Source organism: Gemmata sp. SH-PL17 (assembly GCF_001610855.1).
Lineage (GTDB): Bacteria > Planctomycetota > Planctomycetia > Gemmatales > Gemmataceae > Gemmata > Gemmata massiliana.
This window is the reverse complement of record NZ_CP011271.1, coordinates 1,093,296-1,150,966: the sequence shown is the minus strand read 5'-3', so window position 1 is coordinate 1,150,966 and position 57,671 is coordinate 1,093,296. Positions and strand designations below refer to the sequence as shown.

At 65.0% G+C, this 57,671-nt stretch carries 39 protein-coding genes and 1 pseudogene; 18 read left to right on the top strand and 22 right to left on the bottom strand.

From position 1 onward, the window contains the following. Window positions 1-204 precede the first annotated feature (204 nt). From VT84_RS04585 to VT84_RS04540, 10 genes and pseudogenes are all read right to left on the bottom strand, one after another. A complete protein-coding gene (locus VT84_RS04585) occupies window positions 205-945 on the bottom strand; it encodes an HNH endonuclease (RefSeq protein WP_082838684.1) in 741 nt (246 codons plus the stop codon). Then, window positions 945-1,595, bottom strand: a complete 651-nt coding sequence (locus VT84_RS04580) for a cyclase family protein (RefSeq protein ID WP_082838683.1) — start codon at window positions 1,593-1,595, stop codon at window positions 945-947. Before VT84_RS04580 ends, VT84_RS04585 begins: the two co-directional genes overlap by 1 nt. A 58-nt stretch (window positions 1,596-1,653) precedes the next feature. Beyond that, on the bottom strand, window positions 1,654-2,325 hold the full coding sequence (locus VT84_RS40480; RefSeq protein WP_162271590.1) for a ThuA domain-containing protein: 672 nt from the start codon (window positions 2,323-2,325) through the stop codon (window positions 1,654-1,656). A gap of 152 nt (window positions 2,326-2,477) precedes the next feature. After that, a pseudogene (locus tag VT84_RS40475) lies at window positions 2,478-3,239 on the bottom strand (heme-binding protein); the annotation flags it as partial. 2,910 nt (window positions 3,240-6,149) lie between these two features. Next, window positions 6,150-6,740, bottom strand: coding sequence for a hypothetical protein (locus VT84_RS38080; protein ID WP_157469187.1), 591 nt, complete (start codon window positions 6,738-6,740; stop codon window positions 6,150-6,152). Window positions 6,741-7,269: 529 nt separating this feature from the next. Beyond that, window positions 7,270-8,214 carry a PQQ-binding-like beta-propeller repeat protein gene (locus VT84_RS04560; protein ID WP_082838679.1) on the bottom strand — a complete coding sequence of 315 codons (945 nt, stop codon included), beginning with the start codon at window positions 8,212-8,214 and terminating at the stop codon, window positions 7,270-7,272. Window positions 8,215-8,315: 101 nt separating this feature from the next. Then, the gene (locus VT84_RS04555) at window positions 8,316-9,914 is read right to left on the bottom strand and encodes a reverse transcriptase family protein (protein ID WP_082838678.1); all 1,599 of its coding nucleotides are present in this window, start codon (window positions 9,912-9,914) and stop codon (window positions 8,316-8,318) included. Window positions 9,915-10,239: 325 nt separating this feature from the next. Beyond that, window positions 10,240-10,728 (bottom strand): hypothetical protein, encoded by a 489-nt coding sequence (locus VT84_RS04550; RefSeq protein ID WP_082838677.1) that lies wholly within the window; start codon window positions 10,726-10,728, stop codon window positions 10,240-10,242. Between the two features lie 145 nt (window positions 10,729-10,873). After that, window positions 10,874-12,568, bottom strand: a complete 1,695-nt coding sequence (locus VT84_RS04545; protein ID WP_082838676.1) for a hypothetical protein — start codon at window positions 12,566-12,568, stop codon at window positions 10,874-10,876. Window positions 12,569-13,223: 655 nt separating this feature from the next. Continuing rightward, entirely contained in the window at window positions 13,224-14,990 is a 1,767-nt protein-coding gene (locus VT84_RS04540; protein WP_082838675.1) for a hypothetical protein, read from the bottom strand. 311 nt (window positions 14,991-15,301) lie between these two features. On the opposite strand from VT84_RS04540, the gene VT84_RS04535 reads away from it, so the two are divergent. Continuing rightward, on the top strand, window positions 15,302-16,177 hold the full coding sequence (locus VT84_RS04535; protein WP_052553021.1) for an alpha/beta fold hydrolase: 876 nt from the start codon (window positions 15,302-15,304) through the stop codon (window positions 16,175-16,177). 60 nt (window positions 16,178-16,237) lie between these two features. Here the strand turns inward: VT84_RS04535 and pdxA are convergent, their stop codons facing one another. Further along, complete coding sequence (gene pdxA / locus VT84_RS04530) at window positions 16,238-17,245, bottom strand: 4-hydroxythreonine-4-phosphate dehydrogenase PdxA (RefSeq protein WP_082838673.1); 1,008 nt, start codon at window positions 17,243-17,245, stop codon at window positions 16,238-16,240. A gap of 153 nt (window positions 17,246-17,398) precedes the next feature. Between pdxA and VT84_RS04525 the strand changes: the two genes are divergently transcribed. The 3 genes from VT84_RS04525 to VT84_RS04515 all read left to right on the top strand — a co-directional run bounded on the left by VT84_RS04525 (window position 17,399) and on the right by VT84_RS04515 (window position 21,718). Further along, window positions 17,399-19,264, top strand: a complete 1,866-nt coding sequence (locus VT84_RS04525) for a WD40 repeat domain-containing protein (RefSeq protein ID WP_052553032.1) — start codon at window positions 17,399-17,401, stop codon at window positions 19,262-19,264. 98 nt (window positions 19,265-19,362) lie between these two features. After that, a complete protein-coding gene (locus VT84_RS04520) occupies window positions 19,363-20,550 on the top strand; it encodes an acyltransferase family protein (RefSeq protein ID WP_204249713.1) in 1,188 nt (395 codons plus the stop codon). 175 nt (window positions 20,551-20,725) lie between these two features. Continuing rightward, entirely contained in the window at window positions 20,726-21,718 is a 993-nt protein-coding gene (locus VT84_RS04515) for a response regulator (protein ID WP_082838672.1), read from the top strand. A gap of 92 nt (window positions 21,719-21,810) precedes the next feature. Here VT84_RS04515 and VT84_RS04510 read toward each other — a convergent pair whose 3' ends face one another. The 4 genes from VT84_RS04510 to VT84_RS04495 all read right to left on the bottom strand — a co-directional run bounded on the left by VT84_RS04510 (window position 21,811) and on the right by VT84_RS04495 (window position 26,608). After that, complete coding sequence (locus tag VT84_RS04510; RefSeq protein WP_082838671.1) at window positions 21,811-22,812, bottom strand: WD40 repeat domain-containing protein; 1,002 nt, start codon at window positions 22,810-22,812, stop codon at window positions 21,811-21,813. A 428-nt stretch (window positions 22,813-23,240) separates the two neighbouring features. Beyond that, on the bottom strand, window positions 23,241-23,477 hold the full coding sequence (locus tag VT84_RS04505) for a hypothetical protein (protein ID WP_082838670.1): 237 nt from the start codon (window positions 23,475-23,477) through the stop codon (window positions 23,241-23,243). A gap of 49 nt (window positions 23,478-23,526) precedes the next feature. After that, a complete protein-coding gene (locus VT84_RS04500) occupies window positions 23,527-24,831 on the bottom strand; it encodes a DUF1501 domain-containing protein (RefSeq protein ID WP_052553043.1) in 1,305 nt (434 codons plus the stop codon). Window positions 24,832-24,892: 61 nt separating this feature from the next. Continuing rightward, a complete protein-coding gene (locus tag VT84_RS04495) occupies window positions 24,893-26,608 on the bottom strand; it encodes a DUF1549 domain-containing protein (protein ID WP_082838669.1) in 1,716 nt (571 codons plus the stop codon). Window positions 26,609-26,776: 168 nt separating this feature from the next. Here VT84_RS04495 and VT84_RS04490 point away from each other — a divergent pair, with 168 nt between their 5' ends. The 3 genes from VT84_RS04490 to VT84_RS04480 all read left to right on the top strand — a co-directional run bounded on the left by VT84_RS04490 (window position 26,777) and on the right by VT84_RS04480 (window position 31,699). Next, window positions 26,777-28,447, top strand: coding sequence for a hypothetical protein (locus VT84_RS04490; RefSeq protein WP_082838668.1), 1,671 nt, complete (start codon window positions 26,777-26,779; stop codon window positions 28,445-28,447). Further along, window positions 28,444-29,526: a potassium channel family protein gene (locus VT84_RS04485; RefSeq protein WP_162271589.1), complete on the top strand. Its 1,083-nt coding sequence runs from the start codon at window positions 28,444-28,446 to the stop codon at window positions 29,524-29,526. The genes VT84_RS04490 and VT84_RS04485 overlap by 4 nt, the downstream gene beginning before the upstream one ends. A gap of 178 nt (window positions 29,527-29,704) precedes the next feature. Beyond that, window positions 29,705-31,699 (top strand): PAS domain-containing sensor histidine kinase, encoded by a 1,995-nt coding sequence (locus VT84_RS04480; RefSeq protein ID WP_052553047.1) that lies wholly within the window; start codon window positions 29,705-29,707, stop codon window positions 31,697-31,699. Window positions 31,700-31,791: 92 nt separating this feature from the next. Here VT84_RS04480 and VT84_RS04475 read toward each other — a convergent pair whose 3' ends face one another. Continuing rightward, window positions 31,792-32,754, bottom strand: a complete 963-nt coding sequence (locus VT84_RS04475; RefSeq protein WP_052553049.1) for a DUF1571 domain-containing protein — start codon at window positions 32,752-32,754, stop codon at window positions 31,792-31,794. A 245-nt stretch (window positions 32,755-32,999) separates the two neighbouring features. Here VT84_RS04475 and VT84_RS04470 point away from each other — a divergent pair, with 245 nt between their 5' ends. Then, entirely contained in the window at window positions 33,000-34,217 is a 1,218-nt protein-coding gene (locus VT84_RS04470; protein WP_082838665.1) for a BBP7 family outer membrane beta-barrel protein, read from the top strand. A gap of 200 nt (window positions 34,218-34,417) precedes the next feature. Here VT84_RS04470 and rpe read toward each other — a convergent pair whose 3' ends face one another. Then, window positions 34,418-35,086, bottom strand: coding sequence for a ribulose-phosphate 3-epimerase (gene rpe / locus VT84_RS04465; protein WP_052553052.1), 669 nt, complete (start codon window positions 35,084-35,086; stop codon window positions 34,418-34,420). A gap of 127 nt (window positions 35,087-35,213) precedes the next feature. Here rpe and VT84_RS04460 point away from each other — a divergent pair, with 127 nt between their 5' ends. Continuing rightward, a complete protein-coding gene (locus VT84_RS04460; RefSeq protein ID WP_162271588.1) occupies window positions 35,214-35,552 on the top strand; it encodes an Mpo1-like protein in 339 nt (112 codons plus the stop codon). Window positions 35,553-35,572: 20 nt separating this feature from the next. Here VT84_RS04460 and VT84_RS04455 read toward each other — a convergent pair whose 3' ends face one another. Continuing rightward, a complete protein-coding gene (locus tag VT84_RS04455) occupies window positions 35,573-36,448 on the bottom strand; it encodes an OB-fold protein (RefSeq protein WP_082838664.1) in 876 nt (291 codons plus the stop codon). Window positions 36,449-36,598: 150 nt separating this feature from the next. On the opposite strand from VT84_RS04455, the gene VT84_RS04450 reads away from it, so the two are divergent. Together VT84_RS04450 and VT84_RS04445 are read left to right on the top strand one after the other, a co-directional pair. Next, window positions 36,599-37,291: a TIGR02996 domain-containing protein gene (locus VT84_RS04450; RefSeq protein ID WP_082838663.1), complete on the top strand. Its 693-nt coding sequence runs from the start codon at window positions 36,599-36,601 to the stop codon at window positions 37,289-37,291. After that, entirely contained in the window at window positions 37,288-38,268 is a 981-nt protein-coding gene (locus VT84_RS04445) for a TIGR02996 domain-containing protein (RefSeq protein WP_162271587.1), read from the top strand. The genes VT84_RS04450 and VT84_RS04445 overlap by 4 nt, the downstream gene beginning before the upstream one ends. 3 nt (window positions 38,269-38,271) lie before the next feature. On the opposite strand, the gene pruA is transcribed toward VT84_RS04445, so the two are convergent. Next, window positions 38,272-41,319, bottom strand: a complete 3,048-nt coding sequence (pruA, locus tag VT84_RS04440) for an L-glutamate gamma-semialdehyde dehydrogenase (protein ID WP_082838661.1) — start codon at window positions 41,317-41,319, stop codon at window positions 38,272-38,274. A gap of 158 nt (window positions 41,320-41,477) precedes the next feature. Between pruA and VT84_RS04435 the strand changes: the two genes are divergently transcribed. From VT84_RS04435 to VT84_RS04425, 3 genes are all read left to right on the top strand, one after another. Further along, a complete protein-coding gene (locus tag VT84_RS04435; RefSeq protein ID WP_082838660.1) occupies window positions 41,478-42,335 on the top strand; it encodes a serine/threonine protein kinase in 858 nt (285 codons plus the stop codon). 685 nt (window positions 42,336-43,020) lie between these two features. Further along, window positions 43,021-44,421, top strand: a complete 1,401-nt coding sequence (locus tag VT84_RS04430; protein ID WP_157469185.1) for a hypothetical protein — start codon at window positions 43,021-43,023, stop codon at window positions 44,419-44,421. Window positions 44,422-44,555: 134 nt separating this feature from the next. Further along, window positions 44,556-45,155: a hypothetical protein gene (locus VT84_RS04425; protein ID WP_082838658.1), complete on the top strand. Its 600-nt coding sequence runs from the start codon at window positions 44,556-44,558 to the stop codon at window positions 45,153-45,155. 22 nt (window positions 45,156-45,177) lie between these two features. Here the strand turns inward: VT84_RS04425 and VT84_RS04420 are convergent, their stop codons facing one another. Further along, window positions 45,178-45,894 carry a hypothetical protein gene (locus tag VT84_RS04420; protein WP_052553075.1) on the bottom strand — a complete coding sequence of 239 codons (717 nt, stop codon included), beginning with the start codon at window positions 45,892-45,894 and terminating at the stop codon, window positions 45,178-45,180. Between the two features lie 203 nt (window positions 45,895-46,097). On the opposite strand from VT84_RS04420, the gene VT84_RS04415 reads away from it, so the two are divergent. Together VT84_RS04415 and VT84_RS04410 are read left to right on the top strand one after the other, a co-directional pair. Continuing rightward, a complete protein-coding gene (locus tag VT84_RS04415) occupies window positions 46,098-47,939 on the top strand; it encodes a serine/threonine-protein kinase (protein WP_082838657.1) in 1,842 nt (613 codons plus the stop codon). Window positions 47,940-48,209: 270 nt separating this feature from the next. Next, complete coding sequence (locus tag VT84_RS04410) at window positions 48,210-51,785, top strand: tubulin-like doman-containing protein (protein WP_082838656.1); 3,576 nt, start codon at window positions 48,210-48,212, stop codon at window positions 51,783-51,785. 17 nt (window positions 51,786-51,802) lie between these two features. On the opposite strand, the gene VT84_RS04405 is transcribed toward VT84_RS04410, so the two are convergent. Further along, complete coding sequence (locus tag VT84_RS04405; RefSeq protein ID WP_052553083.1) at window positions 51,803-54,556, bottom strand: mechanosensitive ion channel domain-containing protein; 2,754 nt, start codon at window positions 54,554-54,556, stop codon at window positions 51,803-51,805. 174 nt (window positions 54,557-54,730) lie between these two features. On the opposite strand from VT84_RS04405, the gene VT84_RS04400 reads away from it, so the two are divergent. Further along, window positions 54,731-56,425 (top strand): TolC family protein, encoded by a 1,695-nt coding sequence (locus VT84_RS04400; protein ID WP_082838655.1) that lies wholly within the window; start codon window positions 54,731-54,733, stop codon window positions 56,423-56,425. Between the two features lie 120 nt (window positions 56,426-56,545). Beyond that, entirely contained in the window at window positions 56,546-57,088 is a 543-nt protein-coding gene (locus tag VT84_RS04395; protein ID WP_082838654.1) for a hypothetical protein, read from the top strand. A gap of 121 nt (window positions 57,089-57,209) precedes the next feature. On the opposite strand, the gene VT84_RS04390 is transcribed toward VT84_RS04395, so the two are convergent. Further along, complete coding sequence (locus VT84_RS04390) at window positions 57,210-57,533, bottom strand: PilZ domain-containing protein (protein ID WP_082838653.1); 324 nt, start codon at window positions 57,531-57,533, stop codon at window positions 57,210-57,212. Between the last annotated feature and the right edge of the window lie 138 nt (window positions 57,534-57,671).

Genomic DNA, 57,671 nt, shown 5'->3' with positions numbered 1-57,671 from the left:
ACAACTGAATGGCGGAGAAGTGGACGGCGGGAACCCGGTAATCGCCCCCGATTCGCGCCCGGTACGCGAAAATTCGCCCGGTGGTGAAGGGCGAATTCACGCGCCACACGAAGTCCGCCGTACAACGGGAACGCGGACCGGTCCCGGGGCGGGGCCGAACGGCCGAATTAAGGGACAAACTAGCGCGTCGCAGAACGATGTGGGTTAGCCACCGCACAAGCCTTCCAGGGCCGCGAAATTCTGTACGGAAATGATGTCCCACCCGTTCGGTAGGAACTGCGGTTTCAGTACGGCCCGAAAGTGATCGCGCCACGCCCACACGAACGCCCGCCAGTCGGCGCTCGATTCGATCGCCGGTTCGGGCGCGTCCTCGTAAGTGCGATGGCACCCGCTGCACACGAACAGCACGTTCGACAAACACGAGCGCCACGGTTGCGGCACGCTCTTTTTGTGGCGCTTCGGTACGACGTGGTGCCGCGTGAGGTCGGTCCTGGCCCCGCAGCACACGCACCGGTCGTTCTTCACCTCCATGAAGAACTCGGTGAACCCGCCCAGGTACAGTTCGCGGAGCCGGTCTTCCGTTTGTGGGTCGGTGAACTGCAACACGTTCGGCGCGATCTTGTGGGCGTACCCCTTCCGCAAATAGAACGCGGCCCGTTTCGCGCTGCATCTTAAAATCGGCTCGCCCTTGGTGTCGAGGACGCGGAACGTCTCGTAGCGCGTCGCGCCGTCGAGGTGGGTGTATTCCGCGCGCTCGTCCGTCGGCTCCCAGCCCGCGGAGCCGAAGTTTTTGACCTTACAGCGCCCCGAACCGGCTCGCAGGGACCGTTCCGGTCCGTGTAAAAACTGGAACTCGACCCACTCATCCGTCACGACCGAAATGCGGACCACTTCGGCCTTTCCGCCGCGCCGCCGCGCATAGACTTGGCCGGTTTGCGGGTTCATTACACGAGTCCGAACGCGCGCACGGGGAACGTACCCATGCCTCTCACTTTGACAGGGGTCGCGAAGAATCGGAAGTCAAAATCGGGCAGAGCCGCGAGTCCCGTCAGGTGCTCCACGACCGGCACGCCCGCGCCGAGCAGCGCGGTGTGGACCGGGCGCTGGGCGTCGGCGGTGTCATCGATGTTGAGCGAATCGATCCCGACGAGGGCCGCGCCCGCTTCGGCGAGGTACGCGGCCGCGTCGCCCGTGAGAAACGGGTGACCCTCGAAATACTGGTCCGTGCGCCAGTGCGCGTCCCAGCCGGTGTGAACGAGAACCGCCTTCCCACGAACATCAAGCCCCGCAAAGAACTTCCGCGTAACCGCGCGGCCCGCGGCCGGGTCGAAACGCACCACGAGTCCGGGGATGTGTGCCACGCGGTCCAGTGGCAGTTGCGCGACGTCGATCCCGTCCGCGAACCGGTGGAACGGCGCGTCGAGGTACGTCCCGGTGTTCGCGACCATCTCGATTTTGCCGATGTGGAACTCGGTGCCGGGCGCATAGATCGCCCGCGACGCCTCGCGCGAAAGGAAGTCACACACGAGCGGCGCGGGCAGCCCCTTATAGGTAATCATCCCGCTCTCGATCGTGTGGCTCACGTCAATCAGCATGGGCACCCTCGATTCCTTACAGTCCGGGATGCGGGCAAGATGCCCGCGGTCCTAGGGCTCACTTCGCCACGTCCGCACCGGGCAACACGAGGTCGTTGAACCGGTCCACTGGTTCCTTTGCGGTCCAAGCGATGCCGCGCAGGAGCAGCACGCGGAACAGCGGGTCGTCGAACGTCCAGGAGTAGTGGCCGGGGATCGACACGAACACGCGCCCGCGCCCGTGCTCGACCGACCAGAACAGCGGGCGCGGTTCTTTCTCTTCAGTTGCCCAGCCGAGTTCGCGCGTCTTCGGCAGGTCTCCGGTGAGTAGCCAGTAGCTCTCGTCGACCAGTTTGAGTTTGTCGAAGTTGCGCGTGATCGGGTGCTTCGCGTCCGTGTTGAACGTGAGATCGAGCGGGCCGTGCCGGAACTTAATCTTACCGCTATCGGCGGCCAATCCGATGCGCTTCGCGAACCCCGGCACGTCGCCGCGCCCGTCCACCGCCCAGTGGAGGTACGTCAGACCGCCGCCGCGTTCGAGGAACGCATCAATCTCGGCCGCGCGTTTCGCGTCCCAGTCGCCCCGCTGGAAGAAGACCATCGCGTCGGCCTTCTGGAACTCTTCTTTCGCGGGCCAGTCCATCGCCGTTGCGACCTCGATCTTGTCACCGGCCGCGAGCAGTTCGGCCCACGCCTTCTGCCACGCGGGGTAATCGTGCTCGCCCTTCCCGTGGTCCTTCGGGCCTGCCACCAGCACCACACGAATGGGCGCGTTTTCTCGGGCGGGTTGGGCGCCCCCGCGAGCGCCGCGTTCACCTCCGCGAGCGTGCGCGGTTTGGGACGCTTCTCAGGGCCGGCGTAATCGTCTGGCATGCGCGGTGCGGGAGTGAGCAGGAACGTGAGTAAATCGCGGGCCTGATCGGGCGGGAGCTTCTTCAGCAGGTCGTCCGGCATGACCGACAGCGGCGACGCCTTGATCGACTCCACATCGGCCCGATCGACGATCGTGGTCGCTCCCTTGTTGTCACCGATGTGGAGCTTATCGCCGACCGTGCGTACCACGCCCGTGAGTACGCGATCGTCCTTCAGAGCGACCACCGAGGCGACGAAATCGGGGTTGATGGCGAAACTCGGTTGCGTGATGTCGCGCACCACGGACCCGTAATCGCGGTGAATGAGGTTCGTGAGATCGGGACCAATGCTGCCACCCTGAGAGTGGACGCTGTGGCACTTGAAGCACGACGCCTGTTCGCTGAAGAACACTTTTCGCCCGCGTGCCCAACTGCCGCCGTCGAGTTCCTTCGGGCGCGCGAGTTCGATCGGCTTCCCGATTTCGGCCTTCGTGTCCGCCCACGGAACAAGCGCGCGGTGGAGCGGGAACGGGCGCGGGCGTTTGTCTTCGTTTGTGGAGTAGTTGACAACAACTTTCGGCCCACTGAGCACCGCCGAATCGACACGAATTTCAACGGGCGTGGTTCGGCCGGATTTGGGACTACCCCTGAGAACGCCAGTCGTTTGTGAGCCGTTGCCCTCGATCCTCAGTGCGCCCTTGGCGTCGGGTGCGATCACTTCTAACGAGTCCGACACAGCGAGCCCCACATTCACGCTCTCTGCTGGCGGCTCGTAGTCGAGCTTTGATCCGGGTTGGACGGCGGGACGGAGCATTTGATTAAGGTTCAGTTGCGTCTTGAGTGCGAACTCACCCACACCGCTGCTGGCGCTCCAAAGTAATTCGTGAGTACCGCTACCTTCCGTAAACTTGCGCGCGGTCGCGGGATCCAAACTCGGCAGCCAACCGGACCAAACGACCTTTTTGTTCTTGCTCCACGTTGCCTCGCAGCCGCTCAAATCGAAGTCGAGGTCGATCTGCGGGTGCTGCGGGAGTGTGCCCTTCGGCGTTTTGTCCTTTGTGGGGCGCCCCATGCCGGGGAGCGTGAGCGCGTAGTGCCCGGCGCCGTGGAGCGGATCCGTGGCCAGCACGAGCGTTCGGCGATCGGGTGTGAGTTGGGCCGAATGAACTGCTACGTTGAAGCGCGGGGCGAGCTTCTCGGCCTGAACGACCGCGTACCCCGGCCAGAGCGTTTCAAAGCGGTCGCCGGCGCGAACGAACTTCCCCGCGGTGAGCTTCGTTTGTGCCAGCACGTCGCGGAGTAATTGCGGGTCGACCGGCCGATCGAACTCGACGCGGACCTCGCGCGCCCCCGCGGGGTACACCAGCACCGGTTGCGTGTGCTCCTTGTCGGTGTAGCTGATCTTGTAGAGCTTGCCTTTCCCCGTCGGTCCGCTGCCCCAATCCGGCCCGCCGCTGTGACACGCGACCACGAGCGAACCGTCCGGCGCGATGCAGCAATCGATGGTGAGCATGTTCAGGCACGCGAACAGGTGATTCTTCGCGACGTAGCCCGCGTCCGTCTTTACCAACTGCGTGCGGTAGAGTTTGCCGCGCGACTCGCCCGTTACAAGCGCGTCGCCCGCCCAGCTTTTTGGACCGAACGTGGGGCCACCATCTTTCACCGGCTCGTTGAAACAGAACCCGCACGTCGATTGGTGCTGCGGGCCGTAATCGAACGTGCTCGGTTCGTCGATCACGTCGGGCAGGTGCTTCGGATGCCGCGGGGGGAACCCATAGTGTCGTAGGCTGTCACGTTTAATGTGGAGCAACTCGTCGAGCGGGTTGCCGTTGGGGAGCCACGTCGCGCCTTCTTGGTCCGTGCAGAACAGGTCGCCGGCCTTGTTGAATCGCAGCCCCACGGGGAACCGAATGCCGGTCGCGACGACTTCGCGCGTCTTGAAGTCGGGGGCGACGCGGATGATCGTTCCTTCTTCGTCCTTGAGCGAGTATTGCGATTTGCCGTCCTTGTCGACGCGGTACGCATCGGTGTAACTGAACGCCCCGCGCCCGTAGTAGACGGCCCCGTCCTTCGGGTCGAGTGCGACGCCGAGCGCGTCCACGTTGTTCACGATCTCCTTCCACCCGTCCGCGACGATGATCTCCTTATCGGCTTTGCCGTCGTTGTCGGTGTCGACGATGAGCGTCACCTTCCCCTTGCACGCGACGAACACCCCGGCGCCGTGCTTGTACCCCGGCGGCGTGAGGTCCATTCCGATCGGCGCCCGGAGCCGCCCTTTATTCTCCCAGAACAGTTCAGCCTTGTCCTCGACGCCGTCGCCATCAGTGTCCTTCAGCACCCAGATGTCGCCGTTGTAGCACAGCGCCACGAGCGCCCCATCCGCGCGGTACTTCACGTTGTTCACGTTCGTGAGATCGACGGGGAGCTGCTTCACCGTGAACCCCGGCACGAAGACCTGCACCGCGGGCGGGTCCGTAACCGGCACGAGGCGCTCGCCCGCGGCCGGTGGTTCGGGCGGGAGGTTCTGCTTCAAGTTCGCGTGCTTCGCGGCGAGGTACCCGCGCACCTTCTTCGCCTCGTCGTCGGTGAGCGCGCGCTCGTAAAGTAGTACCTCCGCGATGTCGCACCGGGCCGGTCCGCGCACCTCGTGTGCGCCGGGACCGTTGGTGTAGAACCGCGCGCCGACGGTAATCTCTGCCAAGCTCAACGCGACTGGTGCCCAAGAGCGCTCACCGTTCGCGATACCGTCCGTGAACAGTCGAATCGACTTGGCTTCGGGGTTCCCGCGAACTTCGAGTTGATAGAGCTTGCCGAAGTCGCCGCCGGGCTTGAGCAGGTTCTGCCATCCGCCGAACCCCCGGCCTTCCACGTTGAGATCGGTGAAGCGCGGCGTGAAGTTCGGTCCCATATCGATGGCGAGGCCGGTTTCGTAGTCGCGCCCGTTGGGGGCATTGAGCGCGAAGAACCCGCGGAACGCGCCGGGGTTGGCTCGCGGCGCGACCACTACGAAAGCCGTGAATGCCTTCGCGTCGTCTTTACTGCCCGTGAACCGGAGGTGACTGTTTTCGCCGTCGAAGCGCACGACGCTCGCGTCACCGACCTTCACAATTTTCGGCTGCGCGGTCGTGACCGTTTGCTTCAGATTCCGCCCCTTCCCGGACCCATCGAACCACGTCGCGAGCTTCCCACCTGCCGGGAATTTCTCCTTGTTGGCCTTGTGCGCGGCGTCGATGCGGCCCGCGTCCAACCACAACGCGATGCCGTCAGTAACGGGGAGCTTGTCGTCGGTCCACGGCTCGACCGCGTGCGTGACGACCCGCCCGGTGAGTGTGCAAAGAAGGACGAAAGCGAGTCGGAGGTAGAGCATGAGTCACGGTTCCCGGAAGAGGTGTTCCGATGGTAGCCGCGACCCGCAAACGCGGGGAAGTGAAATCCCGGTCGAGCTGAACGCACAAAGAGGATGCGCGGGTCTCTGACTTATTGGTCGGAAGTGACGTTAGTCGTGACAGCCCGAACCCCTTGCGCCGTGCCGTCAAGCTCAGGTGACGTCCCTGTGTCACAGCGTCTGCTACTCGGGTGGGTTGTTAAGGGGGCCGACCCGCCGCCCCACGAGCGTCGGGGAAAACCTGCGCGGCGGAGGCGATTGCGGACCGCGAACCCGGATGGTGAGACCTACAGCACGAGGGTACGCGGGGAGAACATGGCCCGGAAAGCAGACCGTCGTTCATTTCGGAACGGTCGGCGGTGCGGGTGCGGCGACCACGCGCTTGAATCCCGGGCGCTCGCGGAGCGGGACCAGGTAGGGGCTCGTCGCCAATTCGCGCTTGCCGTCGCGCGTCACGAGGTACCCGGCGTCACGAGCACGGACCAGAGTTCGATCGCGCGGGCCGCGTACACTTCGGCCCAAACGCTCCGGGCGAGCGCGGGCATCGCAGCGTCTCGTCGGGCCGACGCCGACGCTGCGGCCAGAGTTTCGGCGCCCCGGAAGCACATGAGCCGGGCGGCCTTCGGGTCCGCGGTCAGGGCGGTGACCTCGGCGGCCGCGTCCGACCGCGGCCAGGCTCACGGCCCGTTGGGACCAGAATTCGTTCCGCGTGGCCTCGGCGTGCTTCGCCGCGAGCAACTCGTCCCACACGGGCAGCGCTTCCCCCGAGCGCCCGAGAGTGGACAGCGCCCCCGCCCGGTTCCACCGCACGTTCCGGATCAAATGCTGGAGGTCCGGGCGGGGCACCACGCGGATGCCGGACCCGGGTGCCCCGCGCTGCCGGCGAGTCCCGGCCCGGCTCCGGGACACGCCCGGGCTGGCGGTGGCCATCGATTCGTTCAAACCGCGGACCCAGCGGGCGCGAGACTCGGCGTGGTCAGCCGGGACCGTGGCGAAGTCACCCTGGGGGTCGTCGGGCACACGGACCAGGAGGCGCGGACCGCATTCGTGTGATCGTCCACGAGTGCGGGAGCGATGGTGTAAACGGACGAATGGAAAGGGTACAACCGGTTGCCCGAAAACAATCGGGGCCACGCGACCGTGACCCACACCGAGCCAACGGGAGTGGGCGCGCGATGACAGCGGGGACAAGATCCGCGAAGTCCACGACACCCTCGAAGGGGGGCCGCGCTACGGACATTTCTGCGCCCGGTCCGCGGGACCAGCACGCACTACCTCGACCAATACGTCGCCGTCTTCCCGTGTAGCTACGACCTTAAGCACGCTGTACCGGACACGCTCCGCATGACGATCCCTCTCACCCTGACGCCTCATGAGCCAGAAAATAGGGGCAACCGAGATGGGAAATACAAGAACCCCGACAATTCCGGGGTTCTTGCTCGTAAATGCAGCAATCTGGTTAGCGCTTCACATCCTTGATGTCCAGCACGTGGGCCGTTGCCAGGCTGTTACCAAAGATCTTGAAGTCCTTGAAGGTCCATACCACCTTCTTGTCGCGCGTGACCTCGAAGAGTTGCGGGTTGTCCGGTCCCGCGTGGCAGTTCCCCACGATGAGGTTGCCGTTCGGGAGCACGTGTAGCGTCGTCACCCACGCGAGCGTGATACCCGGCAGCTCCTTCTGGTCGATGCTCCACACCACCTTGCCGTCCTTGTTCACTTCCAGCACGCGGTTGTTGTTCCCGCCCGAGATCACGGTGTTGCCGTTCGCCAGGCGCAGCGCGCCGTACACCGCGGTCCCGTGCCCCTCCGGGCCGTGGCCGTCCGAAGCCTTGCGCCCGCCCAGGTCGAGCTTGTACTCCCACACGACCTTGCCCGTCGCGTCGTACTCGCGGACGCACCCGTCGCCCTCGTGACAAACGAGGTAGTTCCCGGTGTCGAGCTTCCGCACCATGCGCGTGTCGCGGTGCGGGTCCGGCCGGTCCACCTTGAGCGCGATCTCCTTCACGATCTTGCCGTCCTTGTTCACTTCGACGATCCGCTTGTTACCGCTCTCCGCAACGAGCGTGTTGCCGTCCGCGAGGCGCTGGAAGGCGTGGACCTCAATGCGCCCCTTGTACCCCTCTTTCGGCTTCGCCTCGTACTTCCACACGACCTCCTTCTTGGGCGTCATCTCGGTCACGGTCGCGGGCGCGGTGTGCAGGAGCAGGTTGCCGTTCGGGAGCAGGTCGATGTCGTGGGAGTTGTGCTTGCACTCCACCTCCCACTCGATCTTGCCATCGGCCCCGACGAGCACCACGTGCCCCTTGTCCTGCGCGAGCACGCGGTACCCGGGATGTTTGGGCGCATCCGCCGCGAACGCGGGCAGCGCGAACGCGAGCGCCGTGAGGGAGAGGAACAGTCGCATGAGGTCTCCTGGCGAACGGCCGGTGTAAACCGGCTGGTAAGGCGATCGGGGCAAGTAAATGAGCCGTCAGCAAACGGACCGAAACATCATCACCGATCGGCTCACGCCGGCCGGTCGCCCAATGAGTCCAGGGCGGCTTTCAGTTTCGCGCCCGCGTCCGGGCGGACCATGTTCACGAACGCGATCTTGCCCGCGAGCCACTCGCGGAAGTTCTCGCGCCCCTCGCGGTTCTGGGCATCAAGCCCCTCGCTCTTGGCCCGGTGCAGAATCGCGCGGAGCCGGCGGATCTCGTCGCGGCTCACGGACGGCTTGTCGTTCACCACGACGCCCGTGACCACCTGAGCCGCGCTCCGGCGCATCACGCGGGTCTTCTTCTCGTTGACCGCGAACCCTTCCTCGCGGGTGATGTTCCGCACCTTCGCGAGCAGCCAGCCGATCTTCCCCGCGAGGTCCGCGTTGCCGGAGAACGTGAGGTCGTCCGCGTACCGCGTGTAGGTGACGCCGAGCTTGGTCGCCACGCCGAGCAGCCGTTTATCGAGCTTGCGTGCGACTTGGTTCGACAGCCCGGGGCTTGTTGGCGCGCCTTGGGGCAGCCCGCGCGGGCCGGTCGCGGCCTCGTACTTCGTGCCCGCGTAGGTGACGGCCGCGCGCGGGCACTCGGTGCAAAGTAGCGCGAGAACCGTCGCGACGCTGCCCGAGTAGCCGCAGCGCTCGTAGACCGCGCGCACGCGGAAGAACGCGATCGACGGGAAGAAGTCCGAGAGGTCGAGGTTCACCACGACGGCCTTGTTCACGTGCGGGTTCGCGTTGGTCACGATCCCGCGTCCGGCGACGAAGCCGTGGGCCGCTTCGGTTACCGGGAGCTTGTTGACGACGTTCTCGAGAATCCAGTGCTGCGCGGCCTTGAGCTTCTTGTGTGGGGCCGCGAGCGTGCGCATCCCGCCGGACTTCTTCGGCACCTGGAACTTGACGTAGTGCGTGCGGGTGGCCACTTCCGTGTGAAACCCGAGCCAGCGGAGTTGCCTGATTGTTAACCCGAGGGCCTTCGCGACGTCCGCGGGCGCGTGGAGCACGGGCAGCCCGAGCGCGGTGAGCTTCGCCTCGTCACTCATGCGCAGGTGGAGCCGCCCCGATACCCCGCGCCCCAAAAAGATGATGTCCGTGGCCCGGCGGCGCCGAACGGCCTCCACGCGCTCCTTCTTGCGGGCGGCGGATTCGGCCTTCTTGCGGGCCTTCTCGCGCTCTTTCGCTTCGCGGTACGCTTGGACCGCCGCGTTACCCGCTAAGCCGGCTGCGGCCGCGATCCCCGTCTCCGTCGGGCGGACCTTTTCGTACTCCTCGCCGACGCGGTGGATCTCGTTGAGTTCTTCCGGGGAGAGCAACCCGTGCGTGACGAGCGCGCGGTCGATGATCTCGGTCCGCGGGTCGCTGACGGGCGGGATGATGCTCTGGCGGCCGAACTGGAACGCAGTCGCGAGCAGGCGCCCGTGCTTCTGGGCCGCATCCACGATCTCCTGTCGCGAGATGGGCAAGAACTCCGACGCGGAGTACGGGTCGGTGGGTGTTTCCGTTTGTGGTTCGGCTTTGGGTGCGGGTTGCTGCCCGCGCGGGTCGGGCGGCGGAGGAACAGAAAGCGGAGCGTTTTCCGGAGGCGGGGTCGTGTCGCGTTTGCGCCGGAAGATCCAATCGAACATGCTCATGGCAGCGCTCGCACGACGAACCCCGACCGTGTGGTCGGTGGGTAAACAAGGCGACCGGCTCCGACTTCAATCGTGGACCAGATGCGTTCACCAACGCCCGGATATCCGCTCCCGGACCGGGGACGACGGTGGATTCAGCCCGGTCCGGGAGCGGATATCCGGGCGAAACGAACAACGCACCTGGGAACGCAATCGCAAGCAACCGCACCCGCGGCGGAGCGCCGCAGGATGTTTAAGTCTCGGAGCCGGTCGCTTGACTTCAGTCAGTCCGTTAGACACGCTGGCGCGCATTCGTGCCACGCGCGTCTCAGCTATCCGAATGCACTCAGCGCAACATATCGAACGCGGTTTCCAGCGGTTTGAAGCTGAAAGCGAGAATTCGCCAGTCGTTCGCCGGCTTGTAAAAAATCACGATGCACACCACGGCCCCGTGCGCGTGTTTCACCACGTAAGCGACGCGGACCAGCGAGGGGCTGAGCACAGTTTCGCGACCGAACTCGAAATCCCCCGGCGCGCCGTACTCTTGCGCGAACTTCTGCCGCCACTCAATGACCCCTTGTCGGAGTCGCCCGAACTGTTCGTCGTTGAGCGGGTCAATGAATCCCGTGCGGAGCATATTGAAGAACTCTTCTTCCTGTCCCGTGCGGAGCTTGGTGACCAATTCATCGGCCCGCTGGCGCGTTTCGCTCGGTGCTGATTTCTCGCCCCCCGTTCCGGACTTCGTCGCCGACGGGAGCGTTCGCAACAGTGCGTAGCCCCCGAACCCACCGAGCAGCCCACCGAGCACGCCCGCGAACAGAACCGACTTCGTCACCAGAATGCCCCTTGAGTTAGCTCGGCTCCCGTGTCCTCGTAACGAGCCGCGACCGCGAGGGAGGTGCCGCCATCTGCGGTACGACTCACCATTCAGGAAGCCACTGTCACCGCTTCCTTGCGGGCGCGGCGCGTTCAATCCGCCGTCAGCTCGTGAACCGCTTGAACCACGTGTCCAGCGTGCCGCCGTCCGTGCCGATGTCGAGCGCCCGGTTGCGGAGCGCTTGCAGGTGCCGGCACGGGCCTTTCCGCAGGCCGCCCGTGTAGAAGTACGAACACGAACACTTCCCCGCCACGATGCGGTCGTCCGCGTCGAGTGCGACCTCGGACCCGGACCGCCCGTCCACCGTCCCGACGATCCGGCGCTGTCCCTTCGCGTCCACGCTGTCGGACGTGATGCGACACTTCCACCGGCCCAGGTCGCGCGCGGCGACCGTCTCTTCGTTTTCCGGGCCGATGACCTCCGCCGAGAGCGTGACCGGCATCACCTGGCGCCACCGGTACACGCCGTGCGGCAGATCGTGGATCACCTGCCCCAGAAGCGCGAGCTTGTTCAGACCGGCCGATACCGCCGGTGCCGACGTGCGGGTCTTGCTCGCGAGCGCGTCGAGGGTCCACGTCGGCGATTGCTTGAACGCCGCCGCCATCGCGTTCATCACCTCGACCGGCGGCGCGACCGGAGGCGCGAGTTGATCGATCGCGCTGCCGCCGCTGGTCCAGTCGTTCGTGGTCCACCCCGAGAGGCCGAGCGTCAGTTTCATCTCGCCCATCTTCGCGACCCAGAAGCTGGGCAGGCCCGTCCCGAGCAGGTACACGTCCACGCCGTCGAGCAGCGGAAGGAGTCGCCCCAACACGCGGAGCCGGTCGCGGCCCCAGGTGCGGATCACCTCTTTGCGCGGACCGGGGTACGGCGTGTCGTGGAGAACGATCTCCTTGTTCCACGGTTCGAGCACGATCTTTACCGGCGCGCCGGGCGTCAGCTCGAACCGAACCGCGCGCGGCGACGCCTTCGCCTTGTTGCGCTTCAGGAACGCGACCAGCGCGTAAATCCCTTCGCGGCTCACGGGCACGCGGCGCATCGGCAAACTCATCGCCGATTGCAGCGCCGAGAACCCGCGCAACCACGATTGCGGCAAGTCAATCTTCTCTTCGCGATAGCCGGCCTCGTCCGCGGTGGTCTGCACCTCAAAGCCCATCGGGTCGATGGTGAAGCGCGTTTCGCGGTAGCTGCGGATGGTCTGGAAGTGCTCGTAGAGGCGCCACGAGTAGTCGACGTTCGTGGTACCGAGCGCCACGTCGGTTTCGGCCTCGAACGCCTCGCGCTCGACCGTCAGGCACCCGTAGCTGCTCTCGTCCGCGCTGAAGCACTCGAAGAACATCACGTCCGGGCTAACGGTGATGACCGGGTCGCACGGCATCAGCATACGCCACAGCTCCGGGTCTTCGCGCGAAAGCATTGTGCCGTACCGCGTGCGCGCCTCCCAGTACCGCTGTCGGCACTTCTGGAACTGCCGTTCCAGGTTGCGCGGCATTGGGCGCCCGCGTTCCTTCTCCAGCTCCGCGCGTTTGAGTTTCACGGCCTCGGTGCGGATGCGAGCCTCCTTCGCGACCTCCTGCTTCTTCCACTCCTCGTAGCCGGTTTTGTCCTTCGGTTTGAAGCGCAAGTCGGAAATGACGACGTCGTGAAGGGCTGACATCGCTTCACGGAAGCGGAGCGGTTGCCGCAGCACACCAACGAAGCTCACGCGGTCGCGGCGCAAGTTGGGCGCCAGCGACACCGCCAAGCCAACGGGGGTCTGTGCGACGTTACTCCGCCCGCGATACGCCGTGTTCAGCAGCATTCAGCGACCTCTCGCGCCCGCCTTTGGCAAGGCGCCTGGGAATCATGGGCGGTGGAACCGACTTCTATCGTGGACCCGAGTCGTTCACACGCGCTTGGCGGGGGTAATTCCGCCGGCAGACGCAGGTTGGTTCAGTGCCGGCGGAATTACCCCCGCCAAGCGAAAAGAACAACGACACGGGGAACGCAATCGCTAGCAAGTTCACCCGCGGCGGAGCGCCGCAGAGAAGGTCTCGGAACCACCACCCAAGTTTTGGCAATCTTGGCGAACCCCGCCCGCAAGGGCGGCGGGTGAAACTCACTATCAAAGTTTGACCGCCAATCACCATTGCCCTTAGTCGTTGGGCTATCGACTGCCCTTGCGCCACCCACCGCCCTTGCGGGCGGGGTTCGCCAAGATTGCGGTGTCCGCCGCAACCGACTTCAATCGAGGACCAGATGCGTTCACGACGCCCGCCCCCGACCGGTCGGGCCGAGGACTCGGGTCGATTCAGTTCGGCCCGACCGGTCGGGGGCGGGCGAACAAGAACAACGCACCTGGGAACGCAATCGCGAGCAACTTCAACCGCGACGGAACATCGCAGCATGGTGGTCTCGGATCGCGGCGGACACCGTAGCTCCTTCGTGCCCCGTTCATTGTGAGCGGGGCGCACGATTCAGTTCCACTGTAACTCCGGGAAGACCGCTTCCACGAGCGGCTTCCGCGTCGGGTTCTTCGCAACGAAGCCCGCAACACCGGCCAACCCCGCGCGGAACTCCGGCCCGCGTACCGAGCGCAGCGCGACCGCAACCATCGGGAGCAGGTCGCCGGCCTCGTCCGGGTGGTCCGTGAGGCGGTCGATGATTTGCCGCATCACGAACGGCTTCGCGCGGCTCCCGCGATGAATGTTCAGGAGCACCGTGGCCCACAGAAACCGCACGCGCTCCGGAGAGAACTTCGTCAGCCCCGTCGGTTCCTTGGCCCGGTCCTCCAGCATTCCGACCAACCGCAACCGAATATTGTCGTAAGGCGACTCCAGGAGCCGCTGCCACACCAGGATCGCGTCGCGCGCACGCGGCTCGGTCTGGAGCCACTCCCAGCCGACCTCGCGCACCTCCTCGAAGCGGCTGTCGAGGAACTCCAGCACCCACAACGGGTCGAAGTCCGTTCGCTCGCTCAGCACCTCGCACGCCCACTTCACAAGATCGACGCGGAGCGGCTCGGCCTCGGCGTTCCGCAAGTTGAACACCGCGGTCAGTTCTTCCGGCGAACGCGGTTTCTTTCCTTTGAGGAACGCGAACCCCAGACGCGCGAGCGGAACCGGGCGCTGCATCGCGAGCCGCACCGCGGACGCGAACGTGACCAACTCCGGCTTCACGTTCCGCTCGACCATCGCACAGATCCGGTCGAGCAGGTCCGTGCGCACCTCGTCCGTGATGCGCAACCACTGCTCGATGCTAACCTCTTCCAGCCCGCCGCGCGCTTCGAGCAACTCCATCGCGAGTTCATTCAGCGCGGTGTTGGGCGCGGTCACCCAGGCGAGGATCTCATCGAGCGTGAGCTGCGCGAGCCGGTCCGGGAAGTGTCGGCGGAGCATCTGCACCGCCCACGTCGCGACCACCCGGCACTTCGCGGTCACGAGCAGGTCGAAAATCGGCTCCGGGCTGCGCAACCACAATTTGCGGAACATCGGGTCCGGTTGCAACCGCGCGAGCGTTCCCCCGTCCGCGACGCGCCACCCCGCCGGCTTCGAGACGATCGTGGGCGAGTAGTGGAACAGGACGTGGACCAGTCCCCAGTTGTCGAGCAGCGCGAGACCGTCGGGCACGTCCGCGTCGGTGTAGAGCTTCAGCGCCGCGCAGACCGCCGGGATGTAGCGCGCCGGCTCCTTGCGCCCGAGCTTGCGGAAGTAGCGCCACGCCCGCCGGCGCAAGTAGGTCCGCGTGGCCACCGAGAACAGGAACTTGCCCCGCGTGAACTGTTCGCGGTTCTGGCTGAACCACGGCCCCGAGTACGAGCGGTCGTCGCGCGAGAGTGTGGTGTCACCGGGGGTCGAAACGGACTCGTAAGACTCGTAGGAACGCGAACGATAGTTGTACTTCTGCTTCGTCGCGCGCCGGCGCCGGATGGTGCGATCGAACCCGACGAGGAACCGCGCCATCACCGCGTCGTCGCCGGTCGTGTCCGCGAACTTGAACAGCCGCTTGACGAGCGGTTCGTGCCGAGGGGAGTTGAACGGGAGGTCCAGGTAACTGAAGAGTAACCGCTTGGCTTCGATCCGCGGGTCCGTCCACCACGTCTCGGCGAACGTGGCCAGTGCGGGAGCGTTCGTGCGCTGGCGGATCGCCTCCACGAATTCCGGCACGCCCGACTGGAACAGCCGCACGGTGCGGTCCCAATCGGGGCCGTTTCCGGCGGGCGGGGGTTTGCGGTCACGGGCCATCGTCACTTCCCGAGTGTGGTGAAGAGGATGGTATGCGGTGCCCGCGCCGGGTGCAAGCGCGGTAGTCGCCCGAACCGGGCACCGCGGTTCGTCGGGGCTACGATCTTTCGCTGGCGAGACAGAAACACTCCAACAAATAAGCGGCCAGAACGCCAGCAAGTTCCCCAAAGCTCCGCCTTACCAAAACTCGGTCCGCGGTGTGAAGCGGTCGCCCTAAAATGGTCTCCTCTGGGGACACCACTTGTGTCCCCAGAGCAGCGGCCGCGTGGGACACGCGGGCCGAAAACACTCTCGCCCAGAGGAGTTTGTCTGTGAACCTGCGATTCATCGGAGTTGCGTCGTCGATCGCCTGCCTATTTCTGGCGTCGACCGCCGTCGGCGACGAGCCGGTCAAAAAGACCGTCAAGGCCGGTGACGGGCTGAGCATCGCCTGCGACGTCCGCGGCAAGGGGGACACGACCCTCGTCTTCCTGCACGGCTGGGGCGGGGACCGTGAGTACTGGAAGAATCAGGCCAATGCCTTTGCCACCGATTACACGGTCGTCACCGTCGACCAGGCCGGCCACGGAGCATCGGGCAAGGACCGCAAGGTGTGGACCGTCGACGCCCTCGCCGGCGACGTCGAAGCGGTGGTCAAAGACCTGAAGCTCAAGCGAGTGATCCTCGTCGGCCACTCGATGGGCGGGCCGGTCGCGCTGTTGGCCGCCAAGCGCTTGCCGGGTACGGTCGTCGCGGTGGTGGGTGTTGACACGCTCCAGGACGCCGAGATGAAGCGCCCCGAGGAACTGGTCAAATCCCTGACCACTGGCTTGGAGAAAGACTTCAAGGGGATGGTGGGCGGGATGTTCGGCGCGATGCTCGCCGAGAAGTCCGATGCCAAACTGAAGGACTGGCTCGGGGACAAGGCGGCGAGCCGGGAACCCGCGATCGCCATCGCCCTCATGAAAGATCTGTTCTCCCTCGATCAAAAGAAGGTGTTCAAGGAAGCCGGGGTGCCGGTGCGGTGCATCAACTCGGCCGGCGGGTACCAGTTCTTCACCCCGACGGCCGTCGAGACGAACAAAAAGTACGCCGACTACGACGCGGTCACCATCTCGGACGTCGGCCACTATCCGATGTTGGAGAAGCCGAAAGAGTTCAACGAGAAGCTCCAGGACGTGCTCAAGGGACTCGCGGCCAAGAAGTGAAGTAATTCAAAAGAGGTCAGCGGCCTCGCTTGGCTGCTGACCTTCGTGACGAGTGCCCCATCACTTCGCGCGCCCACAGAGTTTCGCCGCGAGCTTGACCGCCTGCACGAAACTCGACACGTCGGCGACGCCTCTCCACGCGATGTCGAACGCGGTCCCGTGATCGACGCTCGTGCGCACGATGGGCAGCCCGAGCGTAATGTTGACCGCCTCCTCGAACGCGAGCGCTTTCAGCGGGATCAGTCCCTGATCGTGGTACATGCACACGTAGGCGTCGCACTTCGCGCGGTACTTCGGCAGGAACGCCGTGTCCGGCGGAAGCGGCCCGTCTATATCGATGCCCGCAGCCCGCGCGGACTCGATCGCAGGGAGGATGATGCGTTCCTCCTCGCTGTCGCCGAACAACCCGTGTTCGCCCGCGTGCGGGTTCAGCCCGCACACCAGGAGCCGCGGCGCACGCCCACGAATGCGGCGCATGGCTTCTGCCGTGAGGTCGATCGTGTCGCGGATGCGCCCTGTGGTGAGTAGAGCGGGCACTTCGCGGTACCCGACGTGAACGGTGACGAGACTGCACGTGATCGCTTCGGCCGTGAGCATCATGCAGGAGCGGTCCGCGTTCGTGCGGCTCGCGAGGATCTCCGTGTGCCCCGGGAACGGGATGCCGGCGGCGTGTAGCGCCTCCTTATGGAGAGGGCCGGTCGCGATCGCGTCCACGCGCCCGGCAAGAGCCTCATCGATGGCGCAATTCACATAATCGTAAGCCGCCTTCCCGCACGCCGCAGACACCGTGCCCGGTTGCACCATGCCGGCGTCGATCGCCTTCAGGTCGAGAACACACGCCGCATTGCTGGCACCGTTAAAGTTCACCCATTCGGTGCGGTCGAGCACCCGCTCCGGTTCCGGCCACCCGAGGTGCCGGGCGACTCGCGAGAGCACGTCGGCGTCCCCGATCACCACCGGCACACACAGTTCCCGCACGCGCTCGTCGCGCAGCAGCTTTAAGCACAATTCAGGGCCAACACCGGCTGGATCACCTGTAGTGATTGCGATTCTGGGAAGTTGAGTCATCGTGCCTTCTCGCGGGTCCGTTGCTTGCGAGGCTATTACGCGGGGGTAGAATGCGAGTACTAGGTAAGTTGCGGATACTATTCGGCTTTTTATTCCGCGGCCTCCCCCAAATTGTACGGTACCACCACTCGATGCTCCCCAGAGGGACCGTTCATGTCTATTCGAGTTACCCGGCTCCGGATCGTCGCACCGGCGCTCTTTGCACTCGCAGCCTTCGGGCTGGCGACAGCCGCGAGCGAACCGGACCTGCCGACTCCCAAAGACGTGAAGGAGTCCGTTGACGCGCTGCGCGACGCCTACGAGAAGCACTACAAGGCGGCCGAAATGGACGCCAAGGCGAAGAAGGATCTCGCCAAGAAACTGTACACCGAGGCCCCCAAGCGCAAGACGCCCGCGATGCAGTACGCGAGCTACGACGAGGCCCGCCAGCTCGCGGCCGTGAGCGGGGACGTCCGGCTCACGCTCGACGCGCTCGTGGCGCTCAGCACCAAGTTCCCGGGCGTGGACCAGAACCTCGCCCCGGACACGATCAAGTTGCTCGGCGACGCGGCCCTCGCCTCGACCGAAGACACCGGGCTGATCGCGCTCACGACCGAAGCCGCGTCGTCCGCGTTCGAGCGCGAAGACTTCACGACCACCGTCGTCCTCGGCAAGTTGCTCGCGACCGCGGCCAAGAAAGCCGAAGACCCGGACGCCACGCTGGAAGCCCGTCGGCTCCTGCGCGAAGCCGAGGCGCTCACAGCAGCACAGGGCGCGATCAAGGCGAAGCCGAACGACCCCGCCGCGAGCGAGACCCTCGGCCGGTACCAGGCCTTCACTCGCGGGCGCTGGGACGTGGGCCTGAAGTACCTCGAAAAAGCCGCGCGCAAGGAACTCGCGGCCGCCGCGACCCTGGACCTCGCCAACCCCAAGACCTCGAAGGACCGGGCCGCGGTCGGCGAGGCGTGGTACAAACTCGCACAAGAGTTCCGGGGCCTGGAACAGCGCCGCGTGATCGACCGCGCCTGGGAGTGGTACTCGGCGGCAGTCGCGGTTGCGGCGAACGACGAAGAACTGAAGGCCAGCAACGAGCGCGTCAAGGACATCGAGAAGAACTACCCGGCCCTCTTCAACCTGTCCTTCCAGGGGCACACCGGGGCCGTGGCCACCGCCGCCGCCACGCTCGACGGCAAGACGCTCGTTACGGTGAGCAACGACAATTCGGTGCGCGTGTGGGACACCCGGACGGGCAAGTGCCTGAAGGTGCTCGAAGGGCACACGGGCTGGGTCGGCAGCGTGGTTCTGACGCCCGACAGCGCTCAAGCTGTGACCGCCGGTGGGGACAACATCATCCGCGTGTGGGATCTGAAGTCGGGTAAGGAAACGGCTCAGATCAAGGGCCACACGGTCGCGATCCGCGGGTTGGCCCTCACCGCCGACGGGAAGACGCTGATCTCCGGCGCGAGCGACAAGACCTGCCGCGCGTGGGATCTGAAGACGGGCAAGGAAACCAAGCGGTACGGCGACGGCAAGGAATCGGTCGAGAGCGTCGCGGTTTCCCAAGACGGCAAGTTCGTGCTGGCCGGTAACGACGCGGGCGTCATCACCGTGTACGACGGCAAAACGGGCGACGTGGTGAGCAAGTACGACCGGCACGACGGGATGATGGTCTACACCATCGTCGTCAGCGCCGACGGGAAGACCGCGCTGTCGGGCGCACGCGGCAAGGACGTTCACGTGTGGGAAGTGGCCACCGGCAAGGAGCAGCGCCGGTTCAAGGGCCACACCGAACAGGTGTACCAGATCGCACTCAGCCCGGACAACAAGCTCGTGGCGTCCGCGAGCTACGATAAGACGGTCCGCATCTGGGACTTCGACAGCGGCAAGGAACTGAAGAAGCTGGAGGGCCACGCGGACGGCGTTCAGGGCGTGTGCTTCGCGCCGGACGGCCGGTCGGTGTACTCCGCGAGCTGGGACAAGAGCGCCCGCAAGTGGCGCCTGCCGCTGCTCTCCGCCGGGGCCAACAAGCGGTTGGACTGACACGAACGGGTAGCGACGAATAGAGTGGGGAGTGAGGGATCGGGGATGCACCCCGGTTTCTCACTCCCCACTCGTCATTTTCACTCTCCGGGAGCGCCATGTCGTCGCCTGAACACTCCCCGCGCGCGGCGCGCATCGCGTCCGTGGATGCGTACCGCGGGTTCGTCATGTTCCTGATGATGGCCGAGGTGCTGCGCTTCGGCGCGATGAAGAAAGCGTTCCCGGGCTCCGAGTTCTGGAGCTTTCTCGCGCACCACCAGGACCACGTCGCGTGGCGCGGGTGCTCGCTACACGACCTGATTCAGCCATCGTTTTCGTTCCTGGTCGGGGTCGCCCTGCCCTTCTCGCTCGCGTCGCGTGCGGCCCGGGTCGAAGCGCCGTGGGTGAGCTGGCTGCACGCCTTCTGGCGCGCGTTTCTGCTTGTCGCGCTCGGGGTGTTCTTGCGATCGGTCGGGAAGGCGCAAACGAACTTCACGTTTGAAGACACGCTCTCGCAGATCGGCCTCGGGTACGTGTTCCTGTTCGCGCTCGGGCGCGTGCGCCCCGTGTGGCAGTGGGTTGCGGTCGGCGCGCTCCTCGTAGGCTACTGGGCCGCGTTCGCGCTGTACCCGCTCCCCGCACCGGATTTCGATTATCGGGCCGTGAGCGGACTACCCGAAGCCGAGCGCCCGACCGGGTTCGCAGCGCACTGGGACAAGAACACCAACGCGGCGTGGGCGTTCGACGTGTGGTTCCTCAACCTGTTCCCGCGCGAAACACCGTTTACCCATAACCGCGGCGGCTACGCGACGCTCAGTTTCATCCCCACGCTCGCAACGATGGTCCTCGGGCTGATTGCAGGCGGGTGGTTGCGCGCTCCGAGCACACCGGGCGCGAAGATCGGGCGGTTCGTGGGGTTGGGGATCGTGCTCCTGGCGGCCGGATGGGGCCTTGATGCGGTCGGCATCTGCCCGAACGTGAAGCGCATCTGGACGCCCGCGTGGGTGCTGTTCAGCGCCGGGTGGTGCTTCCTCCTGCTCGCGCTGTTCTCGGCGCTGCTCGATACCGGGCTACCCGGTGGGTGGGCGTTCCCGCTGAAAGTAATCGGCGCGAACTCGATCGTGGCCTACGCCGGCGAACACCTGATCAAAGGATTCGTACTCGATTCGTTCAAAACGCACCTCGGCGCGAACATCTTCGCGCAGGCCGGACCGTATGAACCGTTGGCGAGCGGGTTCGCGTTCCTGGTCACGTTCTGGCTCGTTCTGTGGTGGATGTACCGGCACAAAATCTTCGTCCGGATCTGACCGCGCGTTCGCGCCGGCGCAAACGATTCGCGCTAATGCGGAACCCCGGATGTTCCGCGGGAGAAATACCCGGCAACCCCGGCGCCCGCTCCGCGCGCCGACCGGCCCTGTTCTACGGTGGAATCTGTACTCTCAATCGGTCCGATCCGGCCGAAGCCGTGGAAGGTGCGCTGACATGCCTGCCCAAGTAAGTGCTCCCGTAGATACTCCGCCCGCGTCCCCCAGCGCACCGCAATCGATCGCGCAGGTTCCCCCGACGATTCTCCTGGTCGACGACTCGTCCGTGCAGCGCCGGATCGTCCACACGCTGCTCGACGCCGCGGGCTCGTGGCAGATCGCGCACGCCAACGACGGGGTCGCGGCCCTCCAGCACATCGAGAAGGACCAACCGGACCTGGTCCTCACCGACGTGTACATGCCGAAGATGGACGGGCTCGCGCTGGTCGAACAGGTTCGCGACCGGTTCCCGAGCGTTCCCGTTGTCCTGATGACCGGGCACGGGAGCGAGCAGGTGGCGGTCAACGCGCTCAAGGCGGGGGCCGCGGACTACGTGCCGAAACGGGCGATGGTGACCGACCTCGGGCGCATCCTGGAGCGAGTGCTCGCGAACGCGCAGTCGGCGTCGGACCGCACGCGCCTGCTCTCCGGGATGACCGGGCGCACGAGCCGGTTCGTGCTCGAAAACGACCCGCGCTTGGTTGGCCCGCTGGTCGCCCAGCTCCGCGAAGAATTGCTGGCACTTGATGTGTGCAACCGCCACAGTGCGACCCGGGTCGGGATCGCGCTCGAAGAGGCACTCCTGAACGCGATCTACCACGGGAACCTGGAAATCGGCGGCGAACTGAAGAACAGCGGCGGCGAGGCGTTCCAAGCACTGGTGAAGGCGCGCCGGCACCAGCCCCCGTTCATCGATCGCCGCGTCCGCGTGCTGGCGCGCGTGACTTCGGCCAAAGCGACGTTCGTCATCACCGACGAGGGCAAAGGGTTCGAGGTGCCGAGCACGCCCGACACGATCGACCCGGCGCTCCTCGACCGCCCGAACGGGCGCGGGCTGCTCCTGATGCGCTCGTTCATGACCGACGTGCGGTACAACACCACCGGGAACCGGGTCACGCTGACCAAGACCCGTTCGAGCGCCGAGAGCCGGAACACAGCAATCGCGTCCTGAAACCGTCGAAGGTCGAAAGTCACAAATCAGAAACTCGCGTGCGTAGCCCCACCCGCTCGTGTTAACGAGCGGGTGGGGCTACGCAACTCAATTTACCCGAGCTTGTGTACCGTGATCCGGTTGTGGCCGACGCTCGTGATGAGGTCGCCCGCGTCGGAGATGGCGAAGTCGTGAACGTGCGTCGCTAACTTCTCCTGGCGCAGCGTCTTCTTGCTGGCCGGGTCGAAGAAGCACAGGAACCCTTCGCTCGCGCCGCCGGCCCCCACGAGCCAGGAGCCGTCCGGCGCCCACGCGAGCCGGTTCACCAGCCCCGCGAATTTGTCACCCGGGAACTCGGCCGTTTGCTTGCCGGTCCTCCAGTCGAACACCTCCACGCGCGCCTTGCCTTCGAGGTGGTCGATGTTCCCGACCTTCCCCATCCCGCCGACTGCGAGTGACTTACCGTCGGGTGAGAACGCGAGCGAACGGATACCGCCGATCGAGTGAAGCCGCTGTACCTTGTCCCAGGTGTACATGACGGGCGCTTCGCAGACGGCCAGTTCCTTCCCGGTCGCCGCGTCCCACACGACGACGTGCCCCACCTTGTCGCCGGTCGCGATCAGCTTGCCGTCCGCGGAAAACGTCACCGCATAGAGCATGGAGGTGAAGTCGTTGGGCGTCCTCTCCTTGTGCCCCCTCAGCGCGTGAACGAGCCGGCCGGTAGCAGCGTCCCACACCTTGCACACCATGTCATCGGCCACGCTCGCGATGAGCCTCCCGTCCGGCGACGCGATCACTTTGCGGATCCACTTCGCGTGCGCGTCCGTGGTGCGGTACACGTCCCCTTCGTCCGTATCGAACCAGACCAGTTTGCCGTCGTAACTGCCGCTCACGAGCGTGTCGCCCGAGAGCGCGACGCCCGTAACGTAGCTCTCGTGGGAGTACATTTCCTTCGGCTCGAACTTGGGCGCGGCGAAGTCGGCCCGGTACACCTTGAAGTCCGAGCACCCGATGTACGCGGCGTCGAACCCGTTCGCGCGCGCGATCGCGAACGTGATCGTCGGCCGGGAAAAGTCCTTGACCGACTTGAGGGTATCCGGCAGTGGAGCTTTCATGGCAACGAAGTGGGAGTTGGGGTGGGTGGGTACCGGAACCAGAAGTCGGTAGCGTTGCCGCCGTATTCGCCCAACCGGAGCAAGGGAAGCCCGATCAGGCCCACGAAGTCGGGGTGGGATCGCGCGGCTGCGGTCGCGGCCCGATCGTTCCCAAAAGCAAGGACCAGTTCGACGATCCCCAGATCGGGATTGTGCCACTGAATCCAACCGCCTTCGAGTTCGCCAAAATTGCTCTGACGATTCCGGGACGGGGCGACGCGGAGCGCGGTTCATGAGGTCGCTACGGATGATGATCCCGGCCGGGCTACCGGTGTCCGCTACCAGGTCGAGACTCATGACGGTTCGGTCCGGGGCACGGAACCCCAACCGGAGCCAGGGCCGCGGACCGCGGTAGGGGTTGCGCTGTTCGGGCATCGGGCGTCCCGTGTCTAAAGAATCTCAAGGTAATCCGGGGTATCATCCCCCGCGCGCTCAACGAGCACGTTCCAAATATCGATCCCGAGGGACCGCAGCTTCTCGCGCAACTTCTCGAAATCCGCGTCGTCGGCAACGATCTTCCCGCCCGCGATCGCAACGAACTGCCGGGGCGGGTACGCCGCGTCGATCGTTGACTTCAGTTGCGGGAACGCGTCCTCGTTGACAGCGCGGTGCTCTTCGCGGGTCATGTGCTACCTCCGGTCACGGACACCCGTGACCATGATACCGCGCTCGTTTTCATCCCAACACTGCGGAGATCGGGTGCACGCCGGGGTTCACGAGCGGGATCGGCCGGCTGCCGACGTGATAGTTCTTGTCCGGGTCGAGGCCGAGGGCCGAGTAGATCGTGGCGAACAGGCTGCCCGCGTCCGCCTCTTCGGACACCACCGTTTGCCCCTTCGGGTCGGTCTTGCCGTACACCGACCCGCGCTTGATGCCGCACCCGGTGATGGTGCTGCTCCACGCGCTGGCGAAGTGGTCGCGCCCCAAACTCGAGTTGATGCTCGGCGTGCGCCCGAACTCCGAGAGCGTGACGATCATCACGTCGTCGAGCATCCCGCGCTCGGAGAGGTCGTCAATCAGCGTCGCCATGACGTGATCGAGTTCGGGCACCATCTCCTGGTGCGTCTCGAAGTTCTGCCCGTGGCTGTCCCACCACGCGCGCCCGACGCGCACGAACGGCACGCCGGCTTCTACCAGGCGCCGGGCGATCAGCACCTGTTCGCCGAACTGCGTCGAACCGTACCGGTCGCGGACCTTCTGCGGTTCTTGCGTGACGTCGAATAGTTTCTCGCTCGCCATGATCCCGCGGACGCGCTGGTACGCCTCGTTCTGGCTGTTCATCGTTTCGGAACTGCGACCGCGGCCGAACTGCTTGCCCAGCAGGTCGCGCAGCTCCCCGCGCTCCTGGTGGTCGAGGTCGGTAATGCCGTCGAGCCGCTTGATGAACTCCGGGTAGTTGCTCGTGGTGAGTTCCATCGGGGCGTACCGGGCGCCGAGGAACCCGGCGTCGCCGGGGGCCATGTTGCGCCCCTCGGTCTGCGTGTAGAACGTGACGTAATCGGGAACCTTGCTGTCCGCGCGGCCCATTTCGCGCGCGATCACCGCGCCGAGGTCCGGGTAGCGCAGGGCCGCTTCGTCGCGCCGGCCCCGCATCATCGTCTGGGCCGCGCTCCCGTGGTCGCCGTTCTTGGTGTTCAGCCCGCGGATCAGGCACGTAGTCTTCATCCGCGCCGCCATCTTCGGCATCAGCTCCGAGATGCGCAATCCGGGCACGTCGGTCTGGATCGAGCGGAACGGGCCGCCTGTGGTCGCGCCCGGCTTCGGATCCCACGTCTCGAGCTGTGACGCTCCACCGGCCAGCCACAACAGGATGACACGCTTCTGCGTCTTCTTGAGCGCCCCGTTCACCCCGGGAGCGGCGAGCGCGTTCAGGGCAGTCATATCGGCAGCGACGGCCGCGCCCGCGGCGGCAAGCCCACCGAGAAATCCGCGGCGGTCGACGGCATGAGCCGCGGAGCCGCAAAACGTGTTACGAGCCATAATTGCCTCGCGTTTAGCGCCCCGACCTTACGACCGGGGGTGAATGTCTCGTGGTCGGGGGCTAATAACTGAATCGGAACTCGGGCGCGGTCACGAGCGCCCAGAGCACTTGTCGGTACGCCTCGGGTTCGCGCCCCTTGCGCTTCTCGACGTAGGTAACGAGCGCCGTGGTTTCGGATTCGGTAGCGGGGCGCCCGTAAGTGGTCCGCACGAGGAACTCGACCGCTTCCTTCGGTTCCTTCATCTGCTTCACGCGCCCGAGCGTAGTACCCGGCGCGTCCGTGAGGAACTCCCTCATCAGCCGGTCGCCGTTGCTGAAGAGGAGCGCTTCGCTGACGCCGATCTGGAAGTTGTCGGTCGGCTGTGCGAGTTGCGCGGCAAGCCCGCGTGCGGAGGACTCGATCTGTTCCATCCGCTTCTCGAATTCATCGGGCTTCAGTTTGTCGAACGTCGCGGGGTCTGTGGCCGCGATCTTCAAGGACGTGGCGAGTTGCAGCGGCGTCATCGGTTTGAGGCGCGCGACCGCGAACATCTTGCTCGGCGGCGCGGCCTCGGACGCCTCGAAGCGGCTGCTGCGCGAATACGCCCGGCTCATCACGATCCCGCGCACCAAGCGTTTGATGTCGTAGCCGTTGACGGCGGTGTCCCGGGCGAGCCACGCGAGCAGTTCCGGGTGACTCGGGGAGTTCTCGCTGTGCATCTGGTCGAGCGGGCTCACCAGCCCTGTGCCGAGGAACCGGTGCCACAGGCGGTTACTGAGCGAGCGGGCGAAAAAGTCCGCGTTCTCCCCTTTGAGGGCGACTTCAACGAGCTTGGCCCGCGCGCTGAACTTCGGCGCCGGCGGCGGGGCCTTCGCGGTCCGGGCTTTGTCGAGCGCGTCCTTCTCGGCCTTCTGATCTGCGGCGCTCGGTTCTTTCGCGTTCGCGTCTTCGATGGTCGCGCCCGTGAGGAACATCATTTTCGCAGTGCGTTCCGGGCCTTTGGTCGGCTTGTACTTCACGGTGCCGTAGCCGCGCTCACCGAGAAACCCGCCGTTGTCGAAGGTCCGCGCGAGGAACGCCTTCATCCCGTAAAAGTGATCCTGGGTCCAATCTTCGACGTGCGGGTGGTTGTGGCACTGGGCGCAACTCACGTTCACCCCGAAGAACGCGACACTCACGTCGGCCGTGAGCTTGTCGGCATCGGCGAGGCGGCCGCGCAAGAACTCCGCAGCGCCCTTTAGTTTGGGGTCGGACTCGTCGGGCAGCATCACCTCGCGGAAGATCCGGTCCCAGGGTTTGTTCTCTTTCAGCGCATCAGCAAGGTACGCGCGAAGTGCTCCGCCGCGGCGCTCGCCGTCGGGGTTCAGCATGACGTCGAAGAGGGCCGCCTGGTGCCGGACGAACCCCGGCGACGCGATCAGTCGGTCGACCAGTTTCGCGCGCTTGTCCGGGTCGGTAGACTTGACGTAGGCTTCCACCTCGCCCGTCGTCGGGATGCGCCCCACGAGGTCGAGCGTGAGCCGGCGAACCACGGTCGCGTCGTCGGCCTGCTCCGCGGTCGCGATACCGGCTTCGGCGATCGCGGCGTCCACGAACTGGTCAATGACTCGCTCAATGGGGAGCAATCCGGACGCGACGAGCGCGCGAGGAGCGGGAACGTGAACCGGTTCAACGGCACGCGGAGCGGGGATAGGAGACGGTTCAACGGTTCGCGGTGCCGGTGCACGGTCCGCCGCATTGGTCGCTACGGGTACGAGCACACAAACGGCTGCGAGCAGCAGCAAACGGAGCCGCATGAAGGGTGCTCCTGGTGGGGTAGGATGTCGGGGCGCGGCGGGATCTTTCGGCGGGTAGGTCTTACGCAAGTATAACATCGGCCAGTAACAACGCCAGCGCAAACCCGTAGTGCCCGAAACGGGATCGCTCTGAGCACGGTCTCTTTGTGTCGGAACACGTTTCTCATCATGCTGAACGTTCACCTTCGGATCACCGACGCGACCACACACCGCCCGGTTCCCGTCCGCGTGCGCATCACCGGACCGGACGGCACGCCCTACGCGCCATTGGGCCGACCCGCGGAATTCGCCAGCGGGCGCAGCGAGGACGTGGGCGGGCACCTGAAGCTCGGGCGCGAGCGTTGGTTCTACATTGACGGTGCGTGCGAAGTACCGCTCCCGGCCGGCGTTCCGCTCCGCGTGCAGGCCGCAAAGGGACCGGAATGGACGCCCCTCGACGCGACCACGACGCTCGGCCCGGGTCAGATCTCGCTGCGGTTCACCATCGAGCGCTGGGTCGATACGCGCGCCGAAGGCTGGGTAACGTTCGACGCGCGGAGCCATTTCCTCTCTCCGCACGCGGCACTACTGGAAGCACAGGCCGAAGATCTAACATCCGCGAACGTGCTCGCGACGCCCCTCCCGGTGCTCGCGCTGGACGCCAACACGTACAGCACCACGCCGAATCTGCTCGCGTTCAGCGGGCAAGTCCCCGCTCTGGAGCGCGACGGGCACGCGGTCGTGGTGAACACCTTCAACACGCACCCGGTGCTGGGGAAGGTGTCGCTCCTGAACTCACACCGCCCGGTGTTCCCGCTCACGTTCGGCGGCGAAGACTCGGACGACTGGGGCATCTGCGACTGGTGCGACCAGTGCCACCGCAAGCGCGGGTTGGTGGTGTGGGTCGATGCGTTCGAGCCGGCCGGCGGGATCACCGGAGGCGAAGCGCTCGTCGCTGCGATTCTGGGGAAGATCGACGCGATCGAGGTCTGTGCGAAGCCGCGAAAATCGCCTCTGATGCCGTGGGTGTACCGGCTCTGGGACGCGGGGGTGATGGTTCCCCTCGTTGGCGCGAGCGGAAAGGACTCGAACACCGTTCCGCTCGGCGCGATGCGGACCTACGCGCGGGCAAGACAGCCCCCCCCGTCCCCCCCCGCCTCTCGTGAGGGGGAACCCCCTCCGGGTTCCCCCTGCAACCCCCTCCTGTCCGGGAAGGGCGAGAAAGAACTGTCAGCAAACGTAGCCTCAAGCACAGCAGAATTGCGCGCCAGCTCCCCCTTCCCTTCAGGGAGGGGGGACGGGGGGGTAGGTTCTGCCTTTAACCCCTCCCCAACCCCTCCCCTGAACAGAGAGGGGCTTCGGACAGAAGACAATAGAGAATCTATTGTTTTGGGTCCGGTTCCCCCTTCCTTTCTAGGGAAGGGGGGCGGGGGGTTAGGTTCTTCCTGGCTCGACGCTGTTCGCACGGGGAGCACGTTCGTCACCGCGGGTCCGTTGCTCACGCTCACGGTCAAAGGCTCGCGCGTCAGCGCCACTTCGCGCTCGCCCCTCGGTACGCAACGAGTGGAAATCGTCGCAAACGGCGAGGTCGTGGCGTCGGGTGAACACGCAGAAGCGACTATCAGCGCCCCCGGGTGGGTCACAGCGCGTGCGGCGGGGAGCGCGGGTTTCGCGCACACGTCGCCGGTAGTTGTGGGTTCACCGAGCCGGAAGCCGGACGCGGTCGCGGCGCTGAAGGGGTTGATCGAACAGACCCAAGAATGGATCGAGACTCAAGGCCGCTTCGTGTATCCCAAGCGGAAACAGGCACTGCTCGACCGGTGCGCGGAGGCGGCGCAAAAATTGGGGGCGGGCACGTGACGCGGTGGCGGCGATTCGCGGCGCACCTGCGGTACCGGGGGCGCCAGCTCTACCGGTGGGTCCACAGCCACGTCCCGCGCCGGGTGTGGCTCGCGGTCGTCACACCGGGGCTCCTGCTCGCTACGGGTACGGTCGGGTACCGGTGGATCGAGGGCGACCCGTGGACGTACTTCGACGGCTTCTACATGACGGCCATCACGCTCACCACCATCGGGTACGGTGAGACGCACCCGCTGTCGAACTACGGCCGGGTGTTCACAGTGGTGCTCGCGTACAGCGGCATTTTCACGCTCGCGTACTTCGCGTCCGAACTGGTCCGCTCGGTCGTCACGGGCGAACTGCGGCAGGTGATCGGGAGGCAATGGGTGGACGACCAACTCGCGACGCTCTCGGGGCACCTCATCGTGTGCGGGTACGGCCGGATGGGGCGGATCGTGTGCGCGGAGCTGGAGCGCCAGAAGCGCCGGTTCGTGTTCGTCGAGAAGGCCCCCGACGCGCTCAAAGACGCCCCGTACCACTACGGGCTTTCGCTGGTCGGTGATGCGACGGCGGACGAGCTGCTCCGGAAAGCGGGGGTGGAGCGCGCCCGGGCACTCATCAGCGTGGTCGGTTCGGATTCGGACAATCTCTACATCACGCTCAGCGCCCGGCTCCTGAACCCGAAACTGTTGATCGTGGCACGGGCCGAAGAAGAGGACGCCGAATCGAAGCTCCGGAAGGTCGGGGCGAACAAGGTGATCTCGCCGTACCTCGCGGGGGCGCACCGGGCCGTACAAGCGGCCCTGCGCCCCACCGTCCTGCACTTCATGGAAATGGCCGCCCGGCCCGAACTCCTGGATTTACAGATCGAGGAGATCCGCGTGGCGCCCGGCAGCCCGCTGGCGGGGCGGGCGCTCCACCAGGCACAGATCCGGGAGAGCCTCGACGTCGTGGTGGTCGGGGTGATGCGGCCCGGGGGCGAGTTGCTCTACAACCCGAAGCCGGAGCTGGTCCTGGAACCCGAAACGGTGCTGATCGCCCTGGGCCAGCGCCGGCAACTGGACCGGCTCGAAGCCCTGGCCGGCGCGGACCGGCCGTGACGGTCCGCCGAACCAAAGCGCCGGCAACAATTTGACCTTCCAAGCGCCGGCGGTTTGAGTTAGTTTTTGCACGAAGGTAATTACGCTTGAATGGACCCGAGGCGCGGTTTCCTCGGGGCGACCTCCTATAATCCGCGGAAGTTCTTGTTGGCGATCGTTCTCACGCCCAGAGCAGCCGATGCCCGATTCGCCCGCTCCCACCGTTCCCCCCGACGACGCCGGCGCAGGAGCCGCGCGCCAGCTCCGGCTCGCACACCAGAAACTTACCGCTCATGCCGAAAACACTCCGCTGATCGTGATCGAGTGGGACCGGGACACCCGCGTCTCCCGGTGGAACGCCCAGGCCGAGCGCGTGTTCGGCTGGGCCGCCGCCGAAGTGCTCGGCAAGGGGCTGCTCGAATGGAAGTTCGTCCACGAGGACAACCGCGATTTGGCCCGCCAAATCACGAGCGACCGGCAAGCGGGTAGCGCGGCCCGGCGCGTGGTCGTTACGCCGAACTACACGAAGGGGGGCGGGCTCGTCTGGTGCGAGTGGTACACCTCCGTAATGTTCGACGACGCGGGGCACCTGGTTTCCACGCTGTCCCTGGCACTGGACGTGACCCCGTACCGGGCCACGGCCGAGGAGTTGGAGCACAGTCGCGCCCGGCTCCGGGCGGCGCTCGACGGGGCGAAGATGCTCGCCTGGGACATGGACCTCGTCGCGAACACGTGGGAAACCACGATCGACATCTCCGACTTCTACGGCGCCCCCCGCGGGCCGGACTACTCGAACCCCGAACTCGCGCTCAACGCGGTCCACCCGGACGACGTGTCCCTGGTAACGGCCGGGCGCCAGCGGGCGATCGAGACCGGCGAGCCGATGCGGTACGAGTTCCGCGGGCGCGCCCCGACCGCGGACGGCTTCCCGCGGTGGTTCTCGACCCGCGGACAAGTGCTCCGCGACACCACGGGTAGAGCGGCCCGGATCATCGCCGTGACCTCCGACATCACGGAGTTCAAGCGCGGAGAGGAGCAGCGCGAGGCGCTCAACCGGCAGCTCCGCGACGCGGCGAAGTGGGAGAGCCTGGGGGTGCTCGCGGGGGGCGTGGCGCACGACTTCAACAACATCCTCACCGTCGTGCTCGGGAGCGCGAACCTGGCCCGGCGCGGGCTGCCCGCCAACTCGTCCGCCGCGGCGTACCTGGACCAGATCGAGCAATCGTGCCGGCGCGCGGCCGAGGTGTGCCGGCAGATGCTCGCATACGCCGGGCGGAACCTCGGGGGCGCCGCGCGCATCGACCTCACGCCCCTGGTCCGCGAGTCCGCGCCGCTCCTGGCGGGACCGGCCGCGCCGCACAACGTGCGGTACGAACTCGCGCACGACCTCCCGCTGACGCACGCCGACTCCGCCCAGGTCCGGCAGGTGCTGGTGAACCTCGTCACGAACGCGGCCGAAGCGCTCGCGGGCGCCTCTGGCGAGATCGTGGTGCGCACCTACCCCGCCGAGGTACCGGCCGGGGTGCCGGACGGCACGTTCCACCTCGCCCCGCCGCCGGGACGGTATGCGTGCCTCGCGGTCGGCGACACCGGTCCCGGCGTGTCGGCCGAGGTGCGCGGCCGGATGTTCGACCCGTTCTACTCGACCAAGTTCACCGGGCGCGGGCTGGGCCTGGCGGCCGTACTCGGGATCGTCCGCGCCCACAAGGGGGGCATCCGCGTCGAAAGCGCGCCGGGCGTGGGCACCACCGTGACCATGTACTGGCCGGGACCGGTCGAGCAGGTCGCGTCCGTTCCTGCTGCCAACCCGAGTTCCTCGCGCACCACGAACGCGGCTTTAGTGATTGACGACGAAATGTTCGTCCGTGAAGTCACGGCCTCGACGCTGGAAGAGCTGGGCTTCACCGCAATTTTGGCCGCGGACGGCGCGTCCGGGGTCGAGCAGTTCCACCGCAACCGCGACGCGATCAAGGTGGCCGTCATTGACGTGATGATGCCGGGGGTCACCGGCGATCAGGTGCTCAAGACGCTCCGGCTATTCGCGCCCCAATTGCCCGCGATCCTCGTGAGCGGGTTCACGGACAAGCGCATCGTCACGGCCGATTTCGGCGCCCACACCGAGTTCCTTCAGAAGCCGTTCCACCCCGAAGACCTGATGAACATCGTGCGGCGCCTGACGGAAGAGAAGGGGTGAAAAGCTCCACCCGCTCGTTGACACTCGCGGTTCGCCTTGGTCTTTGGCGAACCGCGAGTGTCAACGAGCGGGTGGGCTCGTCGCACGTTACCTCACTTCTTCAACCCGTCGGTTGTGAACGTGTCACTCGCAAAGGTCGGATTGAGAACCACGTCGCGGAAGAAGTAGGTGCCGAGCGTGACCCGCGTACCGTCGGGTTCGGTGCGGTATTGCTCGGTCCCAACCTGGAGCCACCGCTCGCGGTCGATGTAAATCACGACCTCGGTGAACCCCTCGGCCGCAACAATTTTCGGGTCGGTGGACGCGGTCCCGCCCAACTCGAACGCATCCAGTTCGGTGCGCGGGCAGATGCGCCGGATCACGTGGCACTCGCGCCCGTCGGCCTTCTCGACCGCCTTCGTACCGAGGTACTCGTACTTGAACTCGCCGGCCGTCTGGCGCCCCTTCCAAGCTTCGTGCGTGCGGAGCATGCTGCGGTAAAGCCCCGCGTCGCGGATGCAGTACCGTGATTGTGCCTGGGCCACGCTACTGCCCGGGTCGATGGAAGGCCCGAGCTTGAACGCGCGGGCGTCCGGGCGCCAGGTCACGATTTTCTTGTCGGACCCTTCTGGGACCGGTTTTTCACTGAAGAACGTGCCCCGGACCTCGACCCCGCCAAAAGAGCGGCGGGCACCGGCGCGCCACTTCATCACGACCTCGATCGCGGTCAGCTTGGTTTGGGCGCCGGGGACGTCGCCACGCACCCACAGGTCGATGACCTCCGCATCGGGCACTTCCGGGTGCTTGGGCTTCCCCTGCACGCGCTCTTGCTTCTCCAGGGTACAGTGCAGGCCCTGTACCTCGCGCTCGTAGCGCGTGAGGCAGGCGGAGAGCATCTTCACCGGGTCCGCTTTGGCGAGTTCGTCGAACTCCGGCTGAGTTGGGAGTTCGCCTTCACCGACGTGGACCGGCGCGACCGCCGGCGGGGGGGCGCTGAAGTACCGATCGTAGCCCACGAACCCCGCACCGATCAGGAACGCGAGCAGGGCGATCACGACGATGAGTCGGCGGGACATCTTCCTTCCTCCTGCGGCAACTGGCGCGTCCCCCGACAGTTTACGTGGGCCGAAGAACGGGAACAACGCGCGGACCGCGCGCCGGAGAGCGTAAGCCATCTGAAGTGCCCCGGTTACGGAAGTGACGGCGAACTGCGTATTTCCTCTGTTCGACCGGGACGCGGAGAAACTCCAGTTGAACTTGTGCGGCACCATGACTATTTGGCGCGTGTTTGTGGGGCAGTGCGCGGGGACGAGGGGGCGAGATGCGAAGCCGCTGGTTGATCGCGTTCAGTATCGTGCTATTCGGTCTCGATTCGGCGAGCGCGCAACCTCAACCGCCACTTCCACCTCCGGTCCCTCCCGCTTCTAACGGCCCGACCGAACTCCCGCCGCTGCTCCCGCCCCCGCCGCCCGATGCCCCGTTAGCGGAAGTACCCCGCCCGGGGACCGCGCCCGGGATCGATTACGACCAGGGTTACCTGTACCTGCCAGAAAAAGCACCCGAGCGCCCGCGCCGACCCGAAGAGTGCGGACCGGGCGGGCGGTGGTGGGTCACGCCGTCGTTTGAACTCTCCTGGGTGCCGTCGGTCCGCCCGCCGGCGAGCGTTCGGTTGCGCCTCTCGGACGGGCTTGGCAACACGGCCCCTGGCCCGGTGATCCCGGTGGCCGGGCGCTCGGCCGGACAATTCGAGGCGGCATTGGGGTTGGTTCTCGGTCACTGGTTCGACGAGTCGCACACCAACGGCGCGGAAGCGAGCTTCTTCATCCGTAGCGCCGACAACACGTTCGGCGGCGTCACGCCCGGAATGCTGGTACTGTTCCCAGAGGGACCGTGGCGCGGAACCCCACAAGTGATCGCGTTCCCGGAACCGTTCGGGGACCGAATCCTGGGCACATTCCCGTCCACGCTTTCGACGTTCTTCACCACGGTGGACGTGAACTACCGGCGCAAGCTGCTCTGCACCGATAACGCCCGGCTCGACGCACTCGTGGGGTACCGCTTCGCGTACCTGCGGGACGAGTTGTACCTCGGCGAAGTGCCGGACGATAACAGCGACTACAAGCGCAACCGCGCGGCAGTAGCGAACCCGTTCCACGGCGCGCAGGTCGGCTTAGCGGGCGAGGTCCGCAAAAACGGCTGGTACGCTTCCGGGGCCGCGAAGGTCGCGTTCGGGGTGGTGACGCCCGAGGTGACCGCGACCGGGCTCTTCGCGGGTGCGGAGGGGCGTGTGGGGTCGCAGTTCACGGCACTGAGAGCACTCACTACGGCCGAGAAGAATGAGTTCGCGGCGATGCCGGTCCTGAACCTGTCGATCGGCCGCCAAGTGAGCGCACGCACGCGGGTCTTCGCGGGCTACACGTTCCAGTACCTCAGTCGCGCGGGGCGCTTGGGCGACGCCCTCACCCCCGCCAACAGCGGACTTGTACTCAATGACTTCTGGACGCAGTCGGTCAACTTCGGCTTCGAGTGGCGCCACTGATCCAGAAAAATGCAGAATCGCGGATCACGCAGATCAAAACTAAAACAGAATTTTGGACAGGATCAACAAGATTAACAGGATTGGGACTCCGAATCCGGTTGATCCTGTTAATCCTGTCAAATGCTCTTCTGCTTTTGTCTTGATCCGCGCGATCTGCGTTTATCCGCGGCTCTTCTTGAATTTGTTTTGATCTCCACCGCTCACCATGACATCTGCTCGCTCGCGAGTAGCGAGAGGTTCTTCACGGCCGCGGCGGGTCCGGCCGGCGCGCCGAACACCGCGGTCCCCGCAACGAACACGTTCGCACCGGCGCCGGCGGCGCTCCCGATCGTCCGCGCATCGATCCCGCCGTCCACTTCGATCTCGCACGCCGGGTTGTGCTCGTTCACCAGCGCGCGGAGCTTCTTCAGCCGTTCGAGGCTGTCGGGAATGAAAGCCTGGCCGCCGAAGCCGGGAAACACGGTCATGCAGAGCGCGAGGTCGATGTCGCGCAGGTACGGCTCGATGCGCTCGATGGGCATGTCCGGGTTGAACGCTAACCCGACCTTCTTCCCGAGCGCCTTCTTGATGTGTTCGAGCATGGGGCGCGGGTCCGCGAGCACTTCCAGGTGTACGATGAGCGTGTCCGCGCCCTCTTTGACGAACCCGTCGAGGAACCGGCCCGGGTCTTCGACCATCAGGTGAACTTCGAGCGGGATCGTGGTGACCGGGCGCAGCCCCTTCACGACGACCGAGCCCATGCTCAGGTTGGGGACGAAGTGGCCGTCCATCACGTCGACGTGGATGCGGTCGGCCCCGGCCTTTGTGACTTCGCGCACGAGTTCGCCGAGTTTGGAGAAGTCGGCGGCGAGAATGGAAGGTGCGATCATTGGGAGGAGTTCCGGTTCCGGGTTCCAGGGGTCCGCGTTTCAATCAGTCTGTCGGTTCCGGCCGGGTTCGCCAAGTCGCGGCGCGGAACAACTTGAAACTTGCAACCGGGAATTTGAAACTGATCGCATGAGTTACCGTTTTCCGATCGCGCGCAACATACTGGCGCTGGCGGGCCGCGCCCGGCGCAACTGGCTGGACCGGCACCAGACCCCCGCGAATTACTGGATTCACATGCTCGGCATCCCGCTCGCGTTCGCGGGCATTCCGCTGCTGTTTGTGGCGGAGTGGTACTGGGGAGTGGGGGCGATTGTAGGGGGCTATCTGCTCCAGTGGATCGGCCACCGCATCGAGGGGAACGACGTGGGCGAGTTCATCCCGGTGAAGCGCCTGCTCGGGTTGCCGGTGGTAGCGATCGCCCCACAACACAAACCGCGGGCACTTGAAGCGCCCGCGGTGAAGAAGTAGCGAGTTGGCGTTCTGACGGGTTACTTCGCCAGGACACAATCCTTGAGCGTCACGAGATCCGAGACGCGCCCGGCGCACAGCCCGCGGACCGTCACTTCCTGGCCGCGCTTGACCGAGGCGAGCGGGTACTTCTTTTGTTCGGCGAACTCGCAGTTGATCGTTTTGGTGGGTTCGCCCGTCTCCAGTTCCAGGACGTAGGGCTTGCCCTCCTCGCGGATGACGCGAACCACCTTACCCGTAACCGCGAGCACCTTGTCCTTATACCGCAGTTCTGCCGAAACCACGTTCGCGAGGTAATCCGTTTCCAGCGTTCCGGCGCTAACGGGAGTCCCGGGGCCGTTGCGAATCTCTTCCTTGATGCGGTCTTTCGCGAGGTCTTCGAGCAGTTGCTTCTGGAACTTCTCGTCCTCAAGTTTTTTGTCGTTCGGTGCTTTGGGAGGCGGGTTCGCGTTCCCTCGGACCTGTGCGGGGGGCGGCACGGGCAGCGGTGGAGGAGCGGCCCGCCTTGCGGCTCTGTTGTCCATCATGGACCCAATGACCGCGATCCACATCAACGAGAGGGCGACCGCGCTTCCGCTCACCACGGTCGCCGCGACGGGGAAGCCCATCTTCTGATTGGAGCTCCGGGCGATCAGAACGGACGCGATCGCGAGCACCAGTGCGAGTCCGCCCGCGAAGATCGCAACCGCACCCAAGAACGGAATGAGGCTGACAACCAGCGCGAGAAGCCCACCCACGAACGCGATGATGCCGAGGGTGCTCGCGCCCCTGCGCGGGGTGCGGTACTCGTCGTCGTAGCGCCGGCGGGCGCGCTCGAAGCGCCGGGCGAGGTGCCGATCGCGCTCGCTACCTTCCCCGCGTCGTCGTTCGCGGTCACGGTCGTAGTCGTCTACCATGATCGAACCCGTTGTCGGGTGGTGTGTCTGTTGAAAATGTAGCCGCTTCACCGGCCCGCACTCAATCGTATTCGCTCCGACCGGTGAAAGATTTACTCTCGCCGCCGAATTCGGTTACTTTGTCTGAAGTCCCACTCCGCAGAGGTGTTAATGAACGAGCGCGAAGCTCTGTTGCGTGCGATCTGCGACAACCCCGACGACGATACGCCGCGATTGGTATTCGCTGACTGGCTCCAGGAAAATGGCGACGAGGCGCGTGCCGAGTTCATCCGCGTGAGTTGCGCGATGCGAACTCCGGATTTACCCGACGCCGAGTTTCGAGCAATAAGCGCACGGGCCGAACACCTGCGCCGGACACACGGCTCGGACTGGAAGTACGAACTGCCTCAAATGCCGCTCTCAGTCATGTACTCGACGCAGCACCGGTACGTTCCACCGGGTCTTCAGTGGGGCGAATTTCGCCGCGGGTTTATCGAATCGGTGCGGATTACCGACGAGGGCATCGCACTGTTTCTCAAAGACCAGGACCGGATCTTCGCAACGACCCCGATTCGGGAAATCGATATCGGCCGGTCGAAAATCCCCAGCTCTCGGGGAACGTTCCGGAGCTTCCGGTACTTCCACCGAATCGAAGTCATTTGCAACACTCTGAATCAGGAATGGGGATGGGGTGCGAGACCCCAGATCGCGGCGTTCCTGGATTACCCCCAATTATCCCGCCTGCGTGCGGTGCATTTGATCGGAGACGCTCGCGGTCTTGCGGAGGCGGAACCGGTACTGCGCCCGATCCTCGGCGATCGCCTGATCCTCACACTGGAAATCATCCACCCGAGGCGGAGATGAACGAACGCGACGCCCTGTTACGCGCGGTTTGCGACAACCCCGACGATGACACCCCGCGTCTCGTATTCGCCGACTGGCTCCAGGAGCACGGCGACGAGGTGCGGGCCGAGTTCATCCGCGTGCAGATTGCGCTGGCACGCGGAGACGCGAGTACAAAGCTGAAAGAGCGGGAGCAAGAACTGCTTACCGCACACCAAGAAGTGTGGGAGCAACCATTAGGGAAGTTCAAAGTCACCGATTCCTTCCGCAATCTCGTTTACGATATCTTTTTCCACCGCGGCTTTATCCGGGCACTCGTTATCAGCGACGAAGAAAGCCGGTTTGCAGATCACGCCACCGAAATCTTCCAACTCGCTCCAATTCAGAGGATCACTTTTTTCCACACATGGCCCCACGCGGCCTCAGCCGAATGCGCCGAATTACTACGACTGAAGGAACTCAGAATCTACCGGGCCGGGTTTGAAGCTAAAGCGCTGGGGACGCTACTTCGCTCAAAATCCCTCCTAAACGTGACCCGTTTGGAGTTGATAGCTGATAACGATAACGGGTACCTCACCGGGGAAGGAACCGAACTGCTGAGCCGATCAACAGCGCTGCCCGCACTGCGCCATCTCGACCTCTCCTACAACTGCATTTGGCTAGCGATTTTGACGGAAGGAAATTTGATCGGGCAACTCGAATCACTCAGGCTTCGATGCACCGATATCGACGACTCCGGAGCTGAAGTGCTGGCACGTTGCGAGCGATTTAGCTCGTTAACGCACCTGGATTTATCTGCAAACCGAATCGGCGATCGAGGATTACGAGCGCTCGCGGCCTCCAAAAATCTTCCGCGATTGACGACGCTCGATCTGCGACAAAACTTCTACGACACCGAGAGCGGTGTCGAACTAAAAGGTTGCACACCAGAAACGCGACGGATACTCGAAAACCGTTTCGGCGCGGGAGCCCTGATTGACGGAAGACTGCAGGAGTAGCCCTCACTCCCCCGTGCCCGTTTCCGGGGCGAATCCGCGGCGCATCTGGTTCTCGGTGATCGTGCGCGGGAGCACGAACTGGAGCAGGTAGTCCGGTCCGCCGGCCTTCGAGCCGATCCCGCTCAGTTTGAAGCCCCCGAACGGTTGGCGGTCCACCAACGCGCCGGTGCACTTGCGGTTGATGTACAGGTTGCCCACGCGGAACTTCCGCTTCACCTTTTCGAGGTGGCTCGGGCTGCGGCTGTAGCACCCGCCCGTGAGCGCGTACCGCGTGCCGTTCGCGATCCGAAGCGCGTCGTCCAAGTCCTTCGCGCGGATCACCGACAGCACCGGCCCGAAGATCTCTTCTTGCGCGATCCCGGCGTTCTCCGGCACGTTCGCGAAGATCGTCGGCGGGATGAAGTGCCCCTGCTCCATCAGCGCGCCGAGGTCGGTCTGGTGCGCGAGTTTTGCCTCTTTCTTGCCCGCTTCGATGAACTTGAGGATGCGGTCCCGGGCCTCCGCGTCAATGACCGGGCCGAGCGAGCACCCGGGATCGTCTGCGGCTTTCACCGCGAGCGACTTCGTCGCTTCCACGAGCCGGTTCAGGAACTGGTCGTAGATACCGTCCAACACGATCGCACGCGACCCGGCCGAGCACTTTTGCCCGCCGAAGCCAAACGCCGAATCGACCACACCCTTCACCGCCTCGTCGAGGTCCGCGTCCGAGTCCACGATGACCGCGTTCTTGCCGCCCATCTCGGCGATGACCTTCTTCACGAAGTTCTGACCGCCGGGCGTCTTCGAGGCCTGCTCGTTGATGAGCAGCGCGACCTTCAGTGACCCGGTGAACGCGATCAGCGCCACGTCCGGGTGCTGCACGAGCGTCGGCCCGATTTCTTCGCCGTCCCCCGGCAGGAAGTTCGCGACGCCCGGAGGAACGCCGGCGGCTTGCAGGCACTCCATCAGCTTCGCGCCGATGATCCCGGACTGTTCCGCGGGCTTGAGAATGACCGTGTTCCCACTGACGATCGCGGCGGTCGCCATCCCCGCAAGAATCGCGAGCGGGAAGTTCCACGGCGCGATGACCACCGACACGCCGCGCGGCTCGTAGAAGTACCGGTTGTCCTCGCCCGGCACGTCGCGGTGCTGCGTCGCGCCAAGTTTCAGCATTTCGACCGCGTAGTATTCGCAGAAATCGATGGCTTCCGCCACGTCCGCGTCGGACTCGCGCCACGGCTTGCCCGTCTCGAACACGATCCACGCGGACAGCTCGAATCGGCGCTTGCGGAACTGCTCGGCCACGTCACGGAGCAGTTTGGCGCGCGTTTCGACACTCGTGTCGCGCCAGGCGTCGAACGCCGTGAGGCACGACTTCACCGCGAGTTTCGCCTGATCGACGTTGGCCATCGCGACCTTGCCGAGCAGCTCCGACTTGCGCGACGGGTTCTCGCGGTCGAGCGTCTTCGTGACCGGCAGCGGCTTGTTGTCGATCACGATGGGGTACGTGCGACCGAATTCCGCGCGGACCTGATCGAGCGCGGCCTTCATCGCCACGCGATTCGCTTCCACAGAGAAGTCGGTGAGCGGCTCGTTGATGAACGCGGCGGGCGCGCTCGTGGGTGCGGGTGCGGGGCTCTCGGTGTGTGCGGGCGAGTGCGTAGCGATCATGGAAGTAGTGGGAGTGTTGGGGGATTCGGCGGGCAGCACACGACGGTTGGCTGCCGGGTTCGTGAGCAGCACTTCTTCCGACAAACCTTCGGAGAAGCCCTGGCGCAAAAACGAATCGTTCGACGAGTTCTCGAGCAGCCGGCGGACGAGGTACGCCATACCGGGGAGCAATTGACCGTAGGGCGTGTAAATGCGGACCCGCTGGCCGAGCGACTGGATCGATTCCTTGATCGCGTCGGCCATGCCGTAGAGCATCTGGAACTCGTACCGGCGCGGCGGCACGCCGAGCTTCTCGGCCACCGCCATCGCGTGCGAGATGCTCCGAATGTTGTGCGACCCGAACGCGGGGATCAGCCAGTCCACGTTCGCGAGCAGGAACTCGGTGAGCTTCTCGAAGTTGGCGTCCGATTCCCACTTCTTCGTGAACACCGGGACCGGCCAGTGATTCTGCGCCGCGATCACGGTTTCGTAGTCCCAGTACGCGCCCTTCACCAGGCGAATCCACACGGGCGTTTTGCGAACGTTCTTCGCCCAGTCGAGCAGCGCGTGGAGATCGGCCTCGGTGTCCTTCAGGTACGCCTGAATCGCGATCCCGACGCTCGGCCAGTCGCGGAACTCCGGCTCCGTGAGGATGTCGCGGAAGATCTTCAGCGTGACGTCCTTGAAACTGTGCTGCTCCATGTCGAAGTTGACGAACGCGCCGGTCTGCTTCGCGAGGCTCAGGATCGGCCGCAGGCGCCGACACACGGCACGCGACGTCCCCTCCGGGTCGATCGGGTCGAACTGACTGAACAGTGCGGACAGCTTCACCGACACGTTCACGCGCGGGATCGGTCCGCGGTCGTCGCGGTCGATCGTCGGCTCCTCGGGCCACGCATTCACTTCGCGCGTTAAGCCCGTGAGCAGGTCCAAATACTGCTTCTGGACGTGGTCCGCTTCGACCTCGGTGATGGTCGCCTCACCGAGCAGGTCGATGGTGAACGCGAGCCGGCGATCGCGCATCGCGCGAACGGCTTCGACGGCCTCCCCCACGTTCGACCCGGCGATGAACTTCCGGGCCATCTGCTCCGCGCCGCGCTGCGACGCGAACGCCAGCCCCTGCCCCAACACGCCGCGGTTCGGGATGAGCCGCGTGCCCCACCGCACCCACCAGGGCAGTTCGTCCTTCGCTTCGTTCAGGTACTCGCGCAGGTGCCGCGACACTTCAGCGGGCTGCTTCAGGTACGGCAGCGTGTCCACGAAGCGGAACAGTTGCACCTTGAGGGCGGGGTCGTGCATCCCCAGGCCCATGAGTTTGTCTTCGAGCCAGGCGCGAGTGAACAGCACCGGCCCCTGACGGTCGAGCCGGGCGAAGATTTCGCGGCCGTATTGTTTGGTACGTTCGTCGAGGTCGTTAGCCATGTGAAGGTCGTTATGAATCGGATCGTGTCCCGCCTCAAAACAGAGGAGGGAGAATCAAAGTTCCTGCCCCAAAGGGAGATAGGTGGGGAGGAGTGCTTTCATTCGGCGCCGGACCGTGTACCATTCACCCGAGCATTACACCTGACGAGCGGTGCCCGATGGTGATCGACAAAATCGGCAAGTTCACGGTACTGGGTACGCTGGGTACCGGTGCGAACAGTAGCATTTTACACGTCCGGCGCGCCGAGGACGAAAGAGAGTACGCCCTGAAGCTCGTCCCCATTGAGGGGAAGGACGATCTGAAGTACCTGGAACAAGCGAAGCACGAGTTCCGCGTCGGGCAGATGCTCAATCACCCCAATCTGGTGAAGGTCCACGCGCTCGAAACGGAAGCCGGGTGGTTCTCCGGGCCGAAAAAAGCAAAGCTACTGTTGGAATACGTACCCGGCCAGACAATGGACAAGCTCCCGCTCCAAAGAATGGCAAAGTTGCTCCGGATGCTCGAGCGCATCGCGGACGGCCTCACCCACATGCACAAACAGGGCGTCTACCACGCCGACATGAAGCCGAACAATCTGATCCACGAGCGCGGGACGCGGGTGAAGGTGCTCGACTACGGTCTGGCGTGGATCAAGGGCGAGGGCAAGGACCGCGTGCAGGGCACGCCGGAGTACATGGCGCCCGAAACGGTGGAGCACAAGATCGTGAACGAGCGCACCGACATCTACAACTTCGGCGTCACGATGTACCGGCTCGTCACGCTCCAGCTCCCGCCGTGCTGGATGACCGGTGAGAACGCGCTGCCGATGAACAAGAAGATCTTCAAGGAGCAACTCAAACCGGTCCGGACCGCGAACCCGATGGTGCCCGAAGACCTCGCGGACCTGATCCACGAGTGCCTCCAGCCGAACGCGACCAAGCGCCCGGAGCGCATGAGCCACATCCAGGGCACGCTCGACCAGCTCGCGGACCAGGCCGCGGCCAAACTCGACGACCCGGCGGAGTTGGAAGACTGAAACAAGGCAAAAGAGAAAAGGAAAAACAGGACCGGTATCGCTGACGAGTGGTTGGAAGTGTTTTCGCTCACTCGTCAGCGTTTGTGCGTGCAAGCCCGCACACATCCAGGTCACGGACACGCGCAGCTAACATTTGCTAACATTCCCGGACCGGCCGCCCGCCACTCATTTCGACGCAAAATCGCACTGCAAAGCATTTTACGACTTGGCGCGCTGTAATTATTGTTAGCCCAGCGATTCGGGCTCTCAGTACCCATCCTGCCCCGAAACTGGCGCCTAAAAACATATTTACACTATACACATCCCGCGGGAGAAAATAAAGGCAAAATCCGCGCTCCGCTTGGTGACGCGCAGCCATCGGGCCGACTCTTCTGAATCTCGGTAACTGCCCCACGTCTTCACATCGAATCGATGCAATTTACTGACCATCATCTCTGTGCGTGTCCAGAAAATATTTTACGCGAAAAATCGTCATGAAAATCTCAAGAACAAATCAAGAAGACGAATTCGCCCACATTGACACCGCGCTGCAACCGGACTATCGTATCGCCGCCTGATCCATTGCGACATATCACACGAGAGCCAGTAACGAACTATGAACGCAATGATTCGATCGATCGCATCCAAATTGTATCAACGTCTCACCGCCGGGGAACCGGCCCGGCGACACGGGGCGCCGCGCAGGGTGCGCCTCGGGCTCGAGGGGCTCGAGGCCCGCGAGGTGCCGGCCGCGTTCACCTGGACCGGCGCGGTGAACACGGACGCGACGAACCCGGACAACTGGTCCATCTACGGGACCCCGGGTGACGGCGACGACGTGTATTTCGGGGCCATGTCCCCCGGCGCCCACAACTGTAATAACCTCTCCTCGATAGACACGGCTTACGGTTTTAACTCGATTACATTGGCAGCCGATTTCAACGGAACCGTCTCCGTCGCTCAGGACAGCGTACTCGCAACCAACACCTTCACCCTCGCCGGCGGTGCGATCGCTCAACCAGGCCCCTACAGCACGCCCATCGACATCTACGGGCTGTTTACCTGGACCGGCGGTGTCCTGAACAGCGCGCTGAATAGCGCGAGCGTCAACATCTTCGGCGGCGGGACGATCACGACCCCGAGCGGTGGGCTCACCACCGGGAGCACCCTCAACTTCGCCAGTTCCGACGGGACCGTGAAGACGACCACCATCAGCGGCTCTGGGAACCTCACCCTCGCTGGCACGGACGAATACGCCCTCAACGTGTACGCCAACGCCGACGTTCAGAACGAGGTTACGAATGTTAATAACCCGGCCGCGATTAAGGGACTGTCCTCAGATAAGAAAGTGCTAACGCTCAACACCGGTGCGCAGTGGGCGTACTACGGCGAAGGGACGCGGACGGACGAAATTCGCGTCGTCAACAATGGTGGGCTTTTCGGCGTCGGGATGCCGAAGACGGGCACGAAGAACATCATCCTCAAACTGACCCCGAGCAACGCGAACAATTACGAGTACACCCAAACCGGGAACACCAATACTAAGCTGCTGATCTTCGGCAGTTGCACCCTGGACGCGACCACGGGCAAGGGCGTAGCGATCAACGGCGGCCTCGTGTTCGTGATGCCTAACAAAAATTTCGTCGGCATCACGAATCAGGTCGCGACGGTTAAGGGTACTTACACGATGACCGCCGGTGCCCTCGGGACCGGGCTCGTTGACCGATTAACAACGACCGTAGGGACAGTCACTGGCGTCCCCGTCTGGTACACGTTCAAAGTGGACGGTGACGTAAACTGGTCGGGTGGTGTGTGGGTGCCGGGCGTGGATGCGCGGGGTGGGGCTATGGGTAACCTGGGCAGTGAGAGCAATGCGGACCTGTGGATGATCACGGGCAAACTCACGATCACCGCGAATCCCGTTAAGGCCAATACCCCATCGATCAAAGCTGTGACCTATCAAGCTCCTGCGGGCCAACTGACAGGAACCTGGAACAGTATCAAATGGGGCACTCTCGCCGCCCTCAGTCCCGACCCGGATCCCCAAGATAGTGGTTTCACTGTATTTAAAAATGTGCCCGGCACTCTCTTTCAGGTGAAGAAATAGTCGTGCTCTGGATCATAGTTAACGGGATTGCACCGCTCCAGCAGTGTCGGTGGCTTGAAATCGTGGCTCAATAATTTCCGGTAGCCTTCGTCAACGTTTACCGAAGGCTACCGTTCTGTTCAGGAAACAATTCCTTGCGATACATCCTACTCGTCCTCTGTTTGGTCGCTGGAGCTACTCTCGCGGGGCCAGTCCCACCCGCACCGCTCAAACCGGCACGCAAACCCGTCGACCCTGGATACGAGTCGACACAGTTCCTTGGTCGGGTTGAGGCCCTCAGCACCGAGAGGATCACCGTCAAGCCCGAAGGGTATCTGCGCGAAGATGTCACCTGGCGCACACCGGAGGGCGTGCGCGAGGAGCGGTACTACGAGCAGGACAACAACCAGTTACCCAAGACGTTCATGTTCACCGACAAGTTGCTTACGATTCACGGGGTTCGGTTGCCCCCCAACCGGGTCTGGGTCGGAAGGCGCAACCGCGGCGAGCACGCCATCGCCGACCTCCGGATCGGGGACCGGGTCCACGTCAGCTACCAAGCCGCGCGCGGCGAGAACTGGTGCTCGGCCATTATCATCATGCGGCGCCCGGGCGGGCGTGTGCCGGATGCTTACGAGGACGACGACAAGTCCTACAAGTACAAGACCTCGACCGAGCGCAACGCCGCGCAGTTCATCGAGGAGACCGTCGCAGGCCAGTGGGTTCCGCGCCTGCGCGCCGCACTCAAGAAGTGATTCCAGAGCCGAGCGCGAGGGTTCAGCTCACCGCGATCAAAACGTAGTTGAGTGATTGCCGGTCTCTCGACCCGAGGTCGTATAAGGTGCTGAACCCGGCCGTGAACCGGGCGCTCACCCAGGAAACGTCGCCGATGCGCTGGAGCTTGTTCTTCGACGGCTTCATCCAAAACCGGTCGTAGATGACGCCGTCCACGTCCGCGTTCGACGCGAGCATGATGTCCTTGTTGCACGTCGTGATCTTGTTGGGGTTGTTCGGTTCCAGGTACCGGTACTCGGTCGCGTCCTCGTTAATGATGAGGGACCAGTGCGCGCCGTAGTCGTCCTGTGCCGTTCCGGTAGCCGAAGTGGACGTGACCGGACTGTTCTGCATCAGGTACGCGACCAGGATCGGGCGATCGGCCTTCAGGTGCTCGGTGATGAACTCTTTGCGCTTGTCGGTGCTCTGCCTGGCGTAACACGTGGGCGTGTACCCGAAGTGTTTGACGATGAGGGTCATCTCGGCCTCGCTGAGTACCTCGCCCTGCCCGGAACTCGCGCTCTGCTTGGCGAAGTGGCGGGCCGATTCCCCGGTTGCTTTTTTGGGCATCTCGCCCCGGCGCGGGTAAACGATGGGCTTTTTGCCGCCCAGTTTGGCCAGTAGCTCCGTGGCGTACCAGAGCGAGTACACCCCACAGGTGCCCTGGCGCTGCTTCTTGAGTACGCCGCTCAACCCCTTCCACGCATCTTCGAGGCTCATGTCGTGCTCCGATTTAGTGGGGACAATCAACAAGTGCCCTGGGTTTATTCCTTACTGCCGCCTCGCGAGCGAAATTTCATCGTAGATAAGAGCGGTGCACACAGATTCCGACAGTCGACCGGCCCCACGGTACGGCGGCGGTGGGATACACTACTGGTGAGCGGTGACCGGAATCTTTCGGAACCGTCCGTACAAGGGAATCGATGAGTACGCTCCCCGAACGGCCGCACCAAGAGGGAACGAAAGCCGCGACCGGGCCGCCCGCGTGGACCTACGCGGACGCGGTCCCGAAGCGCTTCGGCGATTTCGAGGTCATCTCCAAACTCGGTCAGGGGTCTTTCGGGCAGGTGTTTCTCGCGCGCCAAGTGTCACTCGAGCGCCACGTCGCACTCAAGGTCATGGACGGCGAACCGACGGGGCACAACGAGGGCCAGGTGCTCGCGGGGCTGGAACACGACCACATCGTGAAGGTCTACTCCGCGTTCCTCGACCCACCGAGCGGGCTGAGCGGGTTGTGCCTCCAGTACGTGCCCGGCGCGGACCTCGGGGTCATCATCCGCCGCGTCTTCGAGGGCGGGCGCGTTCCGGAATCGGGTCGGGCGCTGCTCGATGCACTCGACCAGTTGCGCCGCGGCGACCCGGGGTTCGACCCGGCCGCGCTCCGGGACCGCGAGGCGCTCGAAGCCGACGACTTCCCGCAAGCGGTGTGTCGGCTCGGCGGCCGCATGGCCGAAGCGCTCGCGTTCGCGCACGCGAACGGCATCCTGCACTGCGACATCAAGCCCGGTAACATCCTGCTCACGCCCTACGGCCGGCCGATGCTCGCCGACTTCAACGTGGCGTTCGACCGCACGCGGCACAACCCCGAAGACACGCGGTACGGCGGGACGCTCGCGTACATGGCCCCCGAGTACCGCGCGGTGATGCTCAACCTGCCCGGCGGGAAGGCCGACGAGCGGTGCGACGTCTATTCGCTCGGCGTGGTGCTGTACGAACTCGCGACCGGCACCCGCCCCACGCTCCAACACAACGTCTCCGAAACGAAAGAAACGGTCGCTCAGGGAACCGTGCCCGCCCGTGCCACCTTGCCCGAAGTGCGAACGGTCCCCGACGCGATGATCCACGTGCCGCGCGAACTGGCCGCGGTGATTTGCCGGGCGATCGATCCCGAGCCGACCCACCGGTACCAGACCGCGACGGAACTCGCGACCGCACTGGCCAGCGCGAGGCAGTTACTGACCGCACGGCGCACCCTTCCCGTGTCGTCCCCGATCGGCCGGTGGGCAACCGCGTTCCCGCTCTACGCGCTGGCCGTGGCGGGTATCCTCCCGCACGTGATCGCGTCCCTGGTGCAGATCAGCTACAACACGGTCGAGGTGCGCCTGACCACCGAGCAAGGAACCGTGTTCGCGTGGCTCGTGATCGTGTACAACCTGATCGCGTATCCCGTTTTCGGCGGCACCGCGCTCTACCTGTTCCGGCAAGTGAAGCGCCAGCTCCCGAAAGTGGCGACCATGTCCGGCCCGGAGCTTGACGCATTCCGCGGACAGGTGTGTCAACTGTGTTGGCGCGCGGCGGCCCTCGGCGCGATCGGCTGGTTCCCCGGCGCGCTGATCTTCCCGATCGTTATCGACACGTGCGCCGGCCCGATTCAGTGGCAGTTGTACGCGCACTACTTCATCTCGTTCTCGCTGGGGGGACTCATCGGGGTCGTGTTCAGCTACCTGAGCATCGCCTACGTGGTGCTCCGCGCGCTGTACCCGCAATTGGGGAACGCGGACACGTACACCCCGACAAAGGGCTGGAACGAGGTCTACCCACTGACGGCCCCCTTCGGCGCGATGGTAACGCTGGCGAGCGGCGTTCCGCTCGTGGGTGCAGTGTTGCTACTGACCCTCGCGGATACCGCGCTTACGCTGGGCTTCCGGGTGCTGGTCGCGGGCCTGATCGGTGCGGGCGTCGCGGGCGTCGGTCTGGCGGAACGCATCGTTCGCCGATTGCACCTGCTCGCCGCGGTGTGGCAGAAGGACGCCGAAGCACGGTGATGGGTGAGTCAGGCGAACCCCGCCCACGAGGGCAGCGGGGCTAACATCGCCCAGGCGGGCGACACCATCTCGTTCGCAAGTAACCGGGAGTCAACATAGTTAGGGAATCGAACTAACTATCGCCCATCTTTAAGCCACTCGGTTTCGATCCCGCACGAAATTTCAGCTCTTCCCATCCCGCGGGTTCTTCAGACTCGGCCGGAAATACTGTGCTACGGTTCCACTAAGTACGTCCGCACCCAAGCTCCCCTCCGTTCCGGGGCCGCCCGAATGTTCGTCCGTCCCGAAGCCCAGGTCGAGCCGATCCCCGGTTACAAGCTCCTCGATCGCCTCGGCGCGGGCGGGTTCGGAGAAGTTTGGCGCTGCGAGGCTCCCGGCGGGATCTTCAAGGCCGTCAAGATCATCCACGGCGACCTGCGGTCCAAAGACAGTGACCTCGTGCGCTACGCCGAGCAGGAACTCAAATCGCTCAAGCGCGTGAAGCAGGTCCGACACCCGTACCTCCTCGCGCTCGACCGCTTCGACATCATCGACGGCCGGCTCATGATCGTCATGGAGCTGGCCGACTGCAACCTCTGGGACCGGTTCCGCGCGTGCCGCGAGGCGGGACTCGTCGGCATCCCGCGCGACGAGCTGCTCCAGTACATGGCCGAGATCGCGGAGGTGCTGGACCTGTTCAACGACCAGTTCCAGCTCCAGCACCTGGACATCAAGCCGCAGAACCTGTTCCTGCTCTACAACCACGTGAAGGTGGCCGACTTCGGGCAGGTCAAGGATCTGCAAGGGCTGATGGCCCAGGTCACCGGCGGCATCACGCCGGTGTACGCGGCCCCCGAAACGTTCGACGGCGTGATTACCCGCTACTGCGACCAGTACAGCCTGGCATGCGTGTACCAGGAACTGCTCACCGGGGCGCGCCCGTTCGACGGCAGCAGCATGAGTCAACTGCTCATGCAGCACCTGAGCCTGCCGCCGTACCTGGACCCCAGCCCGCCCGCGGACCGGCCCGCGCTCGCACGCGCACTGGCCAAGAAGCCGGAGGACCGGTGGCCGAGCGTCTCCGCGTTCGTGCGCGCGTTGGCCGGCGCCCCGCCCCTGAGCGGCATCTCCGCGCCCGGGCGGTTCAACACGTCCGAATCCGAAACGCCCAACCTGATTAGCGTTCCACCCGCGCCCGGGTCCGTGTTCTCGTCATTGTCATTGACCGACGACACGCCCCAGCGCGGCGAAACTTACGGCCCGGTGTTCACCCCCGCGCCCCCGGAACTGTCCGGCGACGGCCCGCTCCAACCGGCGCTCGTGCTCGGGCTCGGCAACGCGGGGCTGCGCGTCATTCAGCGGTTGCGCTTCGATCTCAACGAACGCTACGGGCGTTCCGGTTTAACGCCGGCGCTCCGCACGCTGTACATCGACACCGATTCCGAAGCCATCGATGAAGCGAATCGCGAGCGCCCCGCCGACCGACTCGCGAAGCTCGACGCCGACGAAGTGTTCGCGGCCAAGCTGAACCGCGCCGGGCACTACCTGAAGCCGCGGTTCAACGGGCGCAGCCTCACCGAAGGCTGGTTCGACGCGCAGTTGCTCTACAAGATCCCGCGCGCGCCCCAAACTCTGGGAATCCGGTCGCTCGGGCGGCTCGCGTTCCTCGACCACTACCGCGCACTGATGACGAAGGTGCAGGCCGATCTCGACGCGGCTGTGGCGCCCGACGCGCTGCTGCTTACCGAAGCCCGCACCGGCTTGAAGCGCCGCACGAACCGCCCCCGCGTGTACATCACGGGCAGCTTGGCCGGCGGCACCAGCGGCGGCATGTTCCTCGACCTCGCGTTCGCCGTGCGCAACCGGCTCAAGCGCATGGGGTACGAGCGCCCGGAGATCATCGGGCTGTTCGTCCTGCCGCCCGCGGACGCGACGCTCACCCCGCCCCAAGCGCTGGGCAACACCTTCGCCGCGCTCACCGAACTGAACCACTACAGCCGGTCCGACACGCAGTTCACCGCGCACTTTGACGAGCGAAGCGGCTACGTCAAAGAACAGGACGCGCCGTTCACCCGGTGCTACTTGCTGCCCGGTTCAGCGTCCGGAGTCGTACCGCAATCCGGTGTGGGAATCACCCCGCCGCCGGGCACCCCGAACCCCGGTTCGCGCGCACGGTTCGGGTCCGGGGGCGTTCAGAAACCCGGCTCGCGCATCGTCGCACTCGGCGCGCTTGGCTCTCAGCGGACCCCGGACCCGGGCGCCGCGGCCGCCGCACTCAAGCCATACGGCGACGCGGCCGAGCGCATCCGGCTCGACCTGTTCTCCCCGATCGGGCGCTGCACGGACGAAACACGCGCGGCCGAGGAAGTCACCGAACACCCGGGACCGGTTACAGTTTCCGCGTTCGGCGTGGCGACGTTCGACTGGCCCCGCGCCGAAGTGGTGAGCCGGACCGCGGCGTCCGTGGGGCGCGAGATTCTCCGGCGCTGGGCCGCACCCGATCTAAAGCGCGTGCGCGAAGTGATGCCCGGGATCGCCGAGAGCCGGTGGACCCAACTGGGACTCGATCCCGAAACAATCATCGAGCGCCTCCAGCGCGCCGCGGACCAGAGCGCGGGCCGGCGCGTCGACACGCTGGTGGAGTCGGTCACCGAACCGCTCGTGCCGCGCGGGTGGCTCAACCGGCTCCCCGAACCGACCCAAATTCACGTGGCCCTCAACGACCTGAACCGGTTGCTCGGGCCACCGGCGTCGTCCGTGAAGCGCCCGCAGACGGCACTGGAAGAGGAAGTCGCCCGGGCCGCGGCGGACGCCGGCTCCGCGTTCGCGCTGGACCTCCGCACGCTCGCACCCGTGCTCGTGGACGACGCCGAGTTCCGGCTCGCCGGGACCGAGGAGCTGTTCCGCCAGTTCCTCGCCACCACGGACCGGCTCATCGACCGGTACACGCACCTGGCGGTCGAACTCGATTCCAAGGCCGTCGCAGGGTTCGAGTGCCTCTCGCGGTACGCGCACTACCAGAAGGGCATGTGGAAGCCGTCGACCGCGGAACTGACCGACGCGCTGCGCCAGTACCCGCGTGCCCGGTTCCAGGCGATCACGTTCCGGCAAATGGTCACCGCGTACCAGATCGTGCGCGACGTGCTCTCGATGCAGATCGCCGACGTCGCGGTGGCGCGGCAGCGCATGGCGACCGCCAGCGCGAGCGTGCCCGATGCGCCGCCCGAACCGCCCGCGTCGCTCCGCCGGCTCATGCCGCCGGGGTGCCCAACCATCGGCGACGCGGTCAACCGGTTCCTCAAAGTGCTTTCCGACGCGGACCTGACCGACATCGACCGGCGCGTACAATCGGTCCTCGAACCGGAGACCGGCGGGCTGTTCCAGGTGTGCCTGAACTCGTCGTCCGGGGTCGAAGACGTGATCGCGGTCGTGTTTGAAGAAACCCGCGCGCACCTGGACCAGCGGCTCGGCGAGGTCGGGTTGGCGAGTATGTTCGCGGAACGGTTCCGCACACCGCAGCAGGCAGAACGGGCCATCGAACAGGCGTACCAGGAAGCGGAGCCGGCGTGGGCCGGGAACGGCCCCTGGGCCGCGTCGGAAGTGTCCGTGCTCTCGTGCCCCGGGGGGACATCGGGCGAAGCACTGCGGGAACTGGCGCGGCGCGCGATCCCGATCGCCGCGCTGCCGATCACGGACAGTTGCGACGACCTCACGATCTACCGCGAGTGGACCTCGGTCCCGCTGGCCGCGCTCCCGCACCTCGGCCCGGCCGCGGCCGCGGCCTACGATGCGATCCCCGACGCGAACCAGTGCTCGCCGCACACGCGCCTCGACATCACCGCCTGGTTCGACGTGGACTCAAAGTAGTTCCGAGAAGCCCTGGTTCACCCCAGGGTGACTTCAATCCCCGCCATGTCCTCTTGCGAGAGGCCGAGCGCGATGCGGGCGAACACCTCGTCACGGGTTTTTGTCCGCGCCTCGTAGTCCTTCAAGAACCACCAGAACCGGTACTCCACGACCTTGACGTTCCCCTTCTGGCTGTACCGCACCACGGCCACGCCGTTGTCGGCCGAGACGTTCTTGCACTGCCCCACCGCGCCGCGGAGCACGGTCACGACCTTCCCCGCGTCCTTATCCGTGCTGACCGTCACCGCGATTGCGTCGTAAGTTTCGCCACCCCGGGAGAGGTTCTCCACTGTCAACTCGGTCACTTTGCGATTGGGCACGCTGAGCATCAGCCCGGTCGCATTTTTCAGTGCGGTTGAGCGCCACGTCAGCCCGACGACGCGAGCCGGTTCGCCCGTTCCCAGTCGCACAACGTCGCCCACCTTGAACCGGCGCTCGGCGAAAATGGCGACCGACCCGAGCACGTCCGCGATCATCGGCCGTGCGGCGAGCGCGAGCGCCAGCACACCGATCGCCAGAGCCATCACGAGCGCGGTCACATCGTAGCCGAGAATGTTCAGAACGAGTACGAGCGCAACGGCCCACGCCCCGACCTTCAACACTCTGCGAAGCGCGGCGAGCACGGGTGACGGGCTACCGGCCTCGTTCGTACCGCCTCGAATCGCGCGCCCCAGAACAAAGATCATTACTCGCGGGAGAATGAACGCGCACAGAAGAACGATCCCGATCCGAATCCCCGTTTCGCGCAGCCCGCGAATCCGTGCCGCACGCAGTTCCGCTCGCGCCTTGCCGATCTCGCCACCACCAGCCGGGAGCTTGGTCTGCTCGGTGACCTTGTTCGCGTCCGTGGCGCTGTTACCGGTGAGCGCTTCGACGCGCCGGGCGGTCGCAAGCGAGACCGCGTTCAATCGGGATACTTCATCGCGGTAGGTGGTTTCTTCCGCCTTCAACCCGCCCGAAGCGGTCCGTAAGCGAAGCCACTCGTCCCACGTCCGCGTGCTTTCGGAAGTTGCTTCGTATTTCTCCAACACGGTCCGCAACTTCGCGATGTCGGCCGCTTCGCGCCGGCCGAGGTCCACCAAGTTCTCCAGCGCCTCTTTTTGTCGCTTCAGCGTGTCGGCCTGGTCGTCGAAATCGATGAGTTCCCGGTAGTCAGCCGAAAGAAGCTCCGCGGCGCTCGCACTCGCCTTCGATCGGTCGAACGCGAGGAGCCAGTCCCACTCGGCGGCCTCCCCGTTCACGCGCTCGGTAACGCGCTGGTCGAGGCGCTTCTGCTCGGCTTCGGGTCGGTCCTTGTACGGGACGGCGTAGCTGTGCGCGAGTGCCCTCAAATCGGCGAGCAAGTTGAGCCGCTCGTCCACTCGCGCGAGGAGGTGCCCCGTCAGCGCCTTGATGTTTTCGGCGTCCGGATCAGGTTTGCGGAGTTGCTCGCGTTCCTGGCGAAGTTGCTGGATGGTGAGCGTAACAGCCCGCAATTCACCGTCGGGTTGCGCACGATTCGTGTCTCCAAATCCGGCCGGCACTTGAGCCGCGTCGAGATCCCCGTTTCCCACGCGGCGCTCGGTCTCGGTCGCGAACGCCGTGACCTGAGCCGCGAGACGCCGGGCGTCATCGAGCGTCGTCGAGTACGCGACCGCTCGTCGCTCCAATTCGTCGAGCGCGGAAATCAGAGCGTTGGCCTTTTCCTCGCGCTCGGCCGAGTTCCGCACCCGGGCCGTGAGATAAGCCTCAACGCCGGCCAGCGCCCGCGTCGTTTGCTCCAACGAGGTGGGCACTTCCGCACGAGTCGGCGGGGGCGGCTCTTTGACCGCATTGAGAGAATGTCGCGCGTCACTCGCGCTCGCAACCGCCTTCTTGTAATCGCCCGCGTCCCCGCTGATGGCACCCGTCTTTTCCGCAAGCGATTTGCGCGTCTTGGCGAACTCGTCCACGAGTTGGGCAGGTGCCATCGAACGCGCCTGTTCCTCGAACCGGAACGCCGCGAGCGTATCCGCCTGGGCGCCCTTCAGTGCTTCGAGTTTCGCCGCGGCCGCGTCGGATGCGGCCCGCGCGTCAACGAGTTGTTTCTCGACACCGGCCGAATCACTCGTCGCTTTCTCAAGCGCGGCTCGAACCTCGGAACCGAGCGCCTTGATTCGTGCAGCCGCATCATCGAGTTGCTTCGCTTCAACAGCATCGGGCAGTTTGCCGGCCCCGACCTTCGCGGCAAACGCGGACGCCGTGCGCATCGCGAACAGGTGATCGTCCGCGGCACGCGCGGCACGGTCGAAATCGGCCCCAGCAACGGCGAGCGCGGCCGCCGCGCCATTCCATGCTTCGAGATGCTTCACGCGGCTCGCATGGTGGTCCACCACGGCTTGTTCGGCCTTGAGCGCGGCTTCCACATCAGCCGATCGCAACACCAGCGGAACCGGCGCCGGCGCTTTGAGATCATCAACCCGCTGTCGGTCCTTGCTCACTTCCGCCGCCTGCGATGTGAAGCGCCGGTGAGCCAGTTCATAGGCCCCCTTCCGCACGACCCATTCCCGGGCCAACTGCTCCACGAACGCGACCACTTCGGCCGGCGCCCGCCCCGTGAGCTTTGCCTCCAGCTCCTTGCGCACCTGTTCGCGATCAACGAGGACGGATTTGGGAGGGGGGGCCTTTTCGTCGGACCGACCGTTACCGGGAAGTGCCAGGCAGAGCGCGCTGAGGAACGCGACCCCGGCGGAGAGAATCCGGATGTGGAGCATGGTGTCTCACAAATGCGAACCGGGCGCGGGCCGTGTAACGCCCGCGGCACCGTGAGTTTATCCATTCAATCGAACACTGGAAGTGCCCCGGAGGTTGCGGTTGCACCCGGGCACCGACGGGGGTATGCCGGCCCGAAACATTGTTCGGACGAGTCGAGACGGGGGACGTTCAGGATGGAGCGATTCCGCCGCGCACTGTTCGCGTGGGCCGTTGCGGGTTTGGGGACCGCGACCGGGTGCGCAACGGACGCCGCCTCCGACGGGCCGCGGGAAACGGTACGCGCCCAACAGCCCACGCGCCCCGCTCCGCGCAGTTCCACGCCCGTTCCGCCCGCTTCACTCGCGAGCGGGAAGCAACCCGCTACCAACTCCGCGCAAACAACCGAACCTGCGCCGTTGCCCATCAACCTCGCGACCGCGCTGAAGCTCTCAAACGCGCGCCCGCTCGATGTGCAAATTGCCGCACAGCAAGTCACGTCGGCCGCTGCGATCTACGATCGGGCGCGCGTCCTGTGGCTCGCGAACGTCTCACTGGGAGCGGACTACCCCGCAAATTCCGGATCACTGCCAACCACTGGGAAAGCGAACCGAAACGCCCTCACGGTCGGAACCGGGTCCAATGCGCTGTTCGCGTTCTCGGACGCGATCTACAGCCCACTCGCCGCACGCCAAGAACAGCGCGCGACTTCACCTGTAAACGATCCCGCGATTGCAACGGCGGATGCGTATTTCGCGCTGCAGCAGGCACGCGGCGATTTGGCGGGCGCGATTGCCGCTGAGTCGCGTGCGGAAGAGTTTGTCAAGAGCGCGACCGATGCAACCGACGCGCGAGCGGAACTCGGTCGGCGAAAGCAAGCCGTCACCACCGCACGCGAACGCGAGCGCACGGCCAACAGCGAACTCGCTCGCGCGCTGGGGCTCCCGCCCGCGACCCGCCTCGAGCCGGCCGAACCCGCGTTCCTGCCGATCGCGGTTATTGATCCGGTCATCAACCTCGACGAACTCGTTCCCGTTGCGCTCACAACGCGCCCGGAATTGGCCGGGAACCGGGCTCTTGTGCGTGCGACACTCGCGCGCCTGAAACAAGAATCACTCCGCCCACTCGTGCCGAGCCTCGCCGTGCGGAGCGTGCCCACCAGTGCGCGCGATCCGGAAACCTCCGGCGAACGGTTCGACATCGCCCCGCAGCAACTCCGCGAGTTCGTAACGGTCGCTTTCAGTGACAAGCCCCAAACGAACGAGGGGCGCGACGAACTGGAAGGCGCGACAATCGATCTGTTCCGCGCACAAGACCGCATCGCGACCGAAGTAGCCACGGCGTTTGCGCAAGTGCGCGCCGCGGCACAACGACTGAACGCTGCGGAGCCGGCACTAAAAGCTGCGCTCGAACGTGCGCAGAAGAACGCGAGCCCGCAGGAAATAGCCAGCGCGCTTCAGGCCTTTTCGCAAGCCAATACCGAGTTCTTCGCGGCGGTTGCCGAGTACAACCGGGCGCAGTTCCGGCTTTACTGCGTGCTCGGGCACCCGAACCAGTGCCTCGCCAACCCCGTTCCGCAAGCGCCACTCGCCGCGATGCCGCTCAGCCCCACGCCAGAAATGAAGCCGTCCGCGCAACCGGCGCCACTTGCCAGCGTTCCCCAAGTGGCAGGGGAAATGCCCGCGGCACCGATCGCGGCGGCTCTCACACCGGTACCGCCCCCGGCGTCTGTGGTTCCACCAGCACCGAACACCGCCCAACCGTTGCCCGTGCAGGAATGGACGTCGGTTCCCGTGCCCGGTGCGAACCGCTTACCGACCGTGATTGAGGAACCGCCGCTCCCTTCGACGCCGGTGCGCCCGCCGGTCGTCGTGCCCGAATCGGGTAATTGAATAATAATTCAATTTTCAACCTTGCCACATTGCGGTTGATTTTCTATGAGTCGTGCGTCATGTTTGGAGTAGGGATCTACCCCGACTTCCAGCGACGAACGAACGGAGGACCGAGCGACCATGTGGACCCCACCCCCTGAGCACCCGCTGCGGCGGATGTTCGCGGGGCTTGCCGAACACGCCTTCTTCTCCCATCTCGGCGTGGCCGACCCGCCCCTCACCGATTACCTCTCCGTGCTGCTCACGCGCTTCATTCATAACGACGACGTGTACCGCTTGCGCGGCGCCACCGGGCAACCGCTCACGGAACTGAGCGAAATGGTGGTCGAAGCCGAGCGCCTGCCGACCGGCGGGAAGACGCAGCGCGATTACTACCGGCACATCGGCGACTTCGCCCTGTTCTGGACCGGCATCTACCCCGAAGCGGTCGAGCGCATCCGGTCGCGGATGTGTAAGGACGCCTTCGTCAACTACACGGCCCAGGGCAAGCGCGGGTACATGCTCACGAGCCGACTGGAAGAAGAACAGCACCACGACGCGGAAGCCGGCCTGTTCCGCCGACTGAGCGACCAGTTCGAGGTGTGCGCGATCGGTCTGCGAAAGGTGCGCGAGGAGTGGGAAGAACTGAGCCCGTCCCCGCCAACTGGTGGGCTGATTAGCTGAGGTACAAAGGATTTCACCGCAGAGGGCACAGAGGGCGCGGAGAAAAGCAAAGCATTTCGGCCTTCGCTTTTCTCCGCGCCCTCTGTGCCCTCTGCGGTGAAACGCGCTTTCAAATAGCGATTTACATCACGAAGGACGTCAATTCCTGGTAGGTGAGCGGTTCCGCGAACGTTCCCCCGACCAGGAACCCGCCGTGCGACGCGGTGACGTGTGCGACCCGAACCAGGACCGTCTTGGACATTTTCTGCGTGGCGTTTGTGAGCGTGAGCGCCAGGAGCGTTCCGATCTCCACGCGGCGCGTCAAAACGAGCCCGATGCCGTCCAGCGAGACGTCCCGGACTTTGGCCGGCCCGAAGTTCTCCGCGACCGGACCGACGAACCCGCACCCCGTTCCGGCGTTCACGGCCATTCGTTCGGCCGCGCGCCGGTCTTTTGCGTCTGCCATCTTCGCCCCTGTTCTCCGTTCCACCGGGCGAGCCAACCTGCTCTAACGCGACCTCATTCTAGCACCGGTTCGCAACAAATGCGTGCGGCCCGGCGTTACCTTGCGGCCGCACCCGCGCGAATACCGATCGCACCGACA

What these genes read in the sequence shown, in the direction of transcription:
- VT84_RS04475 (WP_052553049.1), bottom strand. Translation starts at nt 32,754, where the DNA reads ATGTCCCGCCGACTCATCGTCGTGATCGCCCTGCTCGCGTTCCTGATC.
- pdxA (WP_082838673.1), bottom strand. Translation starts at nt 17,245, where the DNA reads ATGACTCAACTTCCCAGAATCGCAATCACTACAGGTGATCCAGCCGGT.
- VT84_RS04560 (WP_082838679.1), bottom strand. Translation starts at nt 8,214, where the DNA reads ATGCGACTGTTCCTCTCCCTCACGGCGCTCGCGTTCGCGCTGCCCGCG.
- VT84_RS04400 (WP_082838655.1), top strand. Translation starts at nt 54,731, where the DNA reads ATGGAGCGATTCCGCCGCGCACTGTTCGCGTGGGCCGTTGCGGGTTTG.
- VT84_RS04585 (WP_082838684.1), bottom strand. Translation starts at nt 945, where the DNA reads ATGAACCCGCAAACCGGCCAAGTCTATGCGCGGCGGCGCGGCGGAAAG.
- VT84_RS04525 (WP_052553032.1), top strand. Translation starts at nt 17,399, where the DNA reads ATGTCTATTCGAGTTACCCGGCTCCGGATCGTCGCACCGGCGCTCTTT.
- VT84_RS04395 (WP_082838654.1), top strand. Translation starts at nt 56,546, where the DNA reads ATGTGGACCCCACCCCCTGAGCACCCGCTGCGGCGGATGTTCGCGGGG.
- VT84_RS04435 (WP_082838660.1), top strand. Translation starts at nt 41,478, where the DNA reads ATGGTGATCGACAAAATCGGCAAGTTCACGGTACTGGGTACGCTGGGT.
- rpe (WP_052553052.1), bottom strand. Translation starts at nt 35,086, where the DNA reads ATGATCGCACCTTCCATTCTCGCCGCCGACTTCTCCAAACTCGGCGAA.
- VT84_RS04415 (WP_082838657.1), top strand. Translation starts at nt 46,098, where the DNA reads ATGAGTACGCTCCCCGAACGGCCGCACCAAGAGGGAACGAAAGCCGCG.
- VT84_RS04520 (WP_204249713.1), top strand. Translation starts at nt 19,363, where the DNA reads ATGTCGTCGCCTGAACACTCCCCGCGCGCGGCGCGCATCGCGTCCGTG.
- VT84_RS04555 (WP_082838678.1), bottom strand. Translation starts at nt 9,914, where the DNA reads ATGAGCATGTTCGATTGGATCTTCCGGCGCAAACGCGACACGACCCCG.
- VT84_RS04455 (WP_082838664.1), bottom strand. Translation starts at nt 36,448, where the DNA reads ATGGTAGACGACTACGACCGTGACCGCGAACGACGACGCGGGGAAGGT.
- VT84_RS04405 (WP_052553083.1), bottom strand. Translation starts at nt 54,556, where the DNA reads ATGCTCCACATCCGGATTCTCTCCGCCGGGGTCGCGTTCCTCAGCGCG.
- VT84_RS38080 (WP_157469187.1), bottom strand. Translation starts at nt 6,740, where the DNA reads ATGGCCACCGCCAGCCCGGGCGTGTCCCGGAGCCGGGCCGGGACTCGC.
- VT84_RS04540 (WP_082838675.1), bottom strand. Translation starts at nt 14,990, where the DNA reads ATGGCCCGTGACCGCAAACCCCCGCCCGCCGGAAACGGCCCCGATTGG.
- VT84_RS04505 (WP_082838670.1), bottom strand. Translation starts at nt 23,477, where the DNA reads ATGACCCGCGAAGAGCACCGCGCTGTCAACGAGGACGCGTTCCCGCAA.
- VT84_RS04480 (WP_052553047.1), top strand. Translation starts at nt 29,705, where the DNA reads ATGCCCGATTCGCCCGCTCCCACCGTTCCCCCCGACGACGCCGGCGCA.
- VT84_RS04515 (WP_082838672.1), top strand. Translation starts at nt 20,726, where the DNA reads ATGCCTGCCCAAGTAAGTGCTCCCGTAGATACTCCGCCCGCGTCCCCC.
- VT84_RS04470 (WP_082838665.1), top strand. Translation starts at nt 33,000, where the DNA reads ATGCGAAGCCGCTGGTTGATCGCGTTCAGTATCGTGCTATTCGGTCTC.
- pruA (WP_082838661.1), bottom strand. Translation starts at nt 41,319, where the DNA reads ATGGCTAACGACCTCGACGAACGTACCAAACAATACGGCCGCGAAATC.
- VT84_RS04500 (WP_052553043.1), bottom strand. Translation starts at nt 24,831, where the DNA reads ATGGCTCGTAACACGTTTTGCGGCTCCGCGGCTCATGCCGTCGACCGC.
- VT84_RS04495 (WP_082838669.1), bottom strand. Translation starts at nt 26,608, where the DNA reads ATGCGGCTCCGTTTGCTGCTGCTCGCAGCCGTTTGTGTGCTCGTACCC.
- VT84_RS04445 (WP_162271587.1), top strand. Translation starts at nt 37,288, where the DNA reads ATGAACGAACGCGACGCCCTGTTACGCGCGGTTTGCGACAACCCCGAC.
- VT84_RS04510 (WP_082838671.1), bottom strand. Translation starts at nt 22,812, where the DNA reads ATGAAAGCTCCACTGCCGGATACCCTCAAGTCGGTCAAGGACTTTTCC.
- VT84_RS04460 (WP_162271588.1), top strand. Translation starts at nt 35,214, where the DNA reads ATGAGTTACCGTTTTCCGATCGCGCGCAACATACTGGCGCTGGCGGGC.
- VT84_RS04545 (WP_082838676.1), bottom strand. Translation starts at nt 12,568, where the DNA reads ATGCTGCTGAACACGGCGTATCGCGGGCGGAGTAACGTCGCACAGACC.
- VT84_RS04490 (WP_082838668.1), top strand. Translation starts at nt 26,777, where the DNA reads ATGCTGAACGTTCACCTTCGGATCACCGACGCGACCACACACCGCCCG.
- VT84_RS04580 (WP_082838683.1), bottom strand. Translation starts at nt 1,595, where the DNA reads ATGCTGATTGACGTGAGCCACACGATCGAGAGCGGGATGATTACCTAT.
- VT84_RS04410 (WP_082838656.1), top strand. Translation starts at nt 48,210, where the DNA reads ATGTTCGTCCGTCCCGAAGCCCAGGTCGAGCCGATCCCCGGTTACAAG.
- VT84_RS04450 (WP_082838663.1), top strand. Translation starts at nt 36,599, where the DNA reads ATGAACGAGCGCGAAGCTCTGTTGCGTGCGATCTGCGACAACCCCGAC.
- VT84_RS04390 (WP_082838653.1), bottom strand. Translation starts at nt 57,533, where the DNA reads ATGGCAGACGCAAAAGACCGGCGCGCGGCCGAACGAATGGCCGTGAAC.
- VT84_RS04420 (WP_052553075.1), bottom strand. Translation starts at nt 45,894, where the DNA reads ATGAGCCTCGAAGATGCGTGGAAGGGGTTGAGCGGCGTACTCAAGAAG.